Below are 57214 nucleotides of genomic sequence, written 5' to 3' on the forward strand. Positions count from 1 at the left end.
GTCTTCTGAAGAAAATAAAGTTTGCATCACTTTTAGGAGTGCTGCCTGTTCTGCAAAATTGTGAAGAGAAGATTGATCTGGATGCTTCCAGGTATTTTTGGGTTTTTGACCCAAAGATGTCCGAGCCCGGTTCTGATGATACCAAGGATGACCTAGCCGGTCGGATCTGGAGGAAGAGCTGGAGTAGGTAGGAAGCATGTCACTCTGGTCGGTCGTTGTTGGTGTTTTGGGGCTTTGCCCTAAACCACCTCTGACGACTTATTGATGTCCGTTTGCTAACCGCGCGGACCCGGATTTAATCTCGAGAAGCTGGTCTTAAAGATCAGGACACAAGTGAACCGCTCGGCGTGGTTCCAATAAAGTGGCCTGATCGAACACGTTGATGGCATCATGAGAAGGTTGGGTTGTAAAAGGTAGCCCTTCCGCTTGCTCTTCTGGAGCGAGCTATATTGATGAGCATTGGCAATGAGAACGATGAAGTGTTTTAAGGGCATTTGGTGGATGCCTTGGCATGCACAGGCGAAGAAGGACGTGATACGCTGCGAAAAGCCGTGGGGAGCTGCGAATAAGCTTTGATCCATGGATCTCCGAATGGGGCAACCCACCTTAGATATCTAGAAAATCTGTTTTGCTAGACACCTTTAATGTTCTGAACGGTTTGCGTGGGACTTCCCATACAGACCTTTAGGTCGTCGCCAACAGTTTGGCGCGCCGTCCGCAGCGCAGCGACCGCAAGGTCGCGACAGCGTGAGGACAGAACAGACCCGGCAATACCGGGTTCGAGGGTTCAGCAGAAGAGGTTTCTAGATATCGCTAATAAGGTATCTACACCTGAATACATAGGGTGTAAGAAGCGAACTCAGGGAACTGAAACATCTAAGTACCTGAAGGAAAGGACATCAACCGAGACTCCGTAAGTAGTGGCGAGCGAACGCGGACCAGGCCAGTGGCAATGTTGAATAAAGCTGAACAGGTTGGAAAGCCTGGCTAGAGTGGGTGATAGCCCCGTAAGCGTAGAACAGACATTGTCCTTGAGTAGGGCGGGACACGTGAAATCCTGTCTGAACATGGGGAGACCACTCTCCAAGCCTAAGTACTCGTGCATGACCGATAGCGAACAAGTACCGTGAGGGAAAGGTGAAAAGCACCCCGACAAGGGGAGTGAAATAGAACCTGAAACCGGATGCCTACAAGCAGTCGGAGGGCGCTCTTTTTAGTAAGGGGCCTGACGGCGTACCTTTTGTATAATGGGTCAACGACTTAGTGTATCTAGCAAGCTTAAGCCGGTAGGTGTAGGCGCAGCGAAAGCGAGTCTGAATAGGGCGATTTAGTTAGATGCATTAGACCCGAAACCGAGTGATCTAGCCATGAGCAGGCTGAAGGTTGGGTAACACCAACTGGAGGGCCGAACCCGCATCTGTTGCAATAGATTGGGATGACTTGTGGCTAGGGGTGAAAGGCCAATCAAACTCGGAGATAGCTGGTTCTCCGCGAAATCTATTTAGGTAGAGCGTCGACCGAATACCCTCGGGGGTAGAGCACTGGATGGGCTATGGGGACTCACCGTCTTACTGATCCTAACCAAACTCCGAATACCGAGGAGTACTAGTCGGCAGACACACGGCGGGTGCTAACGTCCGTCGTGAAGAGGGCAACAACCCTGACCTCCAGCTAAGGTCCCCAAGTCATGGCTAAGTGGGAAAGGATGTGAGGATCCCAAAACAACCAGGATGTTGGCTTAGAAGCAGCCATCATTTAAAGAAAGCGTAACAGCTCACTGGTCTAAATAAGGGTCTTTGCGCCGAAAATGTAACGGGGCTAAAGCCATGCACCGAAGCTGAGGATATGCACGCAAGTGTATGTGGTAGCGGAGCGTTCCGTAAGTCTGTGAAGGAGGACCCGTGAGGGCCTCTGGAGATATCGGAAGTGCGAATGTTGACATGAGTAACGATAAAGGGGGTGAGAGACCCCCTCGCCGAAAGACCAAGGGTTCCTGCTTAAAGTTAATCTGAGCAGGGTTAGCCGGCCCCTAAGGCGAGGCAGAAATGCGTAGTCGATGGGAACCACGTTAATATTCGTGGGCCTGGTGGTAGTGACGGATCGCGTAAGTTGTACCTCCTTATTGGATTGGATGTGCAGCGGGGCGGTTCCAGGAAATAGCTCCACCGTATAGACCGTACCCGAAACCGACACAGGTGGTCAGGTAGAGCATACCAAGGCGCTTGAGAGAACTATGTTGAAGGAACTCGGCAAATTGCACGCGTAACTTCGGAAGAAGCGTGACCCCTTTTTACGCAAGTGGAAAGGGGTGGCACAGACCAGGGGGTAGCGACTGTTTATCAAAAACACAGGGCTCTGCGAAGTCGAAAGACGACGTATAGGGCCTGACGCCTGCCCGGTGCTGGAAGGTTAAAGGGAGAGGTGCAAGCTTTGAACTGAAGCCCCAGTAAACGGCGGCCGTAACTATAACGGTCCTAAGGTAGCGAAATTCCTTGTCGGGTAAGTTCCGACCTGCACGAATGGCGTAACGACTTCCCCGCTGTCTCCAACATAGACTCAGTGAAATTGAATTCCCCGTGAAGATGCGGGGTTCCTGCGGTTAGACGGAAAGACCCCGTGCACCTTTACTATAGCTTTACACTGGCATTCGTGTCGGCATGTGTAGGATAGGTGGTAGGCTTTGAAGCGGGGACGCCAGTTCTCGTGGAGCCATCCTTGAAATACCACCCTTATCGTCATGGATGTCTAACCGCGGTCCGTTATCCGGATCCGGGACAGTGTATGGTGGGTAGTTTGACTGGGGCGGTCGCCTCCGAAAGAGTAACGGAGGCGCGCGATGGTGGGCTCAGACCGGTCGGAAATCGGTCGTCGAGTGCAATGGCATAAGCCCGCCTGACTGCGAGACTGACAAGTCGAGCAGAGACGAAAGTCGGTCATAGTGATCCGGTGGTCCCGCGTGGAAGGGCCATCGCTCAACGGATAAAAGGTACGCCGGGGATAACAGGCTGATGACCCCCAAGAGTCCATATCGACGGGGTTGTTTGGCACCTCGATGTCGGCTCATCGCATCCTGGGGCTGGAGCAGGTCCCAAGGGTTTGGCTGTTCGCCAATTAAAGCGGTACGTGAGCTGGGTTCAGAACGTCGTGAGACAGTTCGGTCCCTATCTGCCGTGGGTGTAGGAATATTGACAGGATCTGTCCCTAGTACGAGAGGACCGGGATGGACATATCTCTGGTGGACCTGTTGTCGTGCCAACGGCATAGCAGGGTAGCTATATATGGAAGGGATAACCGCTGAAGGCATCTAAGCGGGAAACCCACCTGAAAACGAGTATTCCCTATCAGGGCCGTGGAAGACGACCACGTTGATAGGAGGCGTGTGGACGTGCAGTAATGCATGAAGCTTAGCCTTACTAATAGCCCGATTGGCTTCATCGTTCTCATTGACTATGCTCATCTCAAGGCCAACGCGTGAGCGTTGGTCCTGACAGAGCGAAGGCGAAAGCCTTTGCGACGGGCCCGGCGAACACGTCAGTGTTCGTCCGGTTTGTTGCACCAAAGACGTGTTCAACTAAGACAAAAGGGGGTTCGCCTCCGCCAGCTTCTCGATAAAGCGTTGCAATGGTCGCCCATTGCCACGCATACATTGCCCTTAATCGACCTGGTGGTCATTGCGGGGTGGCTGCACCCGTTCCCTTTCCGAACACGGCCGTGAAACACCCCTGCGCCAATGGTACTCCGTCTTAAGACGCGGGAGAGTAGGTCGCTGCCAGGTCTATTAAAGGCAATGCCATCCATAAGGATGGACCAAACAATCTTCTCACACATAACAAACCGGCCCCTGGCCAAACCAAGGGCCGCTCCCAAAGCGGCCTTTTGTCGTTGCTGGGGTTTAACGAAATAATGGGACGTTCGGTCTGTAGCCGGTGCGTCCCTCACAGGAGACAAATCCTTCGGATTTGCTCCGGCACTACACGTAAACCGCAACGCGGTTTGCGCAGACGCGAAATTTGGCAATGCCAAATTCGCTTGGCGCGGGGTGGAGCAGCCCGGTAGCTCGTCAGGCTCATAACCTGAAGGCCGCAGGTTCAAATCCTGCCCCCGCAACCAAATCATCATTATCGAAAAACACCCGTAGCCATAAGCTGCGGGTGTTTTGCGTTTGTAGCCTGACCGAACCGCATCGACGGCCGATACGCCGTGTCCGCCAAAGACGGGTGACGCCGGATGGGATCGGGTTTGCTGGGCTTCTCCTCAGACAATCCTGACAACTCTTCGAGCGACGCTCGTGTTGCTAGCCTCTGCCAGGGCTTAAGACAAATCTGCACGGGCGCAGGTTTCAGTGCTCAAACGAAATTGCGAGACCGCCTTTCCTTCCTTGAGGTTGCAGGTTTGCCGTTCGCTGCACTATCGTGCAAGCCGATTGCCTGATGGAGGTTACCGTCCAAGGGCGGCGGGCTGCCGAAAGGTTTGCCGCTGACCGACATCCCCTCCGAATATGATGACGTTTGGACCCGTAGGCGCTGAGGCCATGACAGGCTGTCAGTGAAACAAAGGAATGACATGTCTGATTTCGATTTCTTTTCCGCAAGGCGCCCGTCGACCCTGTCGACCGGCGCGATGATTGCCACGTCGCATCCGCTCGCCACCGCAGCCGGTCTGGAAGTCCTGCAGGATGGCGGCAATGCTGTCGACGCAGCGATTGCGGCTGTCTCCGTCCAATGCGTCGTCGATCCCCTGATGACCGGTATCGGTGGCGATTGCTTTGCGCTCTACGCACCTGCGGGCGGTGCGGTCAAGGCGCTCAACGGTTCGGGCCGCGCGCCTGCCGCCGCCTCCGTTGCAGCCCTTACAGAGCTCGGCATAAACGGCGAGATTCCCCAGACAAGCCCGCATTCGGTCACCGTCCCGGGTGCCATTTCCGCCTGGTGCCGTCTCCACACCGACCATGGAACTCTACCGCTCGAGCAATTGTTCATGCGCGCGATCGGCTATGCGCGTTCCGGCTTTCCCGTCACGCCTCGTGTCGCGATGGACTGGAAGGGCAATGAAAAAGTCATCGCCGGCGACAGCCACGCCGCTGCGGTGTTTCTGCCTGAAGGCAAGGCGCCCGTTGCAGGCGATGTCATCCGTCAGCCGCTTTTGGCAGACCGCCTCGAGGAGATTGCTGCAGGCGGGGCTGCCGCCTTCTACGAAGGGGAAACGGCGGAAAAGATGGTTGCCCATCTGCGCTCGCTCGGTGGTCTGCACACGCTCGAGGATTTCGAGGCCGGCACGGATGGCGCGAACTGGGTGGATCCGGTCAGCGCCAGCTACAAGGGTTTCGACGTCCACGAGTGCCCGCCGAATGGACAGGGGCTGGCGGCGCTGCTGATCCTGAAGATCGTCGAAGGCTTCGATCTCGCCGCCATGGACGAGGCGGATCGGATCCATGTGCACGCGGAGGCGACCAAGATCGCCTATCATCACCGCGACGCCCTGATCGCAGACCCCGACCATTGCGCGGGCGTTGCCGAACAGCTGTTGTCCGACGAAGTCGTTGCGACGCTCCGCAGCCGTATCGACATGAAGAAGGCACTGCCGCCGGTTCTGTGGGACGAGCCAGAACACAAGGACACGATCTATCTCTGCGTCGTCGATACGCAGGGCAACGCGATTTCCTTTATCAATTCGATCTTCCATCCCTTCGGCTCGACGCGTCTCGACTCGAAGACCGGCGTGCTGTTCCACAGCCGTGGCGCGTCTTTCCGGCTGATCGAGGCGCATCCGAATGCGATCGGCCCGTCGAAGCGCCCGATGCACACGATCATTCCCGGCATGGTGACGCAGGATGGCAAAACGGTGATGCCGTTTGGCGTGATGGGCGGCCATTACCAGGCAGCGGGTCATGCGGCCTTCCTGTCGGGCGTGATCGACAGAGGTCTCGATTTGCAGGCGGCCATGGACGTGCCGCGCAGTTTCGGCTTCGGCGGCGTGCTGGAACTCGAGCCCACCGTCAGCCCGGCGGTGCGGGCAGATCTTGAAGCGAGGGGCCATGTGCTGAAGATCGTCACCAGCCCGATCGGAGGCAGTCAGGCCATTCGCATCCGCGACGGCCTGCTCGAGGGCGGGTCGGACAGCCGCAAGGACGGCATGGCGCTCGGCTTCTAGCCATGGCGGCGTATTCCGTTACCGTCGTTCAGAAGTGCAAAAAGCCCGCCGAGTGCGGGCTTTTTGTCGTTCTAGCAGACAGAGGAACGCCCTAGCGCCACTGTTTCATTTCCGCGTCCACCAGCGCGCGCCATGCCTGGGAATCGATCAGAACCTGCGGAAACAGGCCCGGGATCTCGAAAAACGGGGCCGAGGGGTGCTCGTCCGAACTCCGTGCAGCGGCGGAGAGAAGCTCGTCGCGGCGCGGATCGTTGCAGTCCTGTAGCCGGCAAACGGCCGCCAGCCACACGCCGACGACATGCGCATAGGCCGCCCCATCCTCGCCCTCGGCGAGAACCTCCGCTGCGGGACCAAAAATCCGCTGCGGGATCTTCTGGCTCGTATCCATCGCGATCTGTGCGCAACGATGCGCGATCGTCGGGTTGGCAAAGCGTTGCAGAAGCTGCTGGATATAGGCCGACAGGTCGATTCCCGGCACCGGGTCGAGCGTCTTGACCACGGTGTTGAGATGTCGCTCGACATCCGCAACATGCCGTTCGACCGTCATCACGTCACGGGTGCATTCCAGCCCGTCCAGCAGGCCCAGATGCGCAAGCAGCGTATGCGAACCGTTGAGAAGCCGCAGCTTCATTTTTTCATAGGGCTCGACATCGACGGCAAAGAGGGCGCCGGCGGCTTCCCATTGCGGTCGGCCGGAGACGAACTCGTCTTCGATCACCCATTGCAGAAACGGCTCCGTATCGAGCGCCAGTGCGTCTTCGACGCCGAGCAGTCGGGATGCGCGCTGCCGGGTTTCTTCCGTGGCGGCAGGCACGATCCTGTCCACCATGCTCGAGGGAAATGCACCGTTCTCGGCAATCCATTCGGCAAGAGCGGGGTCGCGCCGGTTTGCCATGTCGAGCACCAGCCGCCGCAGGATCTTGCCATTGGACGGAAGATTGTCGCAGCAGAGCACGGTGAACGGCGCGACATCCAGGTTGCGGCGAAGCGCCAGCCCTTCGACGATGAAACCGATCGGGCCGACCGGCGCCTGCGGGTTTTGAAGATCCGCGGCAACGGAGGGGTGATCGGGATCGAGGCCGCCTGTCGTCGGATGCAGCCCGTAGGCCTTTTCGGAGACGGTGAGTGTGACGATCCGGATGTCGGGGCTGGCGAGATAGGCCAGAACCTGATCGCGCTGGTCCGCAGCGCAGATCCAGTCGACGGTCGAACCGATCACCTCGGAACGATCGCCCTCGGTGTCGCGCACGGTGATCGAGTAGAGCCCGTCCTGTTCGGCAATCGCTTTGACCGGCTCCGGCGAGCGCAGATTGACCGTAACGATGCCCCAGGGGCCAAACTCCGCCTCGAGCGCCTTTTGCGTATAGACCGCCTGATGGGCGCGGTGAAAGGCACCGAGCCCGAAATGCACGATCCCGGGGCGAAGTTTCGTGCGGTCGAATGTCGGACCGGTCACGGTTTCAGGCAACACCGTCGCGGATGAAAGTCTCTGCAGGGTCATTCTCTTGCTCCAAATTCCGGATGGCTGAGCGCGCGCTCGATGCCGCGTAGTTCCGCCAGACCCTTGAGCCGGCCGATCGCCGGATAGCCCGGCTGGGCGCCACGGGTGAGATCGTCGAGGATCTCCTGACCATGGTCCGGCCGCATGGCAATCCTGTGATCCTCACGTCCTTCGCGATGACGCCGCTTCTCCTCCTTCAACAGGGCGGCGATGACCGCCACCATGTCGGTACCGCCTTCGAGATGCTCGTCTTCGAAGAAGGAGCAGGGCAAGGAGTCCTCATCGCGCGTCACATTGCGCAGATGGACGAAATGGATGCGGTCGGCAAAACGCTCGGCAATCCGGGGGAGATCGTTATCCGCACGCGCGCCGAGCGAGCCGGAGCACAGCGTCACGCCATTGGCGCGGCTGTCGACTGCTTTGAGCATATGGGCGTAATCGTCTTCGGTCGAAAGGATCCGCGGCAGGCCAAGCAGCGGCCATGGCGGATCGTCCGGATGAGCGCAGATGCTGATCCCCACCTGTTCAGCGACAGGCACGACTTGCGACAGGAAATCGACGAGGTTCGACTGCAGCTTTTCGCGGTTGATGCCGTGGTAAGTCCTCAGCTTTTCCAGAAGCTGGTCGAGCGAGTAGCCGTCCGCCGAGCCCGGCAGCCCGGCACCGATGTTGCGGCCGAGTGCTGCGATCCTGTCGTCCGCGAGCTCGGAGAAGCGCCTCGCCGCTTTGTCCTGCAGGGCTTCCGGATAATCGGCGGCCGCATCCGGTCGCTTCAGAATATGGATGTCGAAGGCGACGAAATCGGTAAGGTCGAAGCGCATTGCCTTTGCGCCGTGCCGCGTTTCCCAGCGCAGGTCGGTCCGGGTCCAGTCGAGGACCGGCATGAAATTATAGCAGACTGTGCGAATGCCGCTTTGCGAAAGGCGGCGCAGGCTTTCCTGCCAGTTGGCGACATGGGTGCGCCAGTCGCCGGTCTGGGTCTTTATATCTTCCGAGACAGGCACGCTTTCGACCACATCCCAGTAAAGACCTCCAGCCTTGATTTCCGCGTGTCGCTTCTCGATCTCGTCGGCCGGCCATACGGCCCCTGTCGGGATGTGATGCAGGGCGCTGACAATGCCTTCCGCGCCGGCCTGCGCCGCGTCCCTCACCGAGACCTTGTCGACCGGTCCGAACCATCGCCAGGTATGCTTCATTCTGTTCTTCCCGTTTCATGGTCGAAAAGTGCGATCTGCACCTTGCAGGCGACGGACCGGTCCGAAGCCTGTTCGAAAGCGCTCACCGCGTCCTCGAGTGGATAGGTATGCGAAAGGATTGGCCGCACATCGATGGCGCGCCGCGAAATCAGATCGACCGCTTCTGCAAACTCGCGATCGAAGCGCTGCGAACCGCGCCAGTTGATTTCCTTGCCGACCAGCATGTTGAGCGGGATCGTCACGTCTCCCGTCACGCCCACCTGAACAAGAGTTCCCCGCGGCTTCAGGGCTGCAAGAGCGGTGCGAAGCGCTGGGCCGGCGGCAGAGCAGTCGAAGGCCACATCGACCGTGCCTTTGCCTTCGAGATAGGGCGCAAGCGCTTCCGCGTTTTCGGCGACGTTGACCGTATCGGTCGCGCCCATGGCGGGCGCCCGGGCAAGCGCTGCATCGGCGAGATCCGTCACGATGATCTCGGCAGCGCCTGCATACCGGGCGGTTGCGACCGTCAGAAGGCCGATCGGTCCAGCGCCGGTCACCAGCACGCGCTTGTTTTTGAGATCGCCGGCCTGGGAAACTGCATGAAGGCAGACTGCCAGCGGTTCGGCGCAGGCGGCTTCGGCTGGCGAAACATCTGCCGAGACCGGATGGCACTGCATTGCCGGCACGACCAGATGATCGCGGAACATGCCCTGTTCGTGCGGCAGGCGCATGGCGCTGCCCATGAACCGCATTTCGAGGCAGTGGATCGGTTGGCCGAGACTGCAATAGTGGCATTGGCCACAGGGTTGGGAAGGATTGACGGCGACCAGGGTGCCGACGCTGAGACCGGAAACGCCGTCTCCGATCGCTTCGACGAAGCCGGATGCTTCGTGGCCGGAGATGATCGGCTCGCGCACGCGGATCGGGCCGAAGCCGCCGTCCTGGTAATAATGCAGGTCAGAGCCGCAGATGCCGCCCATCGCCATGCGCAGGAGCACTTCACCGGGGCGAGGAGCTTTATAACCCTCGCTCTCGACCTTGAGATCGCGTTTGCCATGCAGGCGGACGACGCGGGTAAGCATGGGGATAGCCTCGTTTCATGCGTTTCGATCGGTCATTCCGCGCCGGTTGCCCGACGCGGAATGTGTGTCGGTATCAGCGGATCAGGCCCATTTCCGTCGGCAGCCACAGCGTGATTGCCGGCACGAAGGTGATCAGCACCAGTGCGAGCAGCAGCGGCACCAGCCAGGGCAGGATGGCCATCGTAGTGCGCTCGACGGACAGTTTCGCGACGCGGGACAGGACGAACAGAACCATGCCGAGCGGCGGGTGCAGCAGCCCGATCATTAGGTTGAGCGTCATGATCAGACCGAAATGCACCGGATCGATGTCGAACTGAAGCACGATCGGCAGCAGGATCGGCACCAGGATGGTGATCGCGGCGATCGTATCGAGGAAGCAGCCGACGAACAGCATCAACAGGTTGACGAGGATCAGGAACACCCACTTGCTGTCGGTCAGGCTGGTGATCGCCGTAGACAGAAGCTGCGCCGTCTGGCTGACCGTCAAAAGCCATGCAAAGACGGAGGCCGCGGCCACGATGAACAGCACGGAGGCCGTCGTTTCGATCGTGTCGAAGGTTGCCTTGGCAAGCGATTTGAAGGTCATGGTGCGATAGCGCACGAGGCCGAGGAACAGCGACCACAGCACGGCGGCAACGGCTGCCTCCGTCGGCGTGAACCAACCCATCGTCATGCCGCCGATCAGGATGACCGGGGTCATCAGCGCCATGACGGCGGAGAAGTCGAAATACCAGTCGCAGGCGAGAAGCACGACGAGCGCGATCAGGATCGACAGGTTGAGCGACAGTCCCATCAGCGTCAGCAGATAGATACCAAGCGGCACCATGGCCACAACAAGGACTTCCGTCGATGCGCTGAGGATATTCCTCCAGCTGAACGGCGTATCGGAACCCCAGCGTTTCACATAGGCGAAGATGGCAACGGTCAGCATCATCAGCACCGTCATGACGACGCCCGGCACGATGCCGGCCATGAACAGCGCGCCGATCGAAACGTTGGCCATCATCCCGTAGATGACGAAGGGCAGCGATGGCGGAAAGATAGGACCAAGCGTTGCCGATGCCGCGGTGACGCCGACGGCGGCCTCGATCGGATAGCCGTGGTCCTTCATCGCCTTGATCTCGATCGTGCCGATGCCGGCAGCGTCGGCAAGCGCTGTTCCGGACATGCCGGAAAAGATGACCGAACCGATGATGTTGACCTGCGCCAAACCACCTTTCATCCAGCCGACCAGCGCGACTGCGAAAGAGTAGATGCGGCCGGTCACGCCGGCGCTGTTCATCAGGTTGCCGGCCAGAATGAAGAAGGGAACAGCCAGAAGCGGGAAGCTCTCGACACCGGCAATCAGCCGCTGCGCGACGATGATGTCAGGCGCAACATTGTAAAAGACGATGTAGAGGACCGACGAGGTTGCCATGGAGATGGCGACCGGAAGACCCAGCACCATCAGGAGAAGAAACGAACCGATAAGCAGCAGCATGAAATCAATCCTCGGCGTTCTGGAATTCTTCGGGGCGCTCGAGCACCGAATAACCGCGGCGCATGTTGGCGACGAAAACCTGGATGGAGCGCAGCAGCATCAGCACGAAGGCAACCAGCACGCTGTAGAAGACGATGTTGCGGGGCAGGTTTACGGTGACCATCTCCTCGCCCTCGACGATTTCCATGTACCGCCACATCAGCCATGATCCGTAGGCAAAGAAACCGACCCGGATAATGTCGACCAACGTCGCCATGATGCGCGTCACATGCGGCGGAAGGTAGTGATAGAGAACGTCCACCTGAATGTGGCGCGACATGCGCACGCACATGACGGCACCGAGGAAAACCACGCCGATCAGGCAATTGACGGCGATTTCCTCTGTCCAGGCATAGCTGTCGTTGAGGACGTAACGGGTAAAGAACTGCAGGAAGACGCAGCCCGTCATCACCCAGAACAGGGCAAGCGTGACCCAGTCCTCGAAGGCATAGATTTTAAGGTCCACATCGACGGGCGCTTCGTCGAATGTATGGGCAAGCTCCTCAGGGGTCACCTGAGTGTGGATTTCCGGGGATGTCGACATGGATCCGATCCAGTTTCACGAAGGGAAGGCGCGGCTCTTGCGAGCCGCGCGAACGTTGGCGTGATCCGCGTTACTTGATGGCGCGGATGGCTTCCCAATCGGATTTCGCGTAGCCGAACTCTTCGAAGGTCACCTTCTCGAGCACCGTCTTTTCGAAGTCGGCCTTGTCGACTTCAACAACGTTGAGGCCGCGCTTCTTGAAGTCCTCGACGAGCGCCTTTTCGCGTTCCTCAATGATCTTGGTGGTGCGGGTGGCGGCTTCCTGCGTCACTTCCGTGAAGATTTTCTTGTCTTCGTCCGACAGGCTTGCCCAGCGGCTCTTGGAAATGACCGTGTTGAGATGGTCGACGATGTGACCGGACAGAACGATGTTCTTCTGGACTTCAAAGAACTTCTTCGCCTCGATCGTGGTCAGCGGATTTTCCTGGGCGTCGACCGTGCCGTTCTGCAGGGCGAGATAGACTTCGGCAAACGCGATCGGCGTGGTGTTGGCGCCGCAGGCCCGTGGCATGGCAAGGTAGGCCGGAACGTCCGGAACGCGCATCTTGACGCCCTTCAGGTCGGCGCATTTTTCGATCGGCTTATTGGATGTCGTATGGCGCGTGCCGTAGTAGCTGACGGCTGTGATCACGTTGCCGGTCTTGTCTTCATAGCCCTTGGAGAGGCGCTTGAAGACGTCGCTCTTCACATAGGCGATGAGGTGCGCCGGATCGCGAAAGATGTAGGGGAAGTAGGTCACGCCGATCGGCTTGTAATCGCGGGCAGCGAAGCTGGAGCCGGAAATGATCATGTCGACCGTTCCGAGCTTCAGACCCTGGTTGATGTCGGCTTCCTTGCCGAGCTGCGACGCGGGGAAGACGTCGATCTTGTAGCGACCTTCGGTCCGCTTGGCGATTTCGCCTGCAGCCCATACGGATTCCGTATGGAACGGCTCCGAGGTCTCATAGACATGCGCCCACTTGAGCGCTGTTTGCGCCTGTGCGCCGATTGCCGACGCCATGACGACGGCGGCGGCACCTAAAATAGTGGTAAACTTCAACATAACTTTCTCCTCCCGAATTGAAATCTCAAACTATCGTCTCGATCCGCCGCCTCCTCGCGGTCGGATCAGTCGTTCCTCGTCGGCTCCTCTCCGAAGCTTTCCGAGAATCTCTTCTGCGACAGCGTCAAATGCTGCCGCATGGCCTCGCGCGCATCGGCGGGGTTGCCCGCCGCAAGCGCGTCGCGAATGATCTTGTGTTCTTCGAGTGCTGCCTTCCAGGTGTGCGGGCCTTCGAAATAGCTGGCCAGCTTGGTGAAATACGGCGACAGCCGCTTGTCGTAGATCAGGCCGGTAAAGCGGTTGAGCGCCGAATTGCCGATCATGTCCGCAATCGCCGTATGAAACGCCCGGTCCAGCGCCAGCGCCTGGTGCGAATCGTCGAGCGAACCCTCCATCTCCGCAAGGATCGAATTGAGCTTTGCGATGCTCTCGCTGTCGGCCTTGCGGGCTGCCTCTTCGGCAATAGCGCTCTCGATCAGGCAGCGCGCCTGCAGGATTTCAAAAGGACCATCGCTGTCATCGGCGGCAAGGATTTCCGGCTGCCGGTTTGATCTGGCGCTGACATAGACGCCGGATCCCATGCGGATCTGGATCAGACCCTCGACTTCGAGCACGATCAGGGCTTCGCGAATGGTGGGGCGGGACACGCCAAGGCGCTCGGCAAGCTCACGCTCGGCCGGCAGACGCTCACCGGGCCGGACTTCTCCGGCTTCGATCAGCGTACGAAGCTGTTCCGCGGCCTGCCTGTAAAGGCGGCGCGGCTCAAGGGCGACGAACATGGTGTCCTCCACGCGTTCTCCCGACGCGTAATGCGGTCAGATTGTCTTACCAATTTTGGGAAGTCAAGTGCCATCAACCTGTGACTGTGCCGGCATCTCCAAAACCGGCAGTTGCGCCCCGTAGCGACCCGCAAGAACTTCGAAAGCGGCGTGTGTTGCCGGATCGAGCGTGACGCCAGATGCTTCTCGATCCGCCGCAACCACCCATTCCCGGTCGCCCGGCGCCATGACTCGGCAGTCCGCGCGGGCCGGAGAACTTCGCAACGCGTCCAAATAGCGTGTCATGCCCGCATCGAACGTCTCCCGATCGCCGAACGCCTCCGGCAGGATCGCAAAGACAAAGGCTCCGAGACCACGCGGCGTCGAAAAATCTGGACCGCCCATCGGGGCGAGGTCGAAACTCAGGCTCATGCCGGTCACGACAGCGCTGAGGATTTCCGCAAGCCCGGCAAGACCCGCGCCCTTGAAGCCAAATTCGCCGCCGAGCGGCGCCAGCATGTCGGCCTTGTCCGCATCGAGCGTGTCGATGCCCGAAACATCTGACGCGACCGACTGCGGCAGGGTCGTGCCCATGCTGCGGTAGAGCAGAACGCGGTTATAGGGAATGGCGCTGGTTGCCATGTCCAGCAACCACGGATCTTGCCCTTTCACCGGCACGCCGACGGCAATCGGGTTGGTGCCGTGGAAGCGCGATGCGCCCTCATGCAGGCGCACGAAACTGTCGGAATTGCAAAAGGTGAAGCCGATCACGCCCTGGCGGGCCGCCTCCAGCGCATAGGCGCCGGCCGGGCCGAAATGCGAACTGTTGCGGATCGCCACAGCGCCGATGCCGAACTGACGCGCGAGCGCGATTGCGCGGTCCATCGCCGTATAGGTCGCGAGTGCGCCATGCGCATGATCCGCGTCCAGCGTCTCCACCGCCCCGAAACCGCCAGCGGGCTTTAGCTTCGGCACCTTGTTGAGGCGCCCGCCTTCAAGCGCAGTCACGTAATGGTCGAGAAGACGCACCCCGTGGCTATCCACGCCATGGCGGGTTCCGTGCATCATCGCCCGCGTTGCAGCGTCTGCCGTCGCAGCGTCGGCGCCGCATCCCAGAAGAACCTCGCGGCAGAAGCGATCGAGCTCCACAAGCGAAACGCACGCTCTGTCATTCCCAGTCGGCATGTCAGGACATCCTCCACAATGTCTTTTGTCTACACTAGACATCCGATTTGGAAGATGCAATCCATGCACTGCGATTTCGATCGATTGCGTTTCATGTCCTGGAGACCCGAATGGCTGGCCCGTCCCCGAGGCTTCATCAACGTGTGTGCGAGATACTGGCATCCGAGATCGCCTCCGGTGCGCTGTCTGCCGGCACGTATCTGACCGAAACCAGCCTTGCCGACCGCTTCGGCATCAGCCGGGCGCCAGCGCGCCATGCCTTGGGCGAGCTTGAACTGCGAGGCCTGATGCAGCGCGTCCCGGGCAGGGGATACCAGATCCTGTCCTCGGAAAGCGGCGCCGCGCCCGTCGCGCCCTCGGACCATCCTGCCGGCTCCGACGAGAAGATCCATTTCCTGTCGAGCTGGGAACTGATCTACCGCCAGATCGAGATCGAGATCGTTTCCCGCACCTCGCTTGCCAGCTGGCGTATCAACGAAGCAGCGCTTGCCGCAGCCCACGGTGTCAGCCGAACCGTAGCACGGGACGTGATGGCAAGGCTGCAGCAACGCGGCGTGGTGCTGAAGGACGATGCCGGCCGCTGGCTGGCGCCGGGCCTGACGCCTGTCCATATCGGCCAGCTCTACGAGCTGCGCTGGGTGCTGGAACCGCTGGCGCTCGCGCAGGCCTTTGCGCACCTGCCCGATGGCTACGTGACGGGATGCATCGAGTTCGTCGAACAGGCGGTTGCCGCTGCCGAGACGGTTACCGGCGACATGCTCGACCGCGTCGAACATCAGCTGCATTCGGAGCTTCTCGGATACTGCGACAACCGCGCGCTGATGCAGGCGATCAGCCTGCCGCAGGCGATCCTGGTCGCCCACCATTTTCTCTATCAGCCGAAGACCACCGGCTATGACGGCGAGCCATTCCTGCTGGAGCATCTGGACGTGCTTTCGCCGCTCGCTTCCGGCGATATCGGCGCCGCATGCGATGCGCTGGAGAGGCATTTGCGGATCTCACGCGACCGCGCAATCGCCCGCATTGGGGCTGCCGCATCGCGAAACATCGCCCTGCCTGACCTGCCTTATCTGGAGCGGCAGGGGCACGTCAAAACAGACTGATGTCTACCACCGGGAGGAGGAGCCCAAGAATGAAGATCAAATCCGTACAGCCATTCATCCTGCATCTGCCGCTGACCTCGGACTCGATTTCCGACAGCACCCACAGCATCACCCATTGGGGTGTCGTCGGCACCGTGATCGAAACCACCGACGGGTTGAAGGGATACGGCTTTACCGGCACCCATGCCCATATCGCCTCCGACCGGCTGATCACGTCCTGTATAAGGGATTGCTACGCGCCGCTGCTGATCGGCGAGGATGCCAACGAACATCAGCGTCTATGGACCAAGCTGGCACGCTATCCGTCCCTGCAATGGGTCGGCCGCGCCGGGATCACTCATCTGGCACTCGCTGCCGTCGACGTGGCGCTCTGGGACCTCAAGGCGAAGAAGGCAGGCGTGCCGCTCTGGAGCCTGCTCGGTGGCGCAAGAACCGATCGTCTCGAGGCGTATAATACCGATATCGGCTGGCTGTCGTTTTCGCTGGAGGACCTGCTGGCCGGGTCGGCGCGCGCCGTGGAGGAAGAAGGCTTCACCCGGATCAAGCTCAAGGTCGGCCATGACGATCCCAATATCGATGTGCGCCGCCTGGAAGCGGTGCGCAAGCGGCTGGGCCCAGACGTGCGGATCGCCATCGATGGCAATGGCAAATGGGATCTTCCCACTTGCCAGCGGTTTTGCGAGCGGGCCCGCGATCTCGATATCTACTGGTTCGAGGAGCCGCTCTGGTACGACGATATTGCCGGACATGCGGCCCTTGCGAGAAGCAGCACGATCCCGATCGCGCTTGGCGAGCAGCTCTATACCGTTGATGCGTTCCGGGCGTTCATATCAGCCGGTGCCGTGTCCTACGTCCAGCCTGACGTCACGCGTCTCGGTGGCGTCACCGAATATATCCAGGTTGCGGATCTGGCACTGGCCCACCGGTTGCCGGTCGTACCGCATGCAGGCGAGATGAGCCAGGTTCACGTCCATCTCAGCTACTGGCATCCCGCGTCGACCATTCTCGAATACATTCCCTGGATCAAGGATCACTTCGAGGAACCGTCCAATGTCGATGCCGGCATTTACCGCCGGCCGCAGCAGCCAGGCGCCAGCACGACGGTGCTGAAGGAAAGCTTCGAGCGATACGGCAAGAGCCTCGGCTAGATGCAGAAAGGCCGCCGGCGTCAATCGCCAGCGGCCTTATCTAGTTGATCGTCGACAGCAGCGAATACGGTCGATCTCAGATCTCGAAGATATTCTCGAACGATTCCGGAAAGTTCTGCCGCGCCAGCTTTTCGTTGATGACAAGCATCGCCTCATAGGAAAGCGGATCAAACGTTTTGTCGGCCGGCAGCACTTCGCGCCCGAACAGAAGGCTCAGACGCGCGGCATCGAGATTGCCGCGCTCGAAGGGTTCGGTGCCGAAGTGATGCCACAGCGCATGCAGAAAGGCCCCGTCGATCTTGTGCTCTTTCGTGCCGGGACGTGCCCTGCGCGGCAGAGCCTTGATCGGCGTCACGCCTTTCGGATTGGCCCGGCGGATGGTGAACTGCACCCCCGTGCTTGGCATCCCGCCCGGAAAGCCTCGGTGTTTGGTCATTTCAGGCAGGTTTGCCATGTTCGTATCCTCAAGTCCTATGCGGCTGACCGGCTTTTAGCCGATCCTGTCTTGTGTCTTCGTATCGAAATCCGAAGCGTCGTGGCGCTCATGCAGCTGCTCGGATGGCTCCCCGGATGTCCGGTTGACCATGCGACCCCGCTTGACGCCAGGCCGTGCGAAAACCTCCGCCGTCCAGCGCTGCAGGTTCTCATAGCTCTTTACCTCGAGAAAATCACCTGCATCGCCGTAAACCTGGCCAAGCGCCAGCGTGCCGTACCAGGGGAAGATCGCCATGTCCGCAATCGTATACTCGTCGCCCGCCATATAACGGTTGTCGGCAAGATGCCGGTCGAGCACGTCGAGCTGGCGTTTCGTCTCCATGGCATAGCGATCGATCGCGTATTTGATCTTGATCGGCGCATAGGCGTAGAAATGCCCGAACCCACCGCCGAGAAACGGTGCCGAGCCCATCTGCCAGAACAGCCAGTTCATCGTTTCCGTGCGGGTGCGCAGATCGGTCGGCAGGAAGGCGCCGAACTTCTCCGCTAGATAGATTAGGATCGAGGCGGACTCGAACACGCGCAGCGGCTTGCCGCCATCCTTTGGCGCATGGTCGCAAAGTGCGGGGATCTTCGAGTTCGGATTGATGTCGACAAAGCCGGAGCCGAACTGGTCGCCCTTGCCGATATTGATCATCCAGGCATCATATTCGGCCTGCGTGTGACCGGCTGCCAGAAGCTCTTCCAGCATGATCGTCACCTTGACGCCGTTCGGCGTGCCCAGCGAATAGAGCTGCAGCGGATGCTTTCCGACCGGCAGTTCCTTGTCCTGCGTCGGGCCGGCGATCGGGCGGTTGATACTGGCGAACTGGCCGCCATTGCCCTTTTCCCAGGTCCAGATCTTCGGCGGCTCGTAGCCGGCAGGAAAATTGTCGGCAGGAGTTTTCTCGGTCATCAGGGCGGTCCTTCCTGAAAAATTGCTCTTAAAATACGAACGATGCCTGCGATATAGGAAAAACGAGAAGAGATTTCCCGTTTTATAGCGCCATCGTATCGCGTTTTTTGGTGCTGGTCAGGATCTCTCTATGCTGCACCATCGTGTTCCGAACGAGCGGCAATGGTTAACCACGTACACGCAACTCCGCGATCGGTTCTTGTTCAGTTAACCGTTGCACCGGCACTGTCCAGCTATTCGAGGACACCCGTGCCTGCTTCAGGCGGAGACGTGTCCCACAACAAACAGGGCGAACGGTTTTTCCAGCGACGAACTCAACGTTGCGGCGAAGCTGGAAAAGGTGGTGGACATGGCAGTCAGAGCGGTCGTATCGATAGAAGAGGGTGTTTCCGCAGACGCCTCGGCGTTTGCCGCGCGGCTGGACGCTGCCCGTTCGCGCCTTGAGGAACGCTTCACCGAAGGCGGACGAGCGCTTCTTTCCATTCTCGACGTTCTCAACCGCTTGGTCGCCTCGCTCGATCAGGCCGAGAGCTCGCTCGACGAAGAAACGGCGAACGCATCCCTGTTCGAGCTCACCCAGACGGTCGCGCGGCTTTCTCAGCTGAGCGAAAACGAGAAAGGCCGACAGGTCCAGTTCACCCTCATTTCCGACGCCCAGGGGCACCTGAAGGGCCATGCCGAGGACATGCAGGAAACCCTGCGCTATCTGCGCACCTTTGCAGTTACTGCAAAGATCACCGGCGCCGGAATTGCCGACTTTGCAGGATTTGCTGAGGAAATCCTGCAAAGGATTCAGGACGGCACCCGTCAGGTCAATGATTTCTCGGACAAGGTCCAGTATCTCGGCCAGGGACTGGGTTCCCTGATCACAAGAGGGAAGAGGATTGTAAGCTCCTACGAGGACACAATCCCGCAGATCGCAGCAGGACTGTCGAACGGCGGCGAGGCGATCGCTCTCAATCGCAGATCGATGATCGAACAGGCCGCAAGCGTCCGGGCAATCGCGCGCGGCATCCAGACCAAGCTCGCCTCGACGCTGTCTGCCATGCAGATCGGCGACACAACCCGCCAGAGGATCGAGCATTGTCAGTCAACGCTCACGCTCCTCGACGATTTTCTGGCCTCACCGGACGCTACGCCGCTGACCAATCCTCAGCGCGACAACCTGTCCGCTGTCATCCGGAGGCTTGTCTCCCATCAGCTCAGGCAGTCCATCGATCATTTCGAGCGTGACACGGCAAAGATCGTCGCAAGCGTGGCGAGTTTCCGTTCAGATCTCCAGAAGATCGATGCAATCCGGGAAACGATGGCAGAAGGCCAGGGCGGCGCCGCCGCCATGCGCCAGCTCGACACCGGCGTCGGCGTTGCGCGCGAAGCGGTTCGCCAGATCGAAGCCGTTGCCGGCGAGGCGACGGAACTCAGCCGGTCGACCGGCCAGACCGTAAGCGAGCTCGTCACCAGCATCGGCGTCGTGCAACTGGTCCGCACCGATATTCACTACATGGCCCTCAATACCAATCTGCGCTGCGGCAGGATCGGCGATCAGGGCAAGGCGATCAACGTGGTTGCCGCCGAACTGCGCAATTACGCGGGCGAACTGGATGGTGCCGCCGACAAGATCCTCGTTCATCTCAGAATACTGGAAGAATCTGCGCAAAAGCTCAGCGCCTGCGAAGATACGGGCGGCTCGCTCGATCTTCGGCTCGAACAGGCACTCGCCAATATCCGCGTTGTCGGCGATCGCAGGGAGACCGAAATGTCGCTGCTTGCCGAACACAGCCGATCCGCCGTCGGCGAAATCGATGCCTCGCTTGCTCGGCTTGATTTCAAGATTGAGCTTGGTGAGGTTTTGCGGGCCTGCACGGAAGAGGGCGAAGCCTTCGCAAGCGCCCGGCCACTGGCCGCCATCGAGCCTGCCCTCATCGAACTCGGGGCTCGCATTTCCGCCCTTTACACAATGGGTTTGGAACGTGAACTGCACGCGAAGATCATGGGAACCACACCCCTTGGCGAAACGTCCCTCGTCTCGGTTGCATGAGTGACGACACGCTGTTTTCAGGTGTCATCGGCATCGACGGCCTCCAAGTCAGACCGATTAAATACCCGCTGGACCTTGACCTTTCGCCGGGCCTTTGTCATGTGACCGCCTTCATTTGACGAAGCGCCCCATCGGGACGAGCCCCGGCGGCGTTATACGAAAGAAACAACATGACCAAGCCCACATCCTCGGCGCCGTCGCAGCGCATGCTTCGTGTTGGCGAACAGGTACGCGCCGCCATTACCCAGGTCCTGCAACGTGGCGAAGTGCGCGACGACCTGCTCGAGAAAACCGTGATTTCCGTTTCGGAAGTGCGCATGTCGACCGATCTGAAGGTCGCAACTGCCTATGTGACGCCCCTTGGCGTCGCTGACCATGACGTCGTGATCGCAGCGCTCAACCGGCATGCCAAGTATATCCGCGGCCGCATAGCCGGCCAGCTCCGTCAGATGAAATACATGCCGGAAGTGCGCTTCCGCGACGATACGAGCTTCGACAACTACAAGAAGATCGACGAGCTGCTTCGCTCGCCGGAGGTCCAGCGTGATCTCAACAGCGACGAAACCAAAGACCAGAAATAACAATCAAGAAGTATTGATGTCCAAACCCCGCAAAGCAAAGGGCCGGCCGGTTTCCGGCTGGCTTATTCTCGACAAGCCGATCGATTTCGGCTCGACCGAAGCCGTGTCCAAGATCAAGTGGCTGTTCAACGCCCAGAAATGCGGCCATGCCGGCACCCTTGATCCGCTTGCGTCAGGCATGCTGCCGATCGCGCTCGGCGATGCGACGAAGACAGTGCCCTATGTCATGGATGGGCGGAAGATCTACGAATTCGCCGTCACCTGGGGCGAGGAACGGTCGACCGACGACCTCGAAGGCGCCGTCACAGCATCGTCCGACAGCCGTCCGAGCGAAGAAGAGATCCGCGCGCTTCTGCCGAACTACACCGGCACGATCAATCAGATTCCGCCGCAGTTTTCCGCCATCAAGATTGCCGGCGAACGGGCCTATGACCTCGCCCGCGACGGCGAAATTGTCGAGATCCCGTCGCGCGAGGTCCAGATCTTCCGCCTGACGCTGCTCGGCGTAACGGCAGACAAGGCGCATTTCGAAGTGGAATGCGGCAAAGGCACCTATGTTCGGGCGCTCGCCCGCGACTTCGGCCGCGATCTCGGCTGCTACGGTCATATCTCGGAACTGCGCCGCACCTTCGTTGCGCCCTTTGCCGAAGACCGCATGGTGCCGCTCTCCGAACTTGTGGCGCTGGAACAGATCGAGGATCGCGACGAACGGCTGGCAGCCCTTGATGCCTTCATGATCAACACGTCTGAAGCGCTTTCCAGCCTGCCGCATCTGCCTGTCACAGACGATCAGGCCCACCGCATCAAGATGGGCAATCCGATTATCCTGCGCGGCCGCGATGCACCGGCTGACGAAGCGGAAGCCTATGCGACCGTGCGCGGCAAGCTGCTCGCCATCGGCGAGATCGGCCAGGGAGAGTTCCGTCCCAAGCGGGTGTTTGGCTGAGCCTCTTCCATTCTCTCCTTGAATGGTCTATAGGCACCGCCAGCAAAAGCAGGCTTTTCCGCCTGTTTTGCGTTTCACGGCCAAGACTGGACGACATCCCGGCCTTAGGCGACCCATAATCCTCATATTCGAAAGGATAACACGATGTCGATCACTGCAGAGCGCAAGGCCGAACTCATCAAGGAATACGCAACCGTTGAAGGCGACACCGGTTCGCCGGAAGTCCAGGTTGCGATCCTCACCGAGCGGATCAACAATCTGACCGAACACTTCAAGGGCCACAAGAAGGACAACCACTCCCGTCGTGGCCTTCTGACCATGGTTTCCACACGTCGTTCGCTTCTCGACTACGTCAAGAAGAAAGACGAATCCCGTTACAGCAAGTTGATTGCTGCTCTGGGCATTCGCCGCTAAAAATTTCCGGCGGGCGCTCAATCGGGCGCCTGCCGGTTTCTCATTCGGGCCAAGCGTCCGATGCAATGTTTGCGATGCGCTTTATCTCGCGCCGCAAGAATGCCCGCAGACCCGGATGGGCCGGATCTGCAAAAACCAAACCGTTGACCTGTCATGGGGCAGGATTGCCGGATGCTTTCGACCAGGGATCACTCAAAGACCCTGATCAGACGTCGACCACCGAAGTCGCCGACCCGAAGCCTCCCGTTGTCTTGCCCGTGATCTGTCACATCGATTGCGGTCGACTATGCACTGCGCCGGCTACGGCACTGCGCGTGCTCCCGCATTAAAGGACACCATATGTTCAATACCCACTCCGTCGAAATCGAATGGGCAGGCCGCCCGCTGAAGCTTGAAACGGGCAAGATCGCCCGCCAGGCTGACGGCGCGGTTCTCGCCACCTACGGCGAAACCGTCGTTCTCGCCACCGTTGTTTCGGCCAAGTCGGCCAAGCCCGGCCAGGACTTCTTCCCGCTGACCGTCAACTACCAGGAAAAGACCTATGCCGCCGGCAAGATCCCGGGCGGCTATTTCAAGCGCGAAGGTCGCCCGTCGGAAAAGGAAACGCTGGTTTCCCGCCTGATCGACCGTCCGATCCGCCCGCTTTTCCCGGAAGGCTACAAGAACGAGACCCAGGTCGTCGTTACCGTCATCCAGCACGACCTTGAAAACGATCCGGACGTATTGTCGATGGTTGCAGCCTCCGCTGCCCTGACGATCTCTGGCGTTCCTTTCATGGGCCCGGTTGGCGGCGCACGCGTCGGCTACATCAACGGCGAATACGTTCTGAACCCGCATCTCGACGAGATGGACGAGTCGGTTCTCGACCTCGTCGTTGCCGGCACCCAGGACGCCGTCCTGATGGTCGAGTCGGAAGCCAAGGAACTCAACGAAGAGATCATGCTCGGCGCCGTCATGTTCGGCCACAAGGGCTTCCAGCCGGTTATCGACGCGATCATCAAGCTCGCTGAAGTTGCCGCCAAGGAGCCACGCGATTTCCAGCCGGAAGATCATTCCGCGCTCGAAGCCGAAATGCTGCAGCACTTCGAAGCCGAACTGCGCACCGCCTACAAGAACACCCAGAAGGCTGAACGCTACGCTGCCGTCGACGCCGTCAAGGCGAAGGTCAAGGCGCACTTCTTCCCGGAAGGCGTAGAGCCGAAGTACCCGGCCGAAGTCATCGGCGCGACCTTCAAGCACCTGCAGGCGAAGATCGTTCGCTGGAACATCCTCGACACCAAGAGCCGCATCGACGGTCGTGATCTCGAGACTGTTCGCAAGATCGTGTCGGAAGTCGGCATCCTGCCGCGCACCCACGGTTCGGCCCTGTTCACCCGCGGCGAAACCCAGGCGATCGTTGTTGCGACGCTCGGCACCGGCGAAGACGAACAGTATGTCGATTCACTGACCGGCATGTACAAGGAACGCTTCCTTCTGCATTACAACTTCCCTCCCTACTCGGTTGGTGAAACCGGCCGCATGGGTTCCCCAGGACGTCGCGAAATCGGCCATGGCAAGCTCGCATGGCGCGCTATCCGTCCGATGCTGCCAACGGCTGAACAGTTCCCGTACACGCTGCGCGTCGTCTCCGAGATCACCGAGTCGAACGGCTCGTCCTCGATGGCAACCGTCTGCGGCACATCGCTTGCTCTGATGGACGCTGGCGTCCCGCTCGCAAAGCCTGTTGCAGGTATCGCCATGGGCCTGATCCTCGAAGGCGAACGCTTTGCCGTTCTCTCCGACATCCTCGGTGACGAAGATCATCTCGGCGACATGGACTTCAAGGTTGCAGGTACTGTCGACGGCATCACCTCGCTGCAGATGGACATCAAGATCGCCGGCATCACCGAAGAGATCATGAAGGTCGCGCTCGGCCAGGCACAGGGTGGCCGCAAGCACATCCTCGCCGAAATGGCCAACGCCATCACCGAAGGTCGCTCGGAACTCGGCGAATTCGCACCGCGCATCGAAGTGATGAACATCCCAGTCGACAAGATCCGTGAAGTCATCGGTTCGGGCGGCAAGGTCATCCGCGAAATCGTTGAAAAGACCGGCGCCAAGATCAACATCGAAGACGACGGCACGGTCAAGATTGCCTCCGCCTCCGGCAAGGAAATCGAAGCGGCCCGCAAGTGGATCCATTCGATCGTTGCTGAACCGGAAGTCGGCACCATCTACGAAGGTACCGTTGTGAAGACCGCCGACTTCGGCGCCTTCGTCAACTTCTTCGGCGCCCGCGACGGTCTGGTCCATATCAGCCAGCTCGCTTCCGACCGTGTTGCCAAGACCCAGGACGTGGTCAAGGAAGGTCAGAAGGTCTGGGTCAAGCTGATGGGCTTCGACGAGCGCGGCAAGGTTCGCCTGTCGATGAAGGCCGTCGACCAGGCCACCGGCCAGGAAGTCAAGAAGGCTGACGGCGAAGCTGCCGAATAAGCCCTCGACCTATCGAGAGATCGAGGCGCGGAAGGAATAACTTCCGCGCCTTTTTTGTTTTCACCGACGACACGACCGCCCGAGATCCGATCATGACCCGAGAAGCCCTGAAGACCCTTTTCCATCCCTTCGCCACCGACGCGATCCAAACGCCCGGCGAGGGTGAGCGCATACTGTTTCTGGGTGCGGAAGCGGGCAATGCCCTGCCTGACGGGTTTGATGCGGAGATCACGGCCATCCAGCCGTTCCGCCCACTGTTCCGCAGCCTGCGCGACAACGCGTTTCCCGAGCCCGAGGGCGAGGATTACGACGGTGCGCTTGTCCTGTGTGGAAAGCATCGTGGCGAAAACGAAAACCGCATCGCCGAAGCGCTTGCGCGGGTGAAGGTCGGCGGCGTGATCGTCGTTGCCGGCGGCAAGGAAGACGGTATCGCACCCATTCGCACGATGCTCCTGAAGCTCGGCATCACGCTGGACTACGCGCCGAAGTATCACGGCGTTGCGATCTGGTTCGGCCGGCCGGAGGATGCGTCTGGCGCGATCCAGGCACTGAAAAAGACAGCTGTGACGGTCGACGGTCGATTCCAGGCCGCTCCCGGCATGTTCTCGCACGACCGCATCGATCCGGGCTCCGAACTTCTGGTAAGCCGCTTCCCGACGGATTTCGACGGCAATGCCGCTGATTTCGGTGCCGGCTGGGGTTATCTTTCGGTGATGCTCGCCGAGCGTTCGCCCCGCGTGAACCGGATCGACCTGTTCGAGGCCGATCACCGGGCGCTGGAATTTGCAAAACAGAACGTTGCGCACAACTGCCCGGATCTCGAAGCCCGCTTCTTCTGGCAGGATCTGGGAACCGAGCCGCCGAAGGAAAAATACGACCTCGTCATCATGAACCCGCCCTTCCATGAGACGCAGGCTGCGGATCCGGAACTGGGCAAGACGATGATCCGCACGGCGGCAGGCGCGCTCAGAAGCGGCGGCAGACTGATGCTGGTCGCCAATCGCGGCATGCAATACGAGCCGGTGCTCGAGGAAGCGTTCCGGGAATACGGCGAAACCTGCCGCAACGCCCGCTTCAAGATCCTGTGGGCGAAGAAGTAACGTCACCCCTCAAAATCTAGGATTGCCCGTCCCGACAGCTCGAATGCACACTGAAGTTGCGTTCGAGCTGTCGGGGTTTTTGTATGAAAGGCGTTGTTTCAGCACTTCTGCTCTTGATCGCCACTGAAACGGCGAGCGCCGGAGAGCCGCGCGCCAGTGTTCGCTTGACCTGGGAATGGTTCAACACCGCGGAAACCTATCGCAAATACAAGGTCAAAGGGCCGGATGACCTTCGCATCGCTGCGCATTACTTCCGGCTCGCAGCCAGGAACGGCAACGCTGCGGCAGCATACAAGCTCGGTGAAGCTTATGAGATAGGCTCAGGTGTCCCAATCAATCTTCCGGAAGCGCTTCGCTGGTATCGCCAGTCCGCCGACGCTGGCGACATGCATGCGGAGCTGAAGGTCGGCTGGTTCTATCAGAAGGGCTTGAGCCTGCAGGTTGATCCGTCACGGGCCGTCGATTGGTACGAACGCTCCGCCAAGAAAGGCAACCTGTGGGCATACCACATGCTGGCCTTCATGCTGATGGACGGGGAGGGTGTCGCAAAGGACCTTGCCCTTGCGCAGCGCTATTTCGAAAAGAGCCTGCCTTTCACCCACGATCACTGGGCACAGCTGAAGCTTTCGCAGTTGATCAGAGCGAGCGATCCACGGCGCTCCAAAGAACTGCTCAAGCAGGCAGCGAACGCCGGCAATGCGGACGCGATCCGGGAATTGAACGCATTTTGAGAATGCCCGCCCATGTTAGGATAGCAGGCGCTAAACCCTACTGAGCGTCGGACTTGCGCAGTTTGTCGAGGCTGGGCAGTGAAGTGATGCTGTAGCCGGCATCGACGTAATGCACTTCGCCGGTCACACCGCGGGAGAGATCGGACAGCAGATAGAGCGCGGAGCCGCCGATATCCTCGATCGTGGCAGTGCGGCGCAGCGGCGCGTTCTGCTGGTTCCAGGCATAGATCGCCCGTGCATCCGAAATCCCGGCGCCGGCAAGCGTGCGCACGGGGCCGGCGGAGATCGTGTTAACGCGGATGTCGTTCGGGCCGAAATCGGCGGCCAGATACCGCACCGAGGCTTCAAGCGCTGCCTTGGCAACGCCCATCACGTTGTAGTTCGGAATGACGCGCTGTGAACCGTTATAGGTCAGCGTCAGCATAGAGCCGCCATCCGGCATCAGGGCTGCGGCGCGCTTGGCGATTTCCGTGAAGGAAAAGCAGGAGATCACCATCGTGCGCGAGAAATTCTCCCGCGTCGTGTCGGCGTAGAGGCCCTTCAGCTCGTTCTTGTCGGAGAAGCCGATGGCATGAACGAGAAAGTCGATCGTACCCCAGCGTTCCCGAAGCGCGTCAAACATCGCGTCGACAGATGCGATATCCTCGACGTCGCAGGGCACCACGAAATCCGACCCGAGTTCGGCCGCAAGCGGTCTGACCCGCTTGCCCAGCGCTTCACCCTGATAGGTGAAAGCCACTTCCGCACCCTGTGCCGCGACCGCCTTGGCAATTCCCCAGGCGATCGAGTGGTTGTTGGCAACGCCCATGATCAGGCCGCGCTTGCCCTGCATGATCCCGGACATCAAATTATCCGTTATGACGCTGGAAGACGAGCGTAGCGTTGGTGCCGCCGAAGCCGAACGAGTTGGAGAGCACAGTGTCGATCTTGGCATTGTCGATCCGCTTGCGAACAATCGGCACGCCGTCAAATTCCGGATCCAGCGTCTGGATGTGCGCGCTTTCACCGATAAAGCGTTCCTGCATCATCAGCAGGCCATAGATCGATTCCTGCACGCCGGCACCGCCGAGCGAGTGGCCGGTCAGCGACTTGGTCGACTGGATGTGCGGGATCTTGTCCTTGAACACTTCGCGGATGGCGCCAATTTCCTTGGAATCGCCAACCGGTGTCGAGGTGCCGTGGGTGTTGATGTAGTCGACCTCGCCTTCCACGTTGGCAAGCGCCTGACGCATGCAGCGGATGGCGCCTTCGCCAGATGGTGCGACCATGTCGTAGCCATCGGATGTGGCGCCGTAGCCGGTGAGTTCCGCATAGATCTTGGCGCCGCGGGCCTTGGCATGCTCCAGTTCTTCAAGCACGAGAACGCCTGCACCACCGGCGATGACGAAACCGTCGCGGTCGGCGTCATAAGCGCGCGAAGCCGTTGCAGGCTGGTCGTTGTACTTGGAGGACATGGCGCCCATCGCGTCGAACAGGTTCGACATGGTCCAGTCGAGATCCTCGTGGCCGCCGGCAAACATCACGTCCTGCTTGCCCCACTGGATCATCTCCGCGGCATTGCCGATGCAGTGCGCAGACGTCGAGCAGGCCGACGAGATCGAGTAGTTGACGCCGTGGATCTTGAACCAGGTCGCAAGCGTTGCCGACGCCGTCGAAGACATCGCCTTCGGCACGGCAAACGGACCGATCCGCTTCGGGCTGTTGTTCTTGATCGTCGTCTCGGCCGCTTCGATCAGGGTGCGGGTGGAAGGACCGCCCGAACCCATGATGATGCCGGTGCGCTCGTTCTCGCTGTAATCCTTTTCCTCAAGTCCGGAATCGGCCAGCGCCTGCTTCATCGCCACATGGTTCCACGCTCCACCCTGGGAGAGGAAGCGCATGGCGCGGCGATCGACGAGTTCCGTCGTATCGATGTTGGGCTTGCCCCAGACCTGGCACTTGAAGCCGTGCTCGGCGAAATCCGGCGAGAAAGAAATACCGGACTTTGCCTGCCGCAGGGACTCGGTGACTTCGGCTGCGTCGTTACCGATCGAGGACACGATACCGAGCCCAGTGACAACTACCCGTCTCATTTCATCAAACCTTTGTTGTTTTCGTCAGCTGCGCTTTGCAAGCAGTTTCAGGCGGTCTTTTCCTTGGAGAGACCCACGCGGAGGTCCGTCGCCTGATAGATGGTCTCGCCATCGGCCTTCAGCCAGCCGTCGGCGGTGCCCAGCACGAGGCGACCCCTCATGACGCGCTTGAAGTCGATGCCATATTCCAGAAGCTTGGTGTCCGGGCGGATCATGCCCTTGAACTTCACTTCGCCGGTCGAAAGCGCCATGCCGCGGCCGGGTTCACCCAGCCAGCCCAGGAAGAAGCCGGTCAGCTGCCACATGCCGTCAAGGCCAAGGCAGCCCGGCATGATCGGGTTGCCTTCGAAATGGCAGGGGAAATACCAGTCGTCCGGACGCACGTCGTATTCAGCGCGGATGTAACCCTTGTCGAAGGCACCGCCGGTTTCCGAGATCTCCGTGATCCGGTGGACCATCAGCATGGGCGGCAACGGCAGCTGCGCATTGCCGGGACCAAACAGATCACCGTGGGCGCAAGAGAGGATTTCTTCGTAGCTGAAGCTGGACTGTCTGGTGGACATGAATTTCCGTTTCCCCCCGTTTGAAGCTTTTGTTTCCCAAGCTTTAGAGCAATATGGGCCGAAATTGAAGTCTTGCCATGACAACACAGGTGCTGTCTGGGGAAGACTGCAGCTGCGGAAGCATCGCATTCAGGTCCGCATATAGGAAGCGGAGAGCGCAAACCAGTGGTAAAACACCGAAAATTAGCGTTTTTGCCGACCGCGGAAGGACGTGCTAAGGGACACTATTGAAAGAATTCATCTTAAAAGTTATATCGGAAATCAGATTAGATCCCGTGTGACAAAACGGTTGGAGCCGAAGCACATATGGCGGATGCCATGCCGAACATCGAGATTAGATTGCGCCATTGCGGCCTTCGACCGACGAGGCAGCGCGTCGCGTTGGCGGATCTGTTGTTTGCAAAGGGTGATCGGCATCTGACGGTCGAGGAACTGCACGCGGAAGCCACAGAAGCCGGCGTGCCGGTCTCGCTCGCAACCGTCTATAATACCCTCCACCAGTTTACCGAGGCAGGCCTCATCCGCGTTCTCGCGGTGGAGAGCGCACGCACCTATTTCGACACCAATATTTCCGATCACCATCACTTCTTTGTCGAAGGGCGCAACGAGGTTTTGGATATCCCGATCAGCAATCTGGAAATCGGCAATCTCCCGGATGCGCCCGAGGGCATGGAAATCGCCCATGTCGACGTCATCATCCGGCTGCGCGAAAAGCGCGCCTAGTCTTTGGTCCTGCCCTTGATTGCCTCATCTGCCGGCCGCCCCGGCCGCGACTTGTAGCGTGGCAGCGTCCAGCCGTAATGGATTGCGCCGCCCCGCAACGCAAAGGCGACCAGCACACCGACGCCTGAACTGACATACTGCGGAAAGCCGAGTGCCTGTGCCGCCGTGAACGCGGCAGCGCCGGCAATAGAGGCCGTGATGTAGATTTCCGAGCGCAACAGGACTGACGGCTCGTTGGCGAGAAGATCGCGCAGGATCCCGCCGAATGCCGCTGTCAGCGCGCCGGTAATGATGGCGATCGTCGGCGACCCGGTGGCGGCCAGTCCTTTTGCCGCGCCAAGCACGCTATAGGCAGCAAGGCCCACCGCATCGAGCCAGATCAACAGGCGATATCGCCACTCAACCCGGTGCGCGGTCAGATAGACCACGACCCCGGTGACGACGCAGATCAGGATATAGGTCGGGTCGAGAACCCAGAAGACCGGGGTCCGGCCAAGAATGATGTCACGCACCGTGCCGCCGCCGAGCCCGGTCACGGCTGCAAAGAACAGAAACCCGATGAGATCGAGCTCCTTTCTTGATGCCGCAAGCGCACCGGTTGCGGCAAACACCGCGATGCCGGCATAATCGAGGATCATCAGCAGGGACATTCCATTCTCCAGCGTCGCGCAAGTGCATTGCTCTAGATGATCACGCTAACGACGGCAACGGCATCTCCGGTCAGGTCCGATGATGTCATGAACAGATGATTTGAGAATATGGGTAGGTGCGGTGAACAAGGTCTTGATACTTCTGGTCGCTCTCGTCCTGCTGCCGACCTTCGCGTCAGCCCAGCAGAAACTGTTCAGCGATCCGGAAGTCACGGAAAAGAGCCATTTCCAGAAAACCTGCGGAAAAGTCGAGTTCGGTCCGGGCTTCGTCAAACGTTTCGACATCAACAATGATGGCATAACGGACGTCGTCACCGATCACAGCGACCTGACGTGCGACGGCGTTCGCGGCCCCAAATGCAATGCAGATGGCTGCCCGCAGAACTTCTACGTCCAGGCGAAGGAGGGCGGCTATATCATGATCGCCACCGCCCAGATCTACGGCTACGATTTCGTCCAGTATTTCGGCAACATGGTGTTCATGCTGCAGATGCATCCGCGGTTCTGCGAGCGCACCGATGCCGCGCCCTGCGTCATGCGGGTCCGCGTCCGCGGCGGTCGTTTCGTGACGATCTCGAAACAGTAATCGCGGCCCCTTCAGGGATCAGGGCGCCTTGATGCTGTCGATCCGGCCGGCCAGCGTGTAGCCGAGAACGGCCATCCATTCCCGCGCGGCCGTCGCCGTCAGCTGCGCATTGAGCGCCGGCTGGGTGAAATCGAGCTTGGCGGATACGATGCCGCTGGTGCGAAAGTCGGTCGGCCACGGGCGAACCTGAATGCCCGCCTTCTGAAACAGGGCGACGGAACGGGGCATGTGGAAGGCCGAGGTGATCAGCGCGCAATCGCTGAAGCCCTGCTGTTTCAGGATGTCGGCCGTATTCTGCGTATTCTCGTAGGTGGTGCGCGACGTGTTTTCCTTCACCACCCGGTCCGGCGCTATGCCGAAGGCTGTGAAAAACCGTTCGGACGCCTGCGCTTCGCCTTCATAGACCCCACTGAACGATCCGTCGCCGCCGGAAATCAGGATGCGCGACTGCGGAAATTGCAGCGCCAGCCGACCCGCCTCGATAAACCGGTCCGCCGCCTGGTTGAACTCGATGCCACCCCGTGCGGCCGTCACCTCGCTCTCGAATGCACCGCCGAGAATGATCATGCAGGAGAGGTCTGCAGGATCGGTTGCCGGCTTGGCGTAGCGAGCCTCGAGAGACTGCAGCGCCAATGCGCCCGCCGTCGTATAGAGCGTGACGAACAGGGTGAGCGCACTCAGAAGTGCCGAGATGCCGGAAAGCTTCCGCAGGCCGAAAAACGCGAAGAGAGCGGCAAGCGCCGAAAGCAGGAAGGCGATGGAAAGCGGCTGCGCGAGCAGCCAGATCAGCTTGGAAATGAAAAACATGGACCGTCGTCTGTTTGAGTCCCGGCCAGTCTATCCTGTCGCGGGCCGATGGTGAACGCGGCAACGGTCACTCTGTCTTGAGATAGTCTTCAACGCCGCGCGCTGCGGCAAGACCCGTGGCAAAGCAGGCGGTCAGAAGATAGCCGCCGGTCGGCGCCTCCCAGTCGAGCATCTCGCCGGCCGCGAACAGACCCGGACGCCGCTCCAGCATGAAGCCGCTATCGAGCTCGTCCCAGGCGATGCCACCGGCCGAGGAGATCGCTTCCGCAATCGGGCGAGGACGCAGCAGCGGGATCGGCAGCGCCTTGATCGCCCGCGCCAGATCCTCCGGCGGCATCCGGTTCACATCCGGTATCAGCTCGCGCAGCAAGGCCGCCTTGACACCGTCGAGGCCTGCACCCTTGCGCAGCCGGTTGGAAAAGCTCGCTTTCGCATCCTGCCGCGAGAGGTCGCGCACGAGACGCTCAAAGCTGCGGCCCGGCACGAGGTCGACATCAAGAGCCGCCTTTCCATCCCTGTTGATCAGCTCACGCAGGACTGCCGAATGCGCATAGACAAGGCTGCCTTCGATCCCGTGTTTCGAAATCACGAACTCGCCCTGATAGGTGCCCGCATCCGATCGCGTCGAGACGGATTTGAGCGGTGCCCCGGCAAAACGCTCGACGAACACGTCGCTCCACGCAACGTCGAAGCCGCAATTGGCCGCCTGGAACTCCGTTACCGCAATCCCCTCGGCCTTCAGCCACGGCACCCAGGCCGCATCCGAACCCAGCCGTGGCCAGCTTGCGCCACCAACCGCCAGAATGACCGCATCCGGGCGGATGAGAAGGTCGCCATCAACAGTTTCAAATCGGTAACCGCCGCCTTCGAACCCCGTCCAGCGATGGCGGGTCTTCAGCACCACGCCCTGGTTGCCCAGCCGGGCAAGCCAGGCGCGCAGCAGTGGCGATGCTTTCATGGCAACGGGAAAAACCCGGCCCGATGTCCCCACGAATGTTTCCGTCCCGAGCTCCTGTGCCCAGGCGCGAACATCCGATGGCGTGAACGCATCAAGCGCCGGTTGCATCCGCGAGGAAGGCGAGCCGAAACGTCCGGCAAACCGATCAAAATCCTCCGCATGGGTGATATTGAGCCCGGACTTTCCAGCCAGCAGAAATTTCCGCCCAAAGGTCGGCATCGCCTCGTAAACGGTCACCGAAAATCCGGCAGCGGAAAGATGCTCCGCCGCCATCAGTCCCGCCGGCCCACCGCCTATGATCGCAACCTGTCTGGTCATGATCTCCAGTTACGGCAGATTACACCGTTTTGCCATAGCCCCCGGCCGTCGGCGTGGTCACGGTCACCGCTTCGCCCGCCTCGATCACCGTCTGGGCGCAGCCCTGAAGTGTCTCGATCGAGCCGTCGAGCCTGCGCACGGTGGTGATCCCGAGCTCGCCCTCTCCACCGCCGTCAAGGCCGTGGGGGCGGAGTGTCCGATGCGAGGAGAGGATGGCGCAATCCATCGTTTCGAGAAACCGGATTGTCCGCTTCGTGCCGTCGCCGGCCGTAAACCGTCCCTGACCGCCGGAATTGTCGCGGATGTGGAAATCTTCCAGCAGCACCGGATAGCGCGTCTCCAGGATTTCCGGATCGGTGAGACGCGAGTTGGTCATGTGCACATGGACAGCATCGGTGCCGGCAAAGCCGCTGCCGTCGTTGAAGCGACCGGCCGGCGAACCGGAGCACAGCGTCTCGTAATACTGGTAGGTGGCGTTGCCGAAGGTCAGGTTGTTCATCGTGCCCTGGCTTGCCGCGATGGCACCAAGCGCGCCGAACAGCGCGTTCGTCACGTGCTGCGACGTTTCCACATTTCCGGCAACGACCGCTGCTGGATATTGCGGCTTGAGCATCGAACCATCAGGCACGATGATGCGGATCGGCTTCAGGCACCCGGCATTCATCGGGATCGAGCTCTCCACCATCACGCGGAACACGTAAAGAACGGCCGCGCGCGTCACCGGTTCGGGCGCATTGAAATTGTTCTTTTTCTGCTCGCTGGTGCCGGTAAAATCGACCGTCGCCTCGCGCTTTTGCCTGTCGATGGTGATCTTGACCCTGATCGTGCTGCCCTGGTCGGTCGCGTAGGAAAACTCCGCGTCGCCAAGCTTTTCCAGAACACGGCGAACGCTTTCCTCCGCATTGTCCTGGACGTGGCCCATATAGGCCTGCACGACATCGAGCCCGAACTGCGCGATCATCCGGCGCATTTCGTAAACGCCCTTTTCGTTGGCAGCGATCTGCGCCCTTAAATCTGCGACGTTCTGCGCAACGTTGCGGGCCGGGTAGGGGTGGTCGGACAGGAGGTTGGTGATGCCCGCCTCGTCGAACCTGCCGCGATCGACCAGAAGCACGTTGTCGAACAGCACGCCTTCCTCGTCGACCGTGGTCGCCAGCGGCGTCATCGATCCCGGCGCGGTCCCGCCGACATCGGCATGGTGACCGCGCGAGGCGACGTAGAACAGGATTTTCCCGCCCGCGTCATCGAACACCGGTGTGACCACCGTAATATCTGGCAGATGCGTTCCGCCATTATAGGGCGCGTTCAACGCGAACACGTCGCCGGGACGGATCTTGCCCTGGTTCTGCGCAATGATGCTTTCGACGGATCGATCCATCGATCCGAGATGAACAGGCATATGCGGCGCATTGGCGACAAGCGCGCCGTTCTCGTCGAACACGGCGCAGGAGAAATCCAGCCGTTCCTTGATGTTGACGGACGACGCCGTGTTCTGCAGCGTCACGCCCATCTGCTCGGCGATTGACATGAACAGGTTATTGAAGACCTCGAGCAGAACCGGATCCGCCTGGGTGCCGACAGCCTTGGCACGCGACAGCGTGACGATACGTTTGAGGACGACGTGGTTGAGCCGGGTCACTTCGAATGCCCAGCCATCCTCGATCACGATTGTCTGGTGCGGCTCGACGATCAGGCAGGGACCGCTCGCGCGCGCACCGGGATTGATGTCGGCGCGGCGATAGACAGGTGCCTCGCGCCATGCGCCCGTGGAATAGAACCGCGTGTGCTCCGCAGCCGTTGGGGCCGCGTCGTCCAGCGCAAACTCAGGTTCCGATGCATCGGCACCACCGCCGATCGCCTCGACCTCGTAGGCCTCGAAGATGATCTCGCGGTTTTCGAAGATAAAGCCGAACTGCTTCCGGTGGACAGTCTCGAACGCTGCCGTCATCTCGGCGGCCTCTGTCACCGCGACCGAGAGGGTCGTATCCGTTCCCTGATAGCGAAGATGAGCACGGTGTAGCACCTCGGTCTGCGCTCGATCCACGCCCTGCGAACCCATTTCGGCGAGCACGCTGGCGGAAAGTTCGTCGCGTACCGGGTCGAGCGACGCCAATGCTTCGGAAAGCGGCCGCGAAACCGTCCGTTGGCGGGTGGCGCGGATATCGGCAAGACCCATCCCGTAGGCGGACAGGATGCCGGAAAACGGATGGATCAGGACCGTCGAGATACCGAGCGCGTCCGCTGTCAGGCAGGCATGCTGACCGCCGGCGCCACCAAAGCAGGTCAGCGCATAATGCGTAACGTCGTAGCCGCGCTGCACGCTGATCTTCTTGACGGCATTGGCCATGTTCTCGACCGCGATGGCAAGGAAACCATCCGCCACCTGTTCCGGCGTTCGGCCATCGCCGACCACCGTCGCCATCTCTTCGAAGGCTTTTCGCACGGCGGCGGCATCCAGCGGCTCGTCGCGGTTGGGCCCGAAAATCCTAGGGAAGAGCTCCGGTGAAAGCTTGCCCAGCATCACGTTCGCATCGGTGACGGTGAGCGGGCCGCCGCGGCGATAGGCTTTCGGGCCGGGATTGGCGCCGGCGGAATCCGGGCCGACGCGGAACCGACCGTTTTCGAAATGCAGGATAGAGCCCCCGCCGGCCGCGACCGTGTGGATCGACATCATCGGCGCGCGCATCCGCACGCCAGCGACTTCGGTCTCGAACGAACGTTCAAGCTCTCCGTCATAGTGCGAAACATCGGTGGACGTGCCGCCCATGTCGAAGCCGACCATTCTGTCGAACCCGGCAAGTCGCGAGGTTTCGACCGCGCCAACGACGCCGCCGGCCGGGCCTGACAGGATTGCGTCCTTGCCCTGAAACAGTCGTGCCGCGGTAAGGCCCCCAGACGACTGCATGAACATCAGCTGGGGTCCCTCAGAACCGGCAGTCTCCGCATCCGTGCCAAGCTCGCTCGCCACCTGATCGACGTAACGGCGCAGGATCGGTGAGAGATAGGCGTCGACGACGGTCGTATCGCCGCGGCCGACCAGCTTGATCAGCGGCGAAACCTCATGGCTGACAGAGACCTGGGCAAAGCCGATCTCGCGGGCGATCGTTGCGACCAGCTGTTCGTGAGCCGGATAACGATAGGCATGCATGAAAACGATGGCAATGGCGCGGTAGCCCGCATCGAACTGCGCCTGAAGGTCTGCGCGCACCGTCGCCTCGTCCGGCTCCGCCTCGACTTCTCCGTCGGCACGCACGCGTTCGTCGACTTCCACGACCGCCGTGTAGAGCAGTTCGGGCTTCACGATCTTCTTGGCAAAGATGTCGGTTCGGGCCTGATAACCGATCGCCAGCGCATCTTTGAAGCCGCGTGTGGTGACGAGCAGCGTCCGCTCGCCCTTGCGCTCCAGCAGCGCATTGGTGGCGACGGTCGTTCCCATTTTAACAGCGCCGACCAGTTCGGCCGGAATAGGTTGCCCAGCTTCGACCTGCAGCAACTCGCGAATGCCCTGCACGGCAGCATCGCGATAGGCTTCGGGATTTTCCGAAAGGACCTTGTGGGCCACAAGGGTCCCATCCGGCTTGCGCCCAACGATATCGGTAAATGTGCCGCCGCGGTCGATCCAGATGTCCCACTTGTCCTGCGCCATGCAATGCCTCCGTAACGATCGATTTAAGGCCACGAGAACATTTCGTCGATAAAACGTCAATGATCGATTGACAGCAAAATGCCCAGTACGGCATCATGCCTTTATAACAGGCAAAGTGGCCAGAAGAGCCGCGCCTTACCGGCAACCGAGGGGAAGCCATATGAGCGATCTACGCATTCTTGTGCGGAGGGCAAACCGTGTCCGCCGCTGATCCACGCCACAGCATTTTCCCCGAATGGCTCCGCAAAGGGCTGGACGGATTGTACCTCGTGTCGGGCTGGCTTGCCGGCCTCTTCCTGGTCGCGATCTTCCTCATCATGCTCGCGCTATCCGCAGGCCGCCCGCTTGGGATAGACGTCCCGGCCGGCGACGATTTCGCATCCTGGGCAATGGCGGCGTCCGCCTTCCTCGGTCTCGCCCATACATTCCGCTCCGGCGAAATGATCCGCGTCGGATTGCTGGTAGAAAGGTTCACCGGCCGTACCCGCCAGATGGTCGAGATTTTTGCCCTGCTGGTTGGGTCCGCCGCTGCCCTCTACTTCGCCTGGTACGCTTTCGACATGAACGTCACCTCGTGGCGGTTCAACGATCTCGCCCAGGGGGTGATCGCCATGCCGCTATGGATCCCGCAGATGGGTTTTTCCGGCGGCCTGATCATCCTGGCTGTCGCCATGACGGACGAGCTTCTGCACGTGCTTTTCGGTGGGTCGCCGCGCTACGAAAAGCCGCCTGCCGAAACCGCCGAAGAAGTGATTGAACGCGCAATGCAGAGCGGGGCCTGACGCATGGGAACGATTGAACTCGTTGAAATCGCCGGCGTCGTCCTCGTCGCGCTGCTGGCGCTTCTGGCCGCCGGAGTCTGGATCGGCTTCTCGCTGCTGATCTGCGGCCTGATTGCCATGCTTTTCGTGCCGGGCATCCCGTTTGGCGCGGTGCTGGCCACCAACTCCTGGAGCAACGGCGCGTCCTGGTCGCTGGCGGCACTGCCGCTGTTTGTCTGGATGGGCGAAATCCTGTTCAGGACAAAGCTGTCCGAAGAGATGTTCCGGGGTTTGGCACCCTGGCTTGGCTGGCTGCCGGGCAGGCTCATGCATGTCAACGTTCTCGGATGCGGCCTGTTCGGCTCGATCTCCGGTTCCTCGGCTGCAACCACGGCGATGATCGCCAAAATCGCACTGCCGGAATTGAAGAAGCGCGGCTACGACGAAATGGTCAGTCTCGGCTCGCTGGCCGGTGCCGGCACGCTCGGCATTCTCATTCCGCCGTCGATCACCATGGTCGTCTATGCGGTCGCCGCCAACGTCTCGATCATCCAGATCTTTCTCGCCGGCTTCCTGCCGAGCCTGATCGTGATGGTCCTCTATTGCGGCTATATCGTCGTCTGGTCGCTGCTCAACCCCGACAAGCAGCCGCCTGCGCCGCCGAAAATGAGCTTCAAAGAGAAACTCAAGGAATCGGCCAACCTCATCCCAGTCAGCCTCCTGATCATCCTCGTCTTCGCAACGCTGTTGCTCGGCTGGGCCACGGCGACGGAATGTGCGGCCTGGGGTGTGGCCGGCTCGCTCGCCATTGCCGCCTGGTCGAAAACGCTCAGCTGGAAGTCCTTCTGGGACAGCGTCATGGGTGCGACACGTCTCACCTGCATGATCATGCTGATCCTGACGGGTGCCGGCTTCATGTCGATCGCTATGGGATATACCGGCATTCCGAACGCGCTGGCTGCCTGGGTCGATAGCTTCAACCTCAGCCCTTACGCGCTGATCGCGGTGCTGACGATCATGTATATTCTGCTTGGTGCGGCACTCGATGGTCTTTCGATGATCGTCCTTACCACGGTTGTCGTTTTGCCGATGATCCAGCAGGCCGGCTTCGACCTCGTCTGGTTCGGCATCTTCCTGGTGCTGATCGTCGAGATGGCGGAGGTCTCTCCGCCCGTGGGCTTCAATCTCTTCGTCCTGCAGACGATGAGCGGGCGCGATAGCCTCACGGTGGCAAAAGCCTCGCTGCCATTCTTTTTCCTGCTTGTGGCGACCGTCGCCATCATTACGGTTTTCCCGGAAATCGTGATGGTTCTGCCGAAAATGGCATTCCCGGGTTAATCACAAAGAGGGAACTGAAAATGAAGGTCACTGGAAAACTCGCCCGCCTCGGCATTGCCGCAGCCGCGCTCCTCGCGTCCACAGCATCGTCTTTCGCAGCCAACTGGGTCCTGCCGTCCGCCTATCCGCCGACCAACTACCATGTCGAGAACCTCAACCAGTTCGCCAAGGACATCGATGCGGCCACCAAGGGTGAGCTGAAGATCACCGTCCATCCGAATGCCTCCCTCTTCAAGGCCCCCGATATCAAGCGCGCGGTCCAGACCGGCCAGGCGCAGGCGGGCGAAGTGCTGCTGTCGCTGCACGAAAACGAAAACCCGGTCTTCGGGATCGACGTCGTGCCGTTCCTCGCCACCAGCTTCGAACAGTCCAAGAAGCTTTACACGGCCTCGAAGCCCGCCATCGAACAGGCGCTCGACAAGCAGGGCCTGAAGCTCCTCTACACCACGCCATGGCCGCCACAGGGCCTCTTCACCAAGAAGGACGTCAACACCGTCGCCGACCTGAAGGGTCTGAAGTGGCGCGCGTATAATGTCGGCACATCGCGTATTGCGGAACTGGTCGGCGCCCAGCCGGTCACCGTCCAGGCTGCCGAACTGCCGCAGGCTCTGGCAACCAGTGTCGTCGATGGCTTGATGACCTCCAGCGCCACGGGCGTCGACAGCAAGATCTGGGAATCCCTGACCCACTATTATGACACCCAGGCCTGGATCCCGAAGAACGTCATCTTCGTCAACAAGGCTGCGTTCGCAGCCCTCGACGCCGCCACGCAGAAAGCCGTGACGGATGCGGCTGCGGCTGCAGAAACCCGCGGCTGGTCGATGGCCGCCGAAAAGACGGCGTCCTACATGGAAACGCTGAAGAAGAACGGCATGCAGGTTCTGGAGCCAAGTGCCGAACTGAAGACCGGTCTTTCCGCAATCGGCGCCAAGCTAACCGAGGATTGGTCCAAGAAAGCCGGCGCAGATGGCGCCGCCATTCTGGACGCCTACAAGAAGATGTGATTTCGGAAGCGCCGTGGCAATCGTGCCGCGGCGCCCTCTCATTCCGGAGAAGTTCATGTCCGAACCGATAGACACTGTTGGCCCGATCGTTTCTTCGGAGCACCTTGCAAGCGGCGCGCTGCCGGCTCTGTCCGAAATCGAGTTCGGCCTCACCATGCTCAATCATGCGTTCAGCCGCTGGATGGTGCGCTGCATGGCGGCATCCGGAGTGCCCGATCTTTCGACCGTCGACATTCTCGTCCTGCACAACGTCAACAGCCGCAACAAGCCGAAAACGCTGGCCGATATCGCGCTCGTCCTCAATATCGAAGACACGCATGTGGTGACCTACGCCCTGAAAAAGCTGGAACGGCTGAAGCTGATCAAGTCCGGCAGACGCGGCAAGGAAAAGCTGGTCATGGTGACGGAGGCGGGTGCTGCCGCCTGCGCCCGCTACAAGGCGATGCGTGAAAGCCTGCTCGTCAAATCCGTGCTGGCAACCGAAGTGTCCGCCGACTCCCTGTCGGATGTTGCAGCCCGCCTTCGCGCCCTTTCCGGCCACTACGATCAGGCCGCCCGCGGCGCCGCGTCCCTTTAGGACAGAAGCGCTCTTGTCAGCGGGTGGTTCGGATCGGATAGCCCGTCCAGCACCGTGAAATGGTTTCTGTCCGGTTCCTCGACGGCTTCAGTCTCGGCCCCCAGACCCTTCCAGATGTTGGCCAGTAGCGCATTCTGGCGAAGGAATTCCGAGCGTTCGTTGCCGCCCACCCAGCAGGTGAGGCGTGTGTTCGGGATGGGTTCCAGCAAGGCCGGGCTTTCGCGTTGTGCCTCTTCAGGATCGATCCGCTGCTTCTCGTTCATCTTCGTCCTCATGATCGGGCGAAGGTCATGCACGCCAGAGATCGATACCGTGTTGACGATGCGTTGGCGAACCGGCTCTGCGAGCGGCGATGTGTTGGTGATCATCCGCGTCACCAGATGCCCGCCGACCGAATGCCCGGCAAGCCGGATCGGCCCCTCCACCAGCTCTGCCGCTGCCGTGATCGCCTCACCGATCTCGCGGGTAATTTCAGCGATCCGGTTTTCCGGCGCAAGCGTGTAGGCCGGCAGTGCCACCGCATATCCGCTTTCCAGAGCACCATGGGCAAAATGCGACCAGTAGCTGTTGTCGAGCGCGATCCAGAAGCCGCCATGGACATAGACGACGAGGCCGACCGGCTTTCCGGCGGGCAGCAAGAGATCGAACCGGTTGCGCGGCTTGTCGCCATAGGCAATGCCGAGCTTTGCACGGCCTTCGGCCGCGAGCGACTCGCGGTACAGTCGTGCAGGTTCCACCCAGGCCGCAGGCCAACGATCGCCCTTTGGAATGTTCGGGCCATTGGCATAGGCGTCGTCCCAGTCGATGATCCCGTGGCGCATGTGATTGTCTCCTGTTCGATCCGACAAGCGTCATAGCCCGCCCCCGATGTCGCTGGAAAGCCTGCGCTGCTGTTCCAAGACTTCTCCTCGCCGGCATAGTTTGCTTTGTGATGCTTTTTGCGCTTGCACGCGGTGGAAGTTTGCCGGCGAATGTGGAAGGTAACGGTTTCACCGCCATCGATGGATTGGCGGAGCAGGGGATAAAAAAGGGGAGAATGACGATGAAGAAAATCCTGGCAGCCGCCACGATGGCACTCAGCCTCGGCGCATCCGGTCTGGCTATCGCCGAGCCGCTCAAGATCGGCATGATCACCACTCTGTCAGGCGGCGGTGCAGGCCTCGGCGTCGATACGCGCGACGGCTTCATGCTGGCGATCAAGCAGTCCGGCAACAAGGATATCACCGTCGTCACCGAGGATGATGCGCAGAAGCCGGAACTCGCCGTCCAGATCGCCGACAAGATGATCCAGAGCGACAATGTCGACCTGCTCACCGGCATCGTCTGGTCGAACCTGTTGATGGCCGTCGTTCCCGGTGCGGTTGCGCAGGACAAGTTCTACGTCTCGACCAATGCCGCACCCGCAGCGCTCGCCGGTGCCGGCTGCAACAAGCTCTATTTCAACGCGGCCTATCAGAACGACAATCTTCACGAGGCGGTCGGCGAATATGCCAACAAGTCCTACAAGAAGATGTTCATCCTGGCGCCGAACTATCCGGCCGGCAAGGATTCGCTGACCGGCTTCAAGCGCTATTACAAGGGCGAACTGGCGGGCGAAGTCTATACCAAGGTCGGCCAGACCGATTACGCCGCCGAAATCGCCCAGATGCGGGCATCGGGTGCAGACGGCATCTTCGTCTTTCTGCCGGGCGGCATGGGCATTTCCTTCATGAAGCAGTTCGCGCAGTCGGGCGTGAAGATCCCCGTCATGGGCCCGGGCTTCTCCTTCAGCCAGGACGTCCTGCCGGCCATCGGCGATGCGGCGCTTGGCGCCAAGGCATCGGGGCAGTGGGCTCCGGATTTCGATACCGACGTCAGTCGCAAATTCGTCACCGACTTCAAGGCCGAATACAATCGCCTGCCGTCGATCTATGCGCTTCAGGCCTATGATGCCGGTCAGCTGATCGCGTCGGCCGCTGCCAAGGCAGACGTCAAGGATACCGAGGCTTTCCGCGCCGAACTTCTCAAAGCCGACATCAAGTCGCCGCGTGGAAAGTTCAAGTTCAACACCAACCAGCATCCGATCCAGGACATCTACCTGACGGAAGTGGTGAAGAAGGACGGCGTTCTGACCAACAAGACAGTCGAGAAGATCTTTGCCGATCATGGCGACGCCTACGCCAAAGACTGCAAGATCTAAGGGAAGCATGTGACCATCTCGCTTGCTCTTGAGCAACTGCTGAACGGTATCCAGCTCGGCGTCATGTTGTTTCTCATGTCTGCCGGGCTGACGCTGATCTTCGGCGTCATGGGCCTGATCAATCTCGCCCATGGCTCGCTCTATATGGTCGGCGCCTTCGCCTGCGCAGCCGTTGCCGCCTGGACGGGGTCGTTCTGGCTCGGCCTCGTCGCCAGCCTCGCCTGTGCAGCGGCGGCCGGTGCCATTGTCGAACTCTTGGTCATCCGCAGGCTCTATGATCGCGACCATCTCGATCAGGTTCTGGCGACATTCGCGCTGATTCTGATCTTTTCCGAAGGCACCCGCTGGCTGTTCGGCTCCTTCCCGCTTTATCTCGATATTCCGCCGTTGCTGCAGGGCGCGGTCGCTCTGCCGGGGGATGCAACCTATCCCGTCTACCGCCTGGCGATCATCGCTGTCGGTGCCTTGGTGGCGCTCGGCCTTTATCTGCTGATCGGCAAGACCCGGCTCGGCATGCGAATCCGGGCCGGCGAAAGCGACCGCGAAATGATCGGCGCGCTCGGCGTCGATATCCGCACGCTCTATACGCTGGTCTTTGCACTGGGCTCCGCTCTGGCGGGACTTGCCGGCGCAATCGTCGGCCCGCTGCAATCTGTCCAGGTCGGCATGGGCGAACCGGTCCTCATCCTCGCCTTCGTGGTGATCGTTATCGGCGGCATCGGCTCGATCAAGGGTGCGCTCGTTGGCGCACTGCTCGTCGGCATCACCGATACGCTCGGCCGGCTTCTTCTGCCGCAACTGTTGACCCTGTTCATGGACCCGTCCCAGGCGGGCATGATCGGCGGCGCTGCGGCATCCATGCTGATCTACGTGGTCATGGCGGTCATCCTGTCGGTAAAACCTCGCGGCCTGTTTCCGCCAGCCCATGCATGAAAGCCGTTCAACGATGGTGCTGACCCGCGAAAACGCAGTCAATCTCACGCTGGCTGTGCTGCTGCTCGCTGTCCCCTTGATCGCGAGCGCGCTCGGCCAGCCGTTCTACATAACCCTTGCAACGCGGATCGCTATCCTTGCTTTGGCAGCCCTCGGCCTCAATCTTGCGCTTGGCCTCGGCGGTATGGTTTCGTTCGGCCACGCGGCCTTTTTCGGCATCGGAGGCTATGCCGCCGGCATTCTTGCGAGCCACGCGCTATCAGGCGAACCGCTTCTGTTCGATCTCTCAGGCACGGCGCAGATGCCGATCATCTGGCTTGTCGCGGTCATCGCAGCCGGTGTGGTGGCGCTCGCCATCGGGGCGCTCAGCCTCAGGACCTCGGGCGTCTATTTCATAATGATCACGCTCGCCTTCGCGCAGATGGTCTATTATTTTGCGATATCCTGGCCGGCTTACGGTGGCGAGGACGGGCTTTCGATCGCGGTGCGCAACCAGTTTCCGGGCACGAACACGATGCGCCCGCTGAATTTCTTCTTTGTCGCATATGCCGTTCTGCTGGCCGGCATCGGCCTTTTCGCGCTGATCCGTGCGTCGCGGTTCGGTGCGGCGCTGGTTGCCACCCGCCAGAACGAGATTCGCGTTGCCGCCCTCGGCATAGACCACTACCGTATCCGGCTCGCAGGTTTCGTCATCTCGGCCATGATCACGGCCCTTGCCGGCGCTCTCTACGCAGATCTCAACCGCTTCGTCAGCCCGTCCATGCTCGCCTGGCACATGTCGGGCGAACTCATCGTCCTGATCATTCTCGGCGGCACCGGCCGGCTTTTCGGGCCGCTGGCAGGGGCAGCGCTTTATGTGGCGTTCGAGTTCGCGCTGGGCGGCCTCACCGAACGCTGGCAGTTCTTCCTTGGCCTCATCCTTCTCGGCGTGGTGCTCTTTGCCCGCGGCGGATTGCTGGGCCTGCTTGCCGGAAAGACGAGACATGGTTGAGCCGGTTCTCCAGATAGACAATCTCGTCAAGAGCTTCGGAGCGCTTCGTGCCACCGACGGCATCACGCTCGACCTGAAGCCGGGCGAAATCCACGCACTGATCGGTCCAAACGGTGCCGGAAAATCGACCCTGATTCACCAGATCTGCGGCACGCTCAAGCAGGATAGCGGCACGATCCGCCTCGCGGGTGAAGACATCGGCGCACTGAGTGCTGCCGCTCGCGCCCGACGGGGGCTTGGTCGCACGTTTCAGGTGTCGTCGCTCGCGCCCGAGTTTTCGGCGCTGCGTAACGTCATGCTGGCGGTCCAGGCGAGGCAAGGATCGAGTTTCGGCTTTTTCCGACCTGTGATGCGCGACAGATCGCTGATCGATCCTGCAATGGCGATCCTCGAGCGCGTCGGCCTCTCCGACCGGGCACGCCTGCCGGCGGCCGAGCTTTCCCACGGCGAGCGACGCCAGCTGGAGATCGCCATGGCGCTGGCCCTGCAATCGAAGGCTCTTCTTCTCGACGAGCCGATGGCGGGAATGGGGCCGGAGGGTTCGAAACGGCTCACCGGTTTTCTCGACACGCTGCGGCAGGAAGCGCCGATCCTGCTCGTGGAACACGATATGGATGCCGTCTTCGCGCTGGCCGACCGGATATCGGTTCTGGTCTATGGCCGCATCATCGCAACCGGCACGGTCGAGGATATAAGGCGCGATCCGGCGGTTCGCACCGCCTATCTGGGAGATCATGCCTGATGCTGCTCGATGTCCAGGATATCGCCACCTACTACGGCAGCAGCCAGGCGCTGTTCGGCGTCGAATTTTCGGTGGCGGAAGGCGAGGTCGTGGCCCTGATGGGACGCAACGGCATGGGCAAATCCACGACCATCAAGTCGATCTGCAATCTCTTGAGCCCGAAAACCGGCCGCATCCTCTTCGATGGCAAGGACACCGGCAAGCTGGCCCCCTACAAGGTGGCGCGGCTGGGTGTGGGGCTCGTCCCCGAGGGCCGCCGCTGTTTCCCGAACCTGACCGTTCATGAAAACCTGGTCGCCGCCGCAAGACCCGGTGAATGGACCGTCTCAGAGATCAATGCCCTGTTTCCCCGTCTGGAGGAACGGCATGCGCAGATGGCGAGATCGCTTTCAGGTGGCGAGCAGCAGATGCTGGCGATCGGACGCGCGCTGATGACCAATCCGCGCCTGCTGATCCTCGACGAGGCGACGGAAGGGCTTGCCCCTGTCATCCGCCAGGATATCTGGAAGGCGCTGCGCCAGTTGAAGACGAAGGGCCTGTCCATTCTCCTGGTCGACAAGACGCTGTCCGAGCTCTTGCCGGTTGCCGACCGGTGCGTCATCCTCGAAAACGGCAGAAGCGTCTGGACCGGCGCACCAGCCGATCTGACACCAGGGTTGCAGGATCGATATCTCGGAGTGTGAGCAATGACGGACGATCTGCAAACCATCGTCGACCGGATCCATGCCAAGCTGCAGAGCCGGCTGGGCGAGGGCAAGGTGGCCGATTACATTCCCCAGCTTGCCCATGTCGATCCACGCAAGTTCGGCATGGCGGTCGTCACCGTCGACGGCAAGGTCCATAGCGCTGGTGATTGTGCCGAACCCTTCTCGATCCAGAGCGTGTCGAAGGTTTTCACGCTGACGCTCGCACTCGGCAAGCATGGCGAAACCACCTGGAACCGGGTCGGTCGGGAGCCGTCGGGCTCTCCCTTCAACTCCATTGTCCAGCTCGAACAGGAGGCCGGAAAGCCCCGCAACCCCTTCATCAATGCCGGCGCGATTGCCGTCAGCGATCTCGTTCTTGCTGGCCATACGCCGCGCGAGGCGATCGGGGAGATCCTGCGCTTCGTCCGCTATCTCGCGGATGACGAAACGATCGCGATCGACCCGTCGGTTGCGAAATCCGAGGAAGCGACCGGCTACCGAAATATTGCGCTTGCCAATTTCATGCGTTCTTTCAACAAGCTCTCGCATCCGGTCGAGCATGTGCTCGGCGTCTATTTCCACCACTGCGCCATCTCCATGACCTGCACCCAGCTGGCGCGGGCCGGTCTATTCCTCGCCGCCAATGGCCGCAACCCGATGACCGGGCACACCGTGGTCTCAAGCCAGCGGGCACGGCGCATCAACGCCCTCATGCTGACCTGCGGCCACTATGACGGCTCCGGCGAGTTCGCTTATCGGGTCGGGCTTCCCGGCAAGAGTGGTGTCGGCGGCGGCATCATGGCCGTGGCGCCGGGACGCGCATCAATGGCCGTCTGGTCTCCAGGTCTCAATCAGAACGGCAATTCGCTGGTCGGTTCGCTGGCGCTCGAAATGCTGGCGGATGAAACCGGTTGGTCCGTGTTCGGGCACTGACACAACACTCCCTTCAAAACAGAAAGCCCGGCCTCCTTTCGGAAGACCGGGCTTGTTTCGTTGAGGGAAGGCTGAGGTCCTCAGTCTTCGCTGGCTGCCATCTGGTTCAGCACGTTGCCGCGTCCGCGCATGCGCAGCACCAGCGGTACGATCAGGGCAGCCGCTGCCACGAGCAGCAGGCCTGCGGCGATCGGCGAGGTGAACAGCACCGTCACGTCGCCCTGGCTGATCGACAAGGCACGGCGCAACTGCTGCTCGGCCAGCGGGCCAAGGATCAGGCCGACGATCACGGGCGCGATCGGGTAGTCGAACACGCGCATGATGTAAGCGACGAGACCGAAGACGAGCAGCATGCCAAGCTCGAACACCGACGGATTGGCGCCAATCGTGCCAAGCGTCGCAAACACGAGAATGCCGGCATAGAGCCAAGGCTTCGGGATCGTCAGCAGCTTCACCCACAGACCGACCAGCGGCAGGTTCAACACCAGCAGCATCAGGTTGGCGATGAGAAGCGAAGCGATCAGTCCCCAGACCAGCTGCGGGTTGGTGACAAAAAGCAGCGGGCCCGGCTGCAGGCCATATTGCTGGAAACCGGCCAGCATGATGGCGGCCGTCGCCGACGTCGGAAGACCGAGCGTCAGAAGCGGCACGAGCGTACCGGCGGCGGATGCGTTGTTGGCAGCTTCCGGACCGGCAACACCTTCGATCGCACCATTGCCGAACTCTTCAGGATGCTTGGAAAGACGCTTTTCGGTCGCATAGGAGAGGAACGTGCCGATTTCTGCACCACCGGCCGGCATTGCGCCGATCGGGAAGCCGATGACGGTCCCGCGCAACCAGGCTTTCCAAGAACGCGCCCAGTCCTGGGCGGTCATCCACACGGAGCCCTTGATCGCTTCCACCTTGTCGGGAGCCTGGGCACCCTGGGCGGCGATAAACAGCGTCTCGCCGATCGCAAACATGGCAACCGCCATGGTCGTGACCTCGATGCCGTCGAGAAGGTCAGGTACGCCGAACGAGAGGCGGTTCTGGCCGGTCAGCTGATCGATGCCGACAAGCGACAAAGCAAGGCCGATGAACAGAGATGTCAGGCCACGCAGCGTCGAGTTTCCGAAAGCCGAGGAGACTGTGACGAAGGCGAGAACCATCAGCGCGAAATATTCGCGCGGACCGAACACCAGCGCCAGCTTGACGATATAGGGTGCAACGAAGGCGAGCGCGAGCGTGGCGATCAGGCCGGCCACGAAGGAACCGATCGCAGCTGTTGCAAGCGCTGGCCCCCCGCGTCCTGCGCGGGCCATCTTGTTGCCCTCGAGCGCAGTGACGATCGAGGCGCTTTCGCCTGGCGTGTTGAGAAGAATCGAGGTCGTCGACCCCCCGTACATGCCGCCGTAATAGATGCCGGCAAACATGATCAGCGAGCCGGTCGCATCCAGCTGGTAGGTAACGGGCAGAAGCAGCGCGACGGTGGTTGCCGGGCCGATGCCGGGCAGCACGCCGACCATCGTGCCGAGCGTTACGCCGACGAGCGCGTAAAACAGGTTCATCGGCTCTGCGGCAGAGGCCAGACCCTGAAGAAGGAATTCGAAAGTGCTCATGGATTAACTCTCTGGCTCCAAGTTAAAGGAGCAGGTTTTCCAGCGGACCGGCGGGAAGGGAAAGCTGCAGGACGCCCGCAAACAGGTACCAGATGGCGAGACAGATCGCGATGCCGATCGGAATGCTGATATGCAGCCGACGGGCACCGAAGCCGCGTGCGGCGAAAGCGAAAAGCAGGCCTGTCGCAATCGAGAACCCGACGAACCGGATCAGGATCATCTGGGCGAGAAGCCCGGCGACAACCCAGGCGACGGGCCCGAATTCCTGCCGTTCGCGCGCGGGGAAATCCCGACGGAATGCCGCAAAGACCGTCCAGATGGCAAGGCCGATCAGGCCGAAAGCGATCCAGTAGGGCACGGAGGCGGGGCCGACAGGCGAGTAGCCAGTCGTACTCGTCAGCCGCGACACATCGATGAAGATGACGGCGGCGACGATCGCGAGTACGGCTGCAATGGCAAGCGCCGCCCAATCAGGGCGGCGCTGTTCGGTAGTCGTGTTTTCAGAACTCATTTGACCAGTCCGATGTCCTTCAGGATGGTTTCCGTCGCAGCGATATCCTTGGCGAGCTGCTCATCGAAGGCCGGACCGGAGAGGTAGGTGTCCATCCAGCCCTTGGTCTTCAGGTTATCCTGCCAGGTCTTGGACTTTACCAGCTTCTCGATGTCGGCAGTGATGGTCTTCTTCTGCTCGTCGGAAATGCCGGGAGCAGCGGCAACCATGCGCCAGTTCTGCAGCACGACGTCGAGACCGGATTCCTTCAGCGTCGGGGCATCGATGCCGTCGATCTTCTTGTCGGACGAAATGCCCAGCAGTCGCAGTGAGCCGGCCTTGATCTGCGATTCGAACTCGCCGTAGGACGAGATGCCGGCCGTCACCTGGCTGCCCAGGATCGCGGCAAGTGCTTCGCCGCCACCGGAAAACGCGATGTAGTTGATCTTGGTCGGGTCTACGCCGGCAGCCTTTGCAATGAGGCCAGCGCCGATATGGTCGGTGCCGCCAGCCGAACCGCCACCCCAGGATACGGAACCCGGATCAGCCTTCAGCTTGGTGACGAGATCCGCCATCGTCTTGATGTCGGAAGAGGTCGGGACGACGATCACTTCGTATTCGCCGGTGAGGCGTGCGATCGGTGTGACGTCTTTCAGGGTTACCGGCGACTTGTTGGTGAGGATTGCGCCGACCATGACGTAACCGCCAACCATCAGAGCGTTCGGGTTGCCCTTCTGCTGGCTGGCGAACTGGGCGATGCCGATCGTGCCGCCGGCGCCGGGTACGTTCATGACCTGGACGCGGTTGGAGATCTTCTCCTGCTGCAGGGCGACCTGCATCGTGCGGGCCGTCTGGTCCCAGCCGCCGCCCGGCGCTGCCGGTGCCATGACCGAATAGTCAGCCGCTACGGCCGGGAAGGCGACTGCGCCCGCGAGGAAAGATGCGATGAGAAAATGTTTCAAGGGTATGTCCTCCGTTGACGTCCTTTTGGACGAAATCTTTGATGGCGCAACGGTAGGATCGATTTGAGCGGACTGGTGCCGTCCGTTGATCTCCTCCCGTCACCGATCGAGTCCGCCTCCGAACGGGTCTCGAATGGTTCTAAGGCAGCATAACAAGCTGACATCTACCTGACATTTCCCTGACTGCGTCTGTTTGACAAGGGTAAATGCCTCAAAATCGCCAGAATTGATCACTGCTGGCGCAAGACCTCGTTCCATTTCGAGATCAGCCGCGCCCGTTTCACCTGATCGAGATAGACCATCAACCCGAGGCTGACGGGCACCGGCTTCAATTGGCCACCCAGCATCTCGCGCATCGTCGTTGCGGTGTTGTTGCCGGACACTTCGGGACTGACGGCCGGGATCTGCAGTTCGCGGGCCATAATCGTCTGGCCCTCCTTCGACATGAAGAATTCGAGGTAGCGCTTTCCGAGATCGGCACGTTGAGCGGCTTGCGGCACCAGCCCGATACGCGACATGACCACCGTATAGTCCTTCGGCAGGACGATCCCGACATTCGGGTTCCGTGAGGCCCAGTCGGCGGCGTAGGATCCGACGATATTGTAACCCATCAGGAAACGGCCATCCGCCACCCTCTCGAGAATGGCGCCGCTCGTCGAATAGAGTTTGACGCCTGCCTCGCCCATCGCCCGCACCACCGACCAGATATCGCCGAACTGTTCCTGGTCGCGCGACATGAACAGGAAGCCGACACCGGAGCGTTCGATATCGTAGGTGCCGATGCGGCCATGCGCCTGGTCACCTTGGCGCGCCAGAAACGCGATGAACTCGGCGCGGGTGGCAGGCGGCGCCTCGTTCTTGAAACTCGGCTTGTTGTAGACGAACACGGCCGGCTCGAAGGTCAGCGCGTAAACCGTATTGCGCCAGTTCGCCCATTCGGGCCATCGCCCGCTCATCGGCAGATCGCTCGCCTGGGCGTAACCGTCATTGGCGAGCTTGACCTGGAGATCCATGGCCGACGAAAACGCGAAATCTGCTGTCTTGTGGCCCGCGTCGGTCTCCCGCACGATCCTGTCGTAGATCTCTCCCGTCAGCATGTCCTCGTAGGACACCGCCACATCTGGGTTGGACGACTGGAAGCCTGTGATCATCGGCTTGGCAAGAGGCTCGTCCAGCGACGAATAGACGGTAAGGACAGGCGCATCCTTGTTGCCCGAAAGGGCAGGAAACATCAGCACTTCCGCGACGGCCAGATGCGGCGCAGCGATGAGACAAAGACAGAGGAGAAGCTTTTTCATTGCGGGCAAGAATGCCCGACCCGGGCGCTTGCGGCAAGCCGTTGGAAATCCATCACTGGCGTCCGGAATGCAGGGCTCGCGGTTTACCGCTCCCCTGTTGTATTGCCGGTCGCCGTTATTACCTGTCAATGGCGATTTCCCCACCAGCCCTTTGAGGTCATAACCATGTCGCTTTCCCTCTACGACGTCTCCGTCCCGGCCTTTATCCGTGGATTTGCCAATCTCTCCGAGATCCTGAAGAAGGCCGAAGCCTTCGCCGACGAGAAGGGCATTCCCCACAGCCAGCTTCTCGAAGCGTGCCTGATCGAGGACATGCTGCCGCTGACGGGTCAGATCCAGCGCGCTAGCGACACGGCCAAGTTCGTCCCGGTGCGCGTCGGCCAGCTCGAAAACGTCGCGATGGAGGATAACGAAGTCACGTTTGCGGATCTCCATGCCCGCATCGACAAGACGGTCGCCTTCCTGAAGACCGTCGTTCCCGCCAGCATGTCCGGTCGCGACGAGGCCGAGGTCGTGCTGAAGACCCGGTCCGGCGAGATGAAATTCACAGCCACCGACTACGTTCTCGGGTTTGCCCTGCCCAACTTCTATTTCCATCTCACCGCCGCCTACGCGATCCTCCGCCACAAAGGCGTACCCATCGGCAAGACCGATTATCTCGGCCGTAGCTAGGCGAGCTATCGGCAGACGCTGCTCTGTCCAGTGACAACCCCGCGTCCCGGCGATAAGAGTCAGCCGGAACGGGGAAATGACGGTTTGCGTATCCTTCTTGTCGAAGACAATCAGACGCTGGCATCGGGCCTTGCCGCGATTTTGCGCGGCAGCGGCTATGTGGTCGATCTCGTGGCCGACGGAACCTCGGCGGAGGCAACGGTCGCCGCCGAAAGCTACGATCTGGTTATTCTCGACCTCAACCTTCCCGAAATGGATGGTCTCGATGTTCTGAAGGCCATGCGCGCCCGCCAGAACCGCGCGGCCGTGATGATCCTCACCGCCCGCGGCACGCCGGAAGAGCGGGTGAAAGGCCTCGATCTCGGCGCCGACGATTACATGACCAAGCCGTTCGACGTGCCGGAATTCGAGGCGCGCATCCGCGTTCTCCTTCGCCGTCAGGCGGGCCTTCGAAGCTCTGTCGTCACCTATGGCGGCGTCACCTTCGATCTGACGTCGCGAACCTTTTCGAGCCAGGGCGTGCCGCTCGATATCCCGGCCCGCGAGGTGGCCCTCCTTGAGCTCCTCTTCATGCGCGCCGGAAAAGTCGTCTCCAAGGAGGCGATTATTCGGTCGCTGACAGGGTTCGACGACGACCTCTCGTCCAATGCGATCGAGCAGTATGTGAGCCGACTACGAAAGCGGCTTGCGGTCTACGGCCTGACCGTCAAGACCGCCCGCGGCATCGGCTATTATCTCGAAAAAATGGCTGCTCCGGAATGACGCCGACGGCTGCCTACTCGCTCCGCCGTCGCCTTCTCGCGTGGCTCCTTCTTTCCACGGCGCTGATCGGTGGCGTCGCCATGTTCGATACATGGGATGAGGCTCTCGATACGGCCAACGAAGTCTCCGATCGTGTGCTCGCAGGGTCAGCTCTCGCGATCGCGGAACGGGTGATCGTTGCGGAAGACGGAGCGCTCGAGGTCGACATCCCCTATGTGGCGCTGGAAATGCTGACCTCTGCCGCGCAGGACAGGGTTTTTTACCGCGTCGACGGGCCGCCCGGCACCTTCATCACCGGCTACCAGAACCTTCCCTCCATCGCGCGTCGGGAGGGCCAGGCGGTGGCGTTCGAGAACGCCAGCTTTCGCGGCGAGCCCATCCGGGTCGCCGTCCTTGCCAGATCCGCGTCGACCGGCATCCGCTCGGTTCCCTTCGTCGTCACGGTCGCCGAAACCACCATGGCCCGTGAACAGCTGACGCGCACCATCCTGATCCGGTCGGCGCTGCGAATCCTCTTCATGATCGTCGGTGCCGCCGTGATTGTTTGGGTCGCAGTCACGCTGTCTCTGCGGCCCCTCTATCGCTTCAGCGAAGCGATCGCCGAACGCAGCCCGGACGATCTGCATCCGATCGGTGAAAGGGTGCCGAACGAGGTTCAGGGCTTGGTCGATACCGTCAATTCGTTCATGGTGCGGCTCGAAGGCGCGTTGAATGCCCTGCGCCACTTTACCGGCAATGCCAGCCACCAGCTTCGCACGCCGCTTGCGATCGTGCGCACGCAGCTCGCACTCGCCGACCGGGCGGACGATCTTGCCACGGCAAAGACGGCGGTCCGCAAGGCCGACGAGGCTGTCGCCGGTGCCGAACATATCCTCGCGCAACTGCTGCTGATGGCAAAGATCGATGCCGCCGGGCGCTCTGCAGCGTTCCGCAGGCTCGATCTCACCGATCTGGTCCGTGGCCTGACGGGAGATCATGTTCCGGGCGCCGCCGATCGCGGCATCGACTTAGGTTTCGAAGGAGAGGGCGAAACGCAAGTCAACGTCGAGCCGCTGCTGATCGGCGAACTGGTGAAGAACCTGATCGTCAACGCGATCCTTCATGCGGGCTCCGGCACGGAGGTCACCGTCCGCATCGAACGGATTGGCGAGACGGCCCGGCTCGAAGTTGAGGATAACGGCCCGGGCATTCCGCCCGAGAAGCGAGCTACCGTGCTTGAACGGTTCGGACGTCTCGGCCGCGGCGATGCATCAGGCACCGGTCTCGGTCTGCCGATCGTCGAAGAGATCGCCCGCCTTCACGGCGCAACCCTGTCGCTCCACGATGGCTCAGGCGGCACAGGCTTGAAAGTCCGGATCGATTTTCCGCTGGCGGGATAGGTCCTTCAGATCTCTGCGTACGCACATTCTCCTGAAATCCAAGTGCTCTTCATGGAAAGATCCGCGCCAAGCACGACGAAATCCGCATCATATCCGGGCTTCAGAAAGCCTTTCCGGTTCTCGATGCGAGCAGCTTGCGCGGGATAGGCGGATGCCATGCGCAGGGCTTCCTCCAGCGATAGGCCGAGGTTGCGGTGCACGTAGCGAACCGACGAGATCATGTCGATATCGGCGCCGGCCAGCGTCCCGTCGGCAAGGGTCAGCCGGCCATCCTTGCGCAGGATTTCGCGGCCGTTGAGCGTGAAGGATGTCATGTCTGTCCCGATCGTCGACATCGCATCGGTCACCAGGAATATCTTTCCCGGACCGGCTTTGGCGCGCAACGCTGCTCCCATTGCGGCAGGATGGACATGGATGCCATCGGCGATCAGGCCGGCATAGAGTGATCCCGTATCGAGCGCCGCCCCAACCAGCCCCGGTTCGCGGTGACCGAGCGGGCTCATGGCGTTGAAGAGATGCGTGACCGTGCGAATGCCGGCCTTGGCATAGGCCGTCGCGACGTCGTAGCTCGCTTCCGTGTGACCGAGGCTGACGATGATGCCGTCGTCTGCGAGCTTTGTGACCTGTTCTTGTGTCACGCTTTCCGGCGCGATGGTCACCATCAGCACATCGAGCGCCCGTCCGCAGGAGAGCATCAGATCGAGGTCGCGATCCTCCATCGGACGGATGAGCGTAGGATCATGCGCTCCCTTGCGGGCAACGGACAGATGCGGTCCTTCCAGATGCAGTCCAAGAAAACCGCGAACGCCGCGGTTCTTCGCATCGATGCCGGCGGCAACGGTACGGGCGGAAATGTCCGGTGTGTCGGTGATCAAGGTCGGCAACAGTGCCGTCGTCCCGAACTTCGCATGGGCGGCGCAGATCGTGGCGATACCCTCGACCGTCGGCTCTTCGTTGAGGAGCACGCCACCGCCGCCATTGACCTGCAGGTCGATAAAACCCGGAGCGATGATCTCGCCACCGTCGATCCTCTCGATCTCAGGTGCGAGCGAAGCCGAAGGCTGGATGTGATCGATCCGGCCGTTCGAAAACATGACCGCGGCATTCTCATGCCAGTCGGCGCCGTCGAAGATGCGGTTTGCAGTCAGAGCCTTGAGGTCGGTCATAGGGTTTCGGTGACTTTGTTGAGGGCTGCCGGCTGATCGGGATCAAACCCTTTGGACCGCGACCAGGCTTCGACGAAACCGTAAAAGGGCACGATCAGCGCCAGCGCGTCGGTTAGCGGATGGCCGGTGGCGACGAAGGGCAGCTTTCGGGCAGCCGTGACCTTGTCGGAGGTCGCATAGGCGAGCGCGCCCTTGGTCGCGAAACTGTCTGCGATCTGCACCGCAGAGGCTTCCGCCGCGTCCCTGGCGGCAAATGTCAGCACCGGAAAGCGCTTTTCGACGAGCGCCACCGGACCATGCAGGACTTCGGCCGCAGAATAGGCCTCCGCATGCATGTTGGACGTTTCCTTGAATTTGAGCGCAGCCTCGCTGGCGATCGCAAGCGCCGGGCCACGGCCGAGCATGTAGAGCGAATCAGCATCGCCGAGTTCGCTCGCAAACGCGCTCCAGTCGAGCTTGATGGCTTCATCGAAATGGCCGGGCAGGGCGCGAACCGCAGCCTTCAGTTCGTCGTTACCGGTCCATTCGGAAAGAAGGGCAAGGCCTGCAACAATCGAGCTGACGAAGGACTTGGTTGCTGCAACGGCAATTTCCGGACCGGCATTGATATCGACCGCATAAAGCGATGCCTCGGTGATCGGCGAGGGAAGCGTATTGGTGAGCGCAATCGTGACCGCTCCGGAGCGGGTCGCGGCTTCCGCCATCGCGACGATGTCTGGGCTCTTGCCGGACTGGGAGATGGCGATCGCCGCGCCGCCGCCAAGCTGCATATTGGCACCGTAGATCGAGGCAAGCGATGGCCCGAGCGAGGCGACCGGGCGTCCCGCCGTCAACTCGATCGCATATTTGATGAAAGTCGCGGCATGGTCGGAGGAACCGCGCGCGATCGTCACCAGGAAGGCCGGATCCTTGTCGCGAAGGGCCTGGCCGGCCTTGCCAATGTCTGCCGCCGAACGGTCGAGCAATCGGGCAGTTGCCTCCGGTATCTCGTCGATTTCCTGGCGCATATGGGTCTTCATCGTCATCCTCGTCTGATCAGCTGTCGCCAAGCGAAAGCTCGGCCACGAAATCATAGGCATCGCCGCGGTAAAGCGAGCGGGTAAGCTCCACCACCCGGCCGGACGCCAGGTAGGAAACGCGTTCGATCGACAGTCCCGCCGCCTCGATCGGCACTTCCAGCAGGCCGGCGTCGATCTTTTTCAGATTGGTCGCGGAGATCCGCTGGATGGCGCGTACCGGTCGCGCATCCTTCTTTTCAAGTTCCGCATAAAGCGACTGCTGGAGCGATACCGGGTTGGGCAGGAATTCTGCCGATATGCTGGCGCGCTCGATGGCAAGCGGCATGTCGTTCCCAAAGCGCAAACGTCCGATCCGGGCAACCATCGTGCCGGGTGCGAGACCCAGCATCATCATCTCTTCGGGCGAGGGATGAAACAATCCGCGCTCCAGCCATTCCGATCGGGAAACCAGGCCACGCCGTGCCATGTCCTCGGTAAACGATGTCAGCTTGGTCAGGGGTTGCTCGACGCGCGACAGCGGTT

Annotated in this window: 50 protein-coding genes, 1 tRNA gene and 2 rRNA genes (1 of these 53 only partly in view); 28 read left to right on the top strand and 25 right to left on the bottom strand. The window is 60.8% G+C overall.

Annotated elements, in window-relative coordinates; all coding sequences use genetic code 11:
- Positions 1–473: 473 nt before the first annotated feature.
- From ACQY1P_RS05415 to ACQY1P_RS05430, 4 genes are all read left to right on the top strand, one after another.
- Positions 474–3438: ribosomal RNA gene (locus ACQY1P_RS05415) — 23S ribosomal RNA — on the top strand.
- 222 nt (positions 3439–3660) lie between these two features.
- Positions 3661–3775, top strand: a 5S ribosomal RNA gene (gene rrf / locus ACQY1P_RS05420).
- Between the two features lie 258 nt (positions 3776–4033).
- Positions 4034–4110 (top strand) — tRNA-Met (locus tag ACQY1P_RS05425).
- A 453-nt stretch (positions 4111–4563) separates the two neighbouring features.
- Positions 4564–6150, top strand: a complete 1587-nt coding sequence (locus ACQY1P_RS05430; protein WP_430255574.1) for a gamma-glutamyltransferase family protein — start codon at positions 4564–4566, stop codon at positions 6148–6150.
- Between the two features lie 91 nt (positions 6151–6241).
- On the opposite strand, the gene ACQY1P_RS05435 is transcribed toward ACQY1P_RS05430, so the two are convergent.
- The 8 genes from ACQY1P_RS05435 to ACQY1P_RS05470 all read right to left on the bottom strand — a co-directional run bounded on the left by ACQY1P_RS05435 (position 6242) and on the right by ACQY1P_RS05470 (position 14956).
- Positions 6242–7651: a mannitol dehydrogenase family protein gene (locus ACQY1P_RS05435; RefSeq protein WP_430255576.1), complete on the bottom strand. Its 1410-nt coding sequence runs from the start codon at positions 7649–7651 to the stop codon at positions 6242–6244.
- Positions 7648–8847: a mannonate dehydratase gene (gene uxuA, locus ACQY1P_RS05440; RefSeq protein WP_430255578.1), complete on the bottom strand. Its 1200-nt coding sequence runs from the start codon at positions 8845–8847 to the stop codon at positions 7648–7650. Before uxuA ends, ACQY1P_RS05435 begins: the two co-directional genes overlap by 4 nt.
- Positions 8844–9908, bottom strand: a complete 1065-nt coding sequence (locus ACQY1P_RS05445; RefSeq protein WP_430255580.1) for an L-idonate 5-dehydrogenase — start codon at positions 9906–9908, stop codon at positions 8844–8846. The genes uxuA and ACQY1P_RS05445 overlap by 4 nt, the downstream gene beginning before the upstream one ends.
- Before the next feature lie 73 nt (positions 9909–9981).
- On the bottom strand, positions 9982–11388 hold the full coding sequence (locus tag ACQY1P_RS05450) for a TRAP transporter large permease (protein ID WP_113109244.1): 1407 nt from the start codon (positions 11386–11388) through the stop codon (positions 9982–9984).
- Positions 11389–11392: 4 nt separating this feature from the next.
- Entirely contained in the window at positions 11393–11971 is a 579-nt protein-coding gene (locus ACQY1P_RS05455) for a TRAP transporter small permease (protein WP_062454265.1), read from the bottom strand.
- 70 nt (positions 11972–12041) lie between these two features.
- Positions 12042–13013, bottom strand: coding sequence for a sialic acid TRAP transporter substrate-binding protein SiaP (locus tag ACQY1P_RS05460; RefSeq protein WP_062454264.1), 972 nt, complete (start codon positions 13011–13013; stop codon positions 12042–12044).
- A gap of 65 nt (positions 13014–13078) precedes the next feature.
- Positions 13079–13792 carry a FadR/GntR family transcriptional regulator gene (locus ACQY1P_RS05465; protein ID WP_092664076.1) on the bottom strand — a complete coding sequence of 238 codons (714 nt, stop codon included), beginning with the start codon at positions 13790–13792 and terminating at the stop codon, positions 13079–13081.
- A 63-nt stretch (positions 13793–13855) separates the two neighbouring features.
- Positions 13856–14956: an Ldh family oxidoreductase gene (locus ACQY1P_RS05470; RefSeq protein WP_430255581.1), complete on the bottom strand. Its 1101-nt coding sequence runs from the start codon at positions 14954–14956 to the stop codon at positions 13856–13858.
- Between the two features lie 110 nt (positions 14957–15066).
- Between ACQY1P_RS05470 and ACQY1P_RS05475 the strand changes: the two genes are divergently transcribed.
- Both ACQY1P_RS05475 and ACQY1P_RS05480 read left to right on the top strand, forming a co-directional pair.
- On the top strand, positions 15067–16059 hold the full coding sequence (locus tag ACQY1P_RS05475; protein WP_430250713.1) for a GntR family transcriptional regulator: 993 nt from the start codon (positions 15067–15069) through the stop codon (positions 16057–16059).
- Between the two features lie 29 nt (positions 16060–16088).
- Positions 16089–17207, top strand: a complete 1119-nt coding sequence (locus tag ACQY1P_RS05480; protein ID WP_430255583.1) for a mandelate racemase/muconate lactonizing enzyme family protein — start codon at positions 16089–16091, stop codon at positions 17205–17207.
- 76 nt (positions 17208–17283) lie between these two features.
- Here ACQY1P_RS05480 and ACQY1P_RS05485 read toward each other — a convergent pair whose 3' ends face one another.
- Entirely contained in the window at positions 17284–17661 is a 378-nt protein-coding gene (locus ACQY1P_RS05485; RefSeq protein WP_062454259.1) for a hypothetical protein, read from the bottom strand.
- Positions 17662–17697: 36 nt separating this feature from the next.
- Entirely contained in the window at positions 17698–18597 is a 900-nt protein-coding gene (yghU, locus tag ACQY1P_RS05490) for a glutathione-dependent disulfide-bond oxidoreductase (protein ID WP_430255585.1), read from the bottom strand.
- Positions 18598–18946: 349 nt separating this feature from the next.
- Between yghU and ACQY1P_RS05495 the strand changes: the two genes are divergently transcribed.
- The 7 genes from ACQY1P_RS05495 (at position 18947) to ACQY1P_RS05525 (ending at position 26879) form a co-directional block, all read left to right on the top strand.
- Positions 18947–20635: a chemotaxis protein gene (locus tag ACQY1P_RS05495; protein ID WP_430255587.1), complete on the top strand. Its 1689-nt coding sequence runs from the start codon at positions 18947–18949 to the stop codon at positions 20633–20635.
- 170 nt (positions 20636–20805) lie between these two features.
- Complete coding sequence (gene rbfA, locus ACQY1P_RS05500; protein ID WP_192078003.1) at positions 20806–21216, top strand: 30S ribosome-binding factor RbfA; 411 nt, start codon at positions 20806–20808, stop codon at positions 21214–21216.
- Between the two features lie 16 nt (positions 21217–21232).
- On the top strand, positions 21233–22162 hold the full coding sequence (gene truB, locus ACQY1P_RS05505; RefSeq protein ID WP_430255589.1) for a tRNA pseudouridine(55) synthase TruB: 930 nt from the start codon (positions 21233–21235) through the stop codon (positions 22160–22162).
- 144 nt (positions 22163–22306) lie between these two features.
- Entirely contained in the window at positions 22307–22576 is a 270-nt protein-coding gene (gene rpsO / locus ACQY1P_RS05510; protein ID WP_062454254.1) for a 30S ribosomal protein S15, read from the top strand.
- A 339-nt stretch (positions 22577–22915) separates the two neighbouring features.
- The gene (pnp, locus tag ACQY1P_RS05515; protein ID WP_062454253.1) at positions 22916–25048 is read left to right on the top strand and encodes a polyribonucleotide nucleotidyltransferase; all 2133 of its coding nucleotides are present in this window, start codon (positions 22916–22918) and stop codon (positions 25046–25048) included.
- Between the two features lie 92 nt (positions 25049–25140).
- Positions 25141–26148 (top strand): class I SAM-dependent methyltransferase, encoded by a 1008-nt coding sequence (locus ACQY1P_RS05520; protein ID WP_092664058.1) that lies wholly within the window; start codon positions 25141–25143, stop codon positions 26146–26148.
- Between the two features lie 83 nt (positions 26149–26231).
- Entirely contained in the window at positions 26232–26879 is a 648-nt protein-coding gene (locus ACQY1P_RS05525; protein WP_062578492.1) for a tetratricopeptide repeat protein, read from the top strand.
- Positions 26880–26916: 37 nt separating this feature from the next.
- Here the strand turns inward: ACQY1P_RS05525 and fabI are convergent, their stop codons facing one another.
- Genes fabI through fabA form a run of 3 tightly spaced genes read right to left on the bottom strand, consistent with a single transcriptional unit; the run spans position 26917 to position 29514 of the window.
- Positions 26917–27723 carry an enoyl-ACP reductase FabI gene (fabI, locus tag ACQY1P_RS05530; RefSeq protein ID WP_430255591.1) on the bottom strand — a complete coding sequence of 269 codons (807 nt, stop codon included), beginning with the start codon at positions 27721–27723 and terminating at the stop codon, positions 26917–26919.
- A 4-nt stretch (positions 27724–27727) separates the two neighbouring features.
- A complete protein-coding gene (gene fabB, locus ACQY1P_RS05535; RefSeq protein WP_062454249.1) occupies positions 27728–28951 on the bottom strand; it encodes a beta-ketoacyl-ACP synthase I in 1224 nt (407 codons plus the stop codon).
- 47 nt (positions 28952–28998) lie between these two features.
- Positions 28999–29514, bottom strand: coding sequence for a 3-hydroxyacyl-[acyl-carrier-protein] dehydratase FabA (fabA, locus tag ACQY1P_RS05540; protein WP_062454248.1), 516 nt, complete (start codon positions 29512–29514; stop codon positions 28999–29001).
- A 306-nt stretch (positions 29515–29820) separates the two neighbouring features.
- On the opposite strand from fabA, the gene irrA reads away from it, so the two are divergent.
- On the top strand, positions 29821–30237 hold the full coding sequence (gene irrA, locus ACQY1P_RS05545) for an iron response transcriptional regulator IrrA (RefSeq protein ID WP_192078008.1): 417 nt from the start codon (positions 29821–29823) through the stop codon (positions 30235–30237).
- On the opposite strand, the gene ACQY1P_RS05550 is transcribed toward irrA, so the two are convergent.
- A complete protein-coding gene (locus ACQY1P_RS05550) occupies positions 30234–30887 on the bottom strand; it encodes a trimeric intracellular cation channel family protein (RefSeq protein WP_430255593.1) in 654 nt (217 codons plus the stop codon). The genes irrA and ACQY1P_RS05550 overlap by 4 nt on opposite strands.
- 121 nt (positions 30888–31008) lie before the next feature.
- Here ACQY1P_RS05550 and ACQY1P_RS05555 point away from each other — a divergent pair, with 121 nt between their 5' ends.
- A complete protein-coding gene (locus ACQY1P_RS05555; RefSeq protein WP_092664052.1) occupies positions 31009–31473 on the top strand; it encodes a hypothetical protein in 465 nt (154 codons plus the stop codon).
- Between the two features lie 18 nt (positions 31474–31491).
- Here the strand turns inward: ACQY1P_RS05555 and ACQY1P_RS05560 are convergent, their stop codons facing one another.
- From ACQY1P_RS05560 to ACQY1P_RS05570, 3 genes are all read right to left on the bottom strand, one after another.
- On the bottom strand, positions 31492–32280 hold the full coding sequence (locus tag ACQY1P_RS05560; RefSeq protein ID WP_430255595.1) for a YdcF family protein: 789 nt from the start codon (positions 32278–32280) through the stop codon (positions 31492–31494).
- A 67-nt stretch (positions 32281–32347) separates the two neighbouring features.
- Positions 32348–33556, bottom strand: coding sequence for a TIGR03862 family flavoprotein (locus tag ACQY1P_RS05565; protein WP_430255597.1), 1209 nt, complete (start codon positions 33554–33556; stop codon positions 32348–32350).
- 19 nt (positions 33557–33575) lie between these two features.
- A complete protein-coding gene (locus ACQY1P_RS05570) occupies positions 33576–37202 on the bottom strand; it encodes a hydantoinase B/oxoprolinase family protein (protein WP_430255599.1) in 3627 nt (1208 codons plus the stop codon).
- 197 nt (positions 37203–37399) lie between these two features.
- On the opposite strand from ACQY1P_RS05570, the gene ACQY1P_RS05575 reads away from it, so the two are divergent.
- Genes ACQY1P_RS05575 through ACQY1P_RS05590 form a run of 4 tightly spaced genes read left to right on the top strand, consistent with a single transcriptional unit; the run spans position 37400 to position 40882 of the window.
- Positions 37400–37984 carry a TRAP transporter small permease gene (locus tag ACQY1P_RS05575; protein WP_430255601.1) on the top strand — a complete coding sequence of 195 codons (585 nt, stop codon included), beginning with the start codon at positions 37400–37402 and terminating at the stop codon, positions 37982–37984.
- A 3-nt stretch (positions 37985–37987) separates the two neighbouring features.
- Positions 37988–39301, top strand: a complete 1314-nt coding sequence (locus ACQY1P_RS05580; RefSeq protein WP_062454241.1) for a TRAP transporter large permease — start codon at positions 37988–37990, stop codon at positions 39299–39301.
- A gap of 20 nt (positions 39302–39321) precedes the next feature.
- Positions 39322–40305: a TRAP transporter substrate-binding protein gene (locus ACQY1P_RS05585; protein WP_430241426.1), complete on the top strand. Its 984-nt coding sequence runs from the start codon at positions 39322–39324 to the stop codon at positions 40303–40305.
- Between the two features lie 55 nt (positions 40306–40360).
- The gene (locus tag ACQY1P_RS05590; RefSeq protein ID WP_062454239.1) at positions 40361–40882 is read left to right on the top strand and encodes a winged helix DNA-binding protein; all 522 of its coding nucleotides are present in this window, start codon (positions 40361–40363) and stop codon (positions 40880–40882) included.
- Here the strand turns inward: ACQY1P_RS05590 and ACQY1P_RS05595 are convergent.
- Entirely contained in the window at positions 40879–41703 is an 825-nt protein-coding gene (locus ACQY1P_RS05595; RefSeq protein ID WP_430255603.1) for an alpha/beta hydrolase, read from the bottom strand. The two genes, ACQY1P_RS05590 and ACQY1P_RS05595, sit on opposite strands and share 4 nt — an antisense overlap.
- A gap of 221 nt (positions 41704–41924) precedes the next feature.
- Here ACQY1P_RS05595 and ACQY1P_RS05600 point away from each other — a divergent pair, with 221 nt between their 5' ends.
- From ACQY1P_RS05600 to ACQY1P_RS05625, 6 genes are read left to right on the top strand one after another with little or no spacing between them, the layout of a single operon-like run.
- On the top strand, positions 41925–43061 hold the full coding sequence (locus tag ACQY1P_RS05600) for an ABC transporter substrate-binding protein (protein WP_430255605.1): 1137 nt from the start codon (positions 41925–41927) through the stop codon (positions 43059–43061).
- A gap of 9 nt (positions 43062–43070) precedes the next feature.
- Positions 43071–43994: a branched-chain amino acid ABC transporter permease gene (locus ACQY1P_RS05605; protein WP_113109262.1), complete on the top strand. Its 924-nt coding sequence runs from the start codon at positions 43071–43073 to the stop codon at positions 43992–43994.
- A 13-nt stretch (positions 43995–44007) separates the two neighbouring features.
- The gene (locus ACQY1P_RS05610) at positions 44008–44985 is read left to right on the top strand and encodes a branched-chain amino acid ABC transporter permease (RefSeq protein WP_430255607.1); all 978 of its coding nucleotides are present in this window, start codon (positions 44008–44010) and stop codon (positions 44983–44985) included.
- Positions 44978–45727: an ABC transporter ATP-binding protein gene (locus ACQY1P_RS05615; RefSeq protein ID WP_062454234.1), complete on the top strand. Its 750-nt coding sequence runs from the start codon at positions 44978–44980 to the stop codon at positions 45725–45727. Before ACQY1P_RS05610 ends, ACQY1P_RS05615 begins: the two co-directional genes overlap by 8 nt.
- Positions 45727–46410: an ABC transporter ATP-binding protein gene (locus ACQY1P_RS05620; protein WP_430255609.1), complete on the top strand. Its 684-nt coding sequence runs from the start codon at positions 45727–45729 to the stop codon at positions 46408–46410. The genes ACQY1P_RS05615 and ACQY1P_RS05620 overlap by 1 nt, the downstream gene beginning before the upstream one ends.
- Positions 46411–46413: 3 nt before the next feature.
- Positions 46414–47346: a glutaminase gene (locus tag ACQY1P_RS05625; protein ID WP_430255611.1), complete on the top strand. Its 933-nt coding sequence runs from the start codon at positions 46414–46416 to the stop codon at positions 47344–47346.
- An 80-nt stretch (positions 47347–47426) separates the two neighbouring features.
- Here the strand turns inward: ACQY1P_RS05625 and ACQY1P_RS05630 are convergent, their stop codons facing one another.
- The 4 genes from ACQY1P_RS05630 to ACQY1P_RS05645 all read right to left on the bottom strand — a co-directional run bounded on the left by ACQY1P_RS05630 (position 47427) and on the right by ACQY1P_RS05645 (position 51694).
- Positions 47427–48944: a tripartite tricarboxylate transporter permease gene (locus ACQY1P_RS05630; RefSeq protein WP_062454231.1), complete on the bottom strand. Its 1518-nt coding sequence runs from the start codon at positions 48942–48944 to the stop codon at positions 47427–47429.
- A gap of 22 nt (positions 48945–48966) precedes the next feature.
- The gene (locus ACQY1P_RS05635) at positions 48967–49455 is read right to left on the bottom strand and encodes a tripartite tricarboxylate transporter TctB family protein (protein ID WP_062454230.1); all 489 of its coding nucleotides are present in this window, start codon (positions 49453–49455) and stop codon (positions 48967–48969) included.
- Positions 49452–50396: a Bug family tripartite tricarboxylate transporter substrate binding protein gene (locus tag ACQY1P_RS05640; RefSeq protein ID WP_062454229.1), complete on the bottom strand. Its 945-nt coding sequence runs from the start codon at positions 50394–50396 to the stop codon at positions 49452–49454. The genes ACQY1P_RS05635 and ACQY1P_RS05640 overlap by 4 nt, the downstream gene beginning before the upstream one ends.
- A gap of 230 nt (positions 50397–50626) precedes the next feature.
- Complete coding sequence (locus ACQY1P_RS05645) at positions 50627–51694, bottom strand: ABC transporter substrate-binding protein (RefSeq protein ID WP_092664027.1); 1068 nt, start codon at positions 51692–51694, stop codon at positions 50627–50629.
- A gap of 165 nt (positions 51695–51859) precedes the next feature.
- On the opposite strand from ACQY1P_RS05645, the gene ACQY1P_RS05650 reads away from it, so the two are divergent.
- The 3 genes from ACQY1P_RS05650 (at position 51860) to ACQY1P_RS05660 (ending at position 54507) form a co-directional block, all read left to right on the top strand.
- A complete protein-coding gene (locus tag ACQY1P_RS05650; protein WP_062454227.1) occupies positions 51860–52366 on the top strand; it encodes a DUF1993 domain-containing protein in 507 nt (168 codons plus the stop codon).
- 84 nt (positions 52367–52450) lie between these two features.
- Positions 52451–53128: a response regulator transcription factor gene (locus ACQY1P_RS05655; protein WP_430255613.1), complete on the top strand. Its 678-nt coding sequence runs from the start codon at positions 52451–52453 to the stop codon at positions 53126–53128.
- Positions 53125–54507: a sensor histidine kinase gene (locus ACQY1P_RS05660; RefSeq protein WP_430255615.1), complete on the top strand. Its 1383-nt coding sequence runs from the start codon at positions 53125–53127 to the stop codon at positions 54505–54507. Before ACQY1P_RS05655 ends, ACQY1P_RS05660 begins: the two co-directional genes overlap by 4 nt.
- Positions 54508–54512: 5 nt before the next feature.
- On the opposite strand, the gene nagA is transcribed toward ACQY1P_RS05660, so the two are convergent.
- The 3 genes in view from nagA to ACQY1P_RS05675 are tightly spaced (at most 10 nt apart) and all read right to left on the bottom strand, a layout consistent with a single transcriptional unit that may run on beyond the window.
- The gene (gene nagA / locus ACQY1P_RS05665) at positions 54513–55673 is read right to left on the bottom strand and encodes an N-acetylglucosamine-6-phosphate deacetylase (protein WP_430255617.1); all 1161 of its coding nucleotides are present in this window, start codon (positions 55671–55673) and stop codon (positions 54513–54515) included.
- Positions 55670–56698, bottom strand: a complete 1029-nt coding sequence (locus ACQY1P_RS05670) for an SIS domain-containing protein (protein WP_430255619.1) — start codon at positions 56696–56698, stop codon at positions 55670–55672. The genes nagA and ACQY1P_RS05670 overlap by 4 nt, the downstream gene beginning before the upstream one ends.
- A gap of 10 nt (positions 56699–56708) precedes the next feature.
- Positions 56709–57214, bottom strand: partial view of a GntR family transcriptional regulator gene (locus tag ACQY1P_RS05675; RefSeq protein WP_062454222.1) — the 3' portion only. It continues 259 nt past the right edge of the window; 506 of the gene's 765 nt are visible here — the last part of the coding sequence; the start codon falls outside the window, past its right edge — the gene reads right to left on this strand; the stop codon is at positions 56709–56711.

The organism is Neorhizobium sp. DAR64872/K0K18, assembly GCF_050500175.1.
Lineage (GTDB): Bacteria > Pseudomonadota > Alphaproteobacteria > Rhizobiales > Rhizobiaceae > Neorhizobium > Neorhizobium soli.

Coding starts and splice junctions, on each gene's coding strand:
- pnp (WP_062454253.1), top strand. CDS start 22,916: ATGTTCAATACCCACTCCGTCGAAATCGAATGGGCAGGCCGCCCGCTG.
- ACQY1P_RS05670 (WP_430255619.1), bottom strand. CDS start 56,698: ATGACGATGAAGACCCATATGCGCCAGGAAATCGACGAGATACCGGAG.
- ACQY1P_RS05610 (WP_430255607.1), top strand. CDS start 44,008: ATGGTGCTGACCCGCGAAAACGCAGTCAATCTCACGCTGGCTGTGCTG.
- ACQY1P_RS05470 (WP_430255581.1), bottom strand. CDS start 14,956: ATGCCGACTGGGAATGACAGAGCGTGCGTTTCGCTTGTGGAGCTCGAT.
- ACQY1P_RS05585 (WP_430241426.1), top strand. CDS start 39,322: ATGAAGGTCACTGGAAAACTCGCCCGCCTCGGCATTGCCGCAGCCGCG.
- ACQY1P_RS05660 (WP_430255615.1), top strand. CDS start 53,125: ATGACGCCGACGGCTGCCTACTCGCTCCGCCGTCGCCTTCTCGCGTGG.
- ACQY1P_RS05565 (WP_430255597.1), bottom strand. CDS start 33,556: ATGACCAGACAGGTTGCGATCATAGGCGGTGGGCCGGCGGGACTGATG.
- ACQY1P_RS05590 (WP_062454239.1), top strand. CDS start 40,361: ATGTCCGAACCGATAGACACTGTTGGCCCGATCGTTTCTTCGGAGCAC.
- rbfA (WP_192078003.1), top strand. CDS start 20,806: ATGACCAAGCCCACATCCTCGGCGCCGTCGCAGCGCATGCTTCGTGTT.
- truB (WP_430255589.1), top strand. CDS start 21,233: ATGTCCAAACCCCGCAAAGCAAAGGGCCGGCCGGTTTCCGGCTGGCTT.
- ACQY1P_RS05525 (WP_062578492.1), top strand. CDS start 26,232: ATGAAAGGCGTTGTTTCAGCACTTCTGCTCTTGATCGCCACTGAAACG.
- ACQY1P_RS05480 (WP_430255583.1), top strand. CDS start 16,089: ATGAAGATCAAATCCGTACAGCCATTCATCCTGCATCTGCCGCTGACC.
- ACQY1P_RS05635 (WP_062454230.1), bottom strand. CDS start 49,455: ATGAGTTCTGAAAACACGACTACCGAACAGCGCCGCCCTGATTGGGCG.
- ACQY1P_RS05630 (WP_062454231.1), bottom strand. CDS start 48,944: ATGAGCACTTTCGAATTCCTTCTTCAGGGTCTGGCCTCTGCCGCAGAG.
- ACQY1P_RS05450 (WP_113109244.1), bottom strand. CDS start 11,388: ATGCTGCTGCTTATCGGTTCGTTTCTTCTCCTGATGGTGCTGGGTCTT.
- ACQY1P_RS05465 (WP_092664076.1), bottom strand. CDS start 13,792: ATGTTCGTCGCCCTTGAGCCGCGCCGCCTTTACAGGCAGGCCGCGGAA.
- ACQY1P_RS05495 (WP_430255587.1), top strand. CDS start 18,947: ATGGCAGTCAGAGCGGTCGTATCGATAGAAGAGGGTGTTTCCGCAGAC.
- ACQY1P_RS05455 (WP_062454265.1), bottom strand. CDS start 11,971: ATGTCGACATCCCCGGAAATCCACACTCAGGTGACCCCTGAGGAGCTT.
- ACQY1P_RS05550 (WP_430255593.1), bottom strand. CDS start 30,887: ATGTCCCTGCTGATGATCCTCGATTATGCCGGCATCGCGGTGTTTGCC.
- ACQY1P_RS05600 (WP_430255605.1), top strand. CDS start 41,925: ATGAAGAAAATCCTGGCAGCCGCCACGATGGCACTCAGCCTCGGCGCA.
- fabI (WP_430255591.1), bottom strand. CDS start 27,723: ATGTCCGGGATCATGCAGGGCAAGCGCGGCCTGATCATGGGCGTTGCC.
- ACQY1P_RS05560 (WP_430255595.1), bottom strand. CDS start 32,280: ATGTTTTTCATTTCCAAGCTGATCTGGCTGCTCGCGCAGCCGCTTTCC.
- ACQY1P_RS05645 (WP_092664027.1), bottom strand. CDS start 51,694: ATGAAAAAGCTTCTCCTCTGTCTTTGTCTCATCGCTGCGCCGCATCTG.
- ACQY1P_RS05475 (WP_430250713.1), top strand. CDS start 15,067: ATGGCTGGCCCGTCCCCGAGGCTTCATCAACGTGTGTGCGAGATACTG.
- ACQY1P_RS05580 (WP_062454241.1), top strand. CDS start 37,988: ATGGGAACGATTGAACTCGTTGAAATCGCCGGCGTCGTCCTCGTCGCG.
- fabB (WP_062454249.1), bottom strand. CDS start 28,951: ATGAGACGGGTAGTTGTCACTGGGCTCGGTATCGTGTCCTCGATCGGT.
- nagA (WP_430255617.1), bottom strand. CDS start 55,673: ATGACCGACCTCAAGGCTCTGACTGCAAACCGCATCTTCGACGGCGCC.
- ACQY1P_RS05615 (WP_062454234.1), top strand. CDS start 44,978: ATGGTTGAGCCGGTTCTCCAGATAGACAATCTCGTCAAGAGCTTCGGA.
- ACQY1P_RS05520 (WP_092664058.1), top strand. CDS start 25,141: ATGACCCGAGAAGCCCTGAAGACCCTTTTCCATCCCTTCGCCACCGAC.
- ACQY1P_RS05650 (WP_062454227.1), top strand. CDS start 51,860: ATGTCGCTTTCCCTCTACGACGTCTCCGTCCCGGCCTTTATCCGTGGA.
- ACQY1P_RS05430 (WP_430255574.1), top strand. CDS start 4,564: ATGTCTGATTTCGATTTCTTTTCCGCAAGGCGCCCGTCGACCCTGTCG.
- irrA (WP_192078008.1), top strand. CDS start 29,821: ATGGCGGATGCCATGCCGAACATCGAGATTAGATTGCGCCATTGCGGC.
- uxuA (WP_430255578.1), bottom strand. CDS start 8,847: ATGAAGCATACCTGGCGATGGTTCGGACCGGTCGACAAGGTCTCGGTG.
- ACQY1P_RS05460 (WP_062454264.1), bottom strand. CDS start 13,013: ATGTTGAAGTTTACCACTATTTTAGGTGCCGCCGCCGTCGTCATGGCG.
- ACQY1P_RS05570 (WP_430255599.1), bottom strand. CDS start 37,202: ATGGCGCAGGACAAGTGGGACATCTGGATCGACCGCGGCGGCACATTT.
- ACQY1P_RS05625 (WP_430255611.1), top strand. CDS start 46,414: ATGACGGACGATCTGCAAACCATCGTCGACCGGATCCATGCCAAGCTG.
- ACQY1P_RS05485 (WP_062454259.1), bottom strand. CDS start 17,661: ATGGCAAACCTGCCTGAAATGACCAAACACCGAGGCTTTCCGGGCGGG.
- ACQY1P_RS05435 (WP_430255576.1), bottom strand. CDS start 7,651: ATGACCCTGCAGAGACTTTCATCCGCGACGGTGTTGCCTGAAACCGTG.
- ACQY1P_RS05595 (WP_430255603.1), bottom strand. CDS start 41,703: ATGCGCCACGGGATCATCGACTGGGACGACGCCTATGCCAATGGCCCG.
- ACQY1P_RS05445 (WP_430255580.1), bottom strand. CDS start 9,908: ATGCTTACCCGCGTCGTCCGCCTGCATGGCAAACGCGATCTCAAGGTC.
- fabA (WP_062454248.1), bottom strand. CDS start 29,514: ATGTCCACCAGACAGTCCAGCTTCAGCTACGAAGAAATCCTCTCTTGC.
- rpsO (WP_062454254.1), top strand. CDS start 22,307: ATGTCGATCACTGCAGAGCGCAAGGCCGAACTCATCAAGGAATACGCA.
- yghU (WP_430255585.1), bottom strand. CDS start 18,597: ATGACCGAGAAAACTCCTGCCGACAATTTTCCTGCCGGCTACGAGCCG.
- ACQY1P_RS05620 (WP_430255609.1), top strand. CDS start 45,727: ATGCTGCTCGATGTCCAGGATATCGCCACCTACTACGGCAGCAGCCAG.